Source organism: Bacteroides sp. MSK.20.82 (assembly GCF_019052485.1).
GTDB lineage: Bacteria > Bacteroidota > Bacteroidia > Bacteroidales > Bacteroidaceae > Bacteroides > Bacteroides thetaiotaomicron.
Genome location: NZ_JAHQUN010000029.1, coordinates 1 through 57,671, shown reverse-complemented (window position 1 = coordinate 57,671; position 57,671 = coordinate 1). Strand labels below are relative to the sequence as shown.

General features: G+C 42.2%; 42 protein-coding genes (1 of these 42 running past the window's edge). 7 read left to right on the top strand and 35 right to left on the bottom strand.

From position 1 onward, the window contains the following. The 14 genes from KTR07_RS19405 to KTR07_RS19340 all read right to left on the bottom strand — a co-directional run. On the bottom strand, positions 1-1,198 hold the 5' portion of the coding sequence (locus KTR07_RS19405) for a hypothetical protein (protein ID WP_008767101.1). It extends 1,052 nt beyond the left edge of the window; 1,198 of the gene's 2,250 nt are visible here — the first part of the coding sequence; it begins with the start codon at positions 1,196-1,198; its stop codon lies beyond the left edge, outside the window. Positions 1,199-1,214: 16 nt separating this feature from the next. Beyond that, the gene (locus KTR07_RS19400; protein WP_008767100.1) at positions 1,215-2,639 is read right to left on the bottom strand and encodes a sialate O-acetylesterase; all 1,425 of its coding nucleotides are present in this window, start codon (positions 2,637-2,639) and stop codon (positions 1,215-1,217) included. Between the two features lie 15 nt (positions 2,640-2,654). After that, positions 2,655-4,268, bottom strand: coding sequence for a beta-N-acetylhexosaminidase (locus KTR07_RS19395; RefSeq protein WP_008767099.1), 1,614 nt, complete (start codon positions 4,266-4,268; stop codon positions 2,655-2,657). 18 nt (positions 4,269-4,286) lie between these two features. Next, on the bottom strand, positions 4,287-7,049 hold the full coding sequence (locus tag KTR07_RS19390; RefSeq protein WP_011108903.1) for a sugar-binding domain-containing protein: 2,763 nt from the start codon (positions 7,047-7,049) through the stop codon (positions 4,287-4,289). Positions 7,050-7,055: 6 nt separating this feature from the next. Beyond that, positions 7,056-7,952 (bottom strand): ROK family protein, encoded by an 897-nt coding sequence (locus KTR07_RS19385; RefSeq protein WP_008767097.1) that lies wholly within the window; start codon positions 7,950-7,952, stop codon positions 7,056-7,058. Positions 7,953-7,955: 3 nt separating this feature from the next. Then, entirely contained in the window at positions 7,956-9,005 is a 1,050-nt protein-coding gene (locus KTR07_RS19380) for an SIS domain-containing protein (RefSeq protein WP_008762549.1), read from the bottom strand. A 129-nt stretch (positions 9,006-9,134) separates the two neighbouring features. Continuing rightward, complete coding sequence (locus KTR07_RS19375; RefSeq protein WP_225693831.1) at positions 9,135-10,955, bottom strand: DUF5018 domain-containing protein; 1,821 nt, start codon at positions 10,953-10,955, stop codon at positions 9,135-9,137. Positions 10,956-11,018: 63 nt separating this feature from the next. Then, positions 11,019-12,704 carry a RagB/SusD family nutrient uptake outer membrane protein gene (locus KTR07_RS19370; RefSeq protein WP_008762551.1) on the bottom strand — a complete coding sequence of 562 codons (1,686 nt, stop codon included), beginning with the start codon at positions 12,702-12,704 and terminating at the stop codon, positions 11,019-11,021. A 14-nt stretch (positions 12,705-12,718) separates the two neighbouring features. Further along, positions 12,719-15,871, bottom strand: a complete 3,153-nt coding sequence (locus KTR07_RS19365) for a TonB-dependent receptor (RefSeq protein ID WP_008767096.1) — start codon at positions 15,869-15,871, stop codon at positions 12,719-12,721. Between the two features lie 49 nt (positions 15,872-15,920). Then, a complete protein-coding gene (locus KTR07_RS19360) occupies positions 15,921-17,087 on the bottom strand; it encodes an AGE family epimerase/isomerase (RefSeq protein ID WP_016269727.1) in 1,167 nt (388 codons plus the stop codon). 32 nt (positions 17,088-17,119) lie between these two features. After that, positions 17,120-18,526 (bottom strand): sugar porter family MFS transporter, encoded by a 1,407-nt coding sequence (locus KTR07_RS19355; RefSeq protein WP_016269728.1) that lies wholly within the window; start codon positions 18,524-18,526, stop codon positions 17,120-17,122. Positions 18,527-18,531: 5 nt separating this feature from the next. Next, the gene (locus KTR07_RS19350) at positions 18,532-19,629 is read right to left on the bottom strand and encodes a DUF4434 domain-containing protein (RefSeq protein WP_008762555.1); all 1,098 of its coding nucleotides are present in this window, start codon (positions 19,627-19,629) and stop codon (positions 18,532-18,534) included. A gap of 386 nt (positions 19,630-20,015) precedes the next feature. Then, positions 20,016-21,194, bottom strand: a complete 1,179-nt coding sequence (locus KTR07_RS19345) for a prolyl oligopeptidase family serine peptidase (protein WP_117981107.1) — start codon at positions 21,192-21,194, stop codon at positions 20,016-20,018. Between the two features lie 114 nt (positions 21,195-21,308). Beyond that, complete coding sequence (locus KTR07_RS19340; RefSeq protein ID WP_008767092.1) at positions 21,309-22,454, bottom strand: DNA-binding transcriptional regulator; 1,146 nt, start codon at positions 22,452-22,454, stop codon at positions 21,309-21,311. Between the two features lie 204 nt (positions 22,455-22,658). On the opposite strand from KTR07_RS19340, the gene KTR07_RS19335 reads away from it, so the two are divergent. From KTR07_RS19335 to KTR07_RS19325, 3 genes are all read left to right on the top strand, one after another. Further along, on the top strand, positions 22,659-23,129 hold the full coding sequence (locus KTR07_RS19335; RefSeq protein ID WP_008762558.1) for an HU family DNA-binding protein: 471 nt from the start codon (positions 22,659-22,661) through the stop codon (positions 23,127-23,129). Positions 23,130-23,232: 103 nt separating this feature from the next. Further along, complete coding sequence (locus tag KTR07_RS19330) at positions 23,233-24,774, top strand: glycine--tRNA ligase (RefSeq protein ID WP_008762559.1); 1,542 nt, start codon at positions 23,233-23,235, stop codon at positions 24,772-24,774. A gap of 11 nt (positions 24,775-24,785) precedes the next feature. Further along, positions 24,786-25,355: an FKBP-type peptidyl-prolyl cis-trans isomerase gene (locus KTR07_RS19325; protein ID WP_048696309.1), complete on the top strand. Its 570-nt coding sequence runs from the start codon at positions 24,786-24,788 to the stop codon at positions 25,353-25,355. 211 nt (positions 25,356-25,566) lie between these two features. Here the strand turns inward: KTR07_RS19325 and KTR07_RS19320 are convergent, their stop codons facing one another. The 5 genes from KTR07_RS19320 to KTR07_RS19300 form a co-directional block, all read right to left on the bottom strand. Next, entirely contained in the window at positions 25,567-26,514 is a 948-nt protein-coding gene (locus tag KTR07_RS19320; protein WP_048696308.1) for a hypothetical protein, read from the bottom strand. A 34-nt stretch (positions 26,515-26,548) separates the two neighbouring features. Continuing rightward, positions 26,549-27,571 carry a thioredoxin domain-containing protein gene (locus KTR07_RS19315; RefSeq protein WP_048696306.1) on the bottom strand — a complete coding sequence of 341 codons (1,023 nt, stop codon included), beginning with the start codon at positions 27,569-27,571 and terminating at the stop codon, positions 26,549-26,551. A gap of 7 nt (positions 27,572-27,578) precedes the next feature. After that, a complete protein-coding gene (locus KTR07_RS19310; protein ID WP_048696304.1) occupies positions 27,579-27,953 on the bottom strand; it encodes a DUF3244 domain-containing protein in 375 nt (124 codons plus the stop codon). 160 nt (positions 27,954-28,113) lie between these two features. Then, positions 28,114-29,784, bottom strand: a complete 1,671-nt coding sequence (locus tag KTR07_RS19305; RefSeq protein ID WP_048696303.1) for a lipopolysaccharide assembly protein LapB — start codon at positions 29,782-29,784, stop codon at positions 28,114-28,116. Between the two features lie 102 nt (positions 29,785-29,886). Beyond that, a complete protein-coding gene (locus KTR07_RS19300; protein WP_048696301.1) occupies positions 29,887-30,906 on the bottom strand; it encodes a LacI family DNA-binding transcriptional regulator in 1,020 nt (339 codons plus the stop codon). Between the two features lie 179 nt (positions 30,907-31,085). Between KTR07_RS19300 and KTR07_RS19295 the strand changes: the two genes are divergently transcribed. From KTR07_RS19295 to KTR07_RS19280, 4 genes are read left to right on the top strand one after another with little or no spacing between them, the layout of a single operon-like run. After that, a complete protein-coding gene (locus tag KTR07_RS19295; RefSeq protein ID WP_048696299.1) occupies positions 31,086-32,018 on the top strand; it encodes an aldo/keto reductase in 933 nt (310 codons plus the stop codon). 16 nt (positions 32,019-32,034) lie between these two features. Continuing rightward, positions 32,035-32,958 (top strand): amidohydrolase, encoded by a 924-nt coding sequence (locus KTR07_RS19290; RefSeq protein ID WP_048696298.1) that lies wholly within the window; start codon positions 32,035-32,037, stop codon positions 32,956-32,958. A gap of 41 nt (positions 32,959-32,999) precedes the next feature. Beyond that, entirely contained in the window at positions 33,000-34,256 is a 1,257-nt protein-coding gene (gene fucP / locus KTR07_RS19285) for an L-fucose:H+ symporter permease (RefSeq protein ID WP_217315478.1), read from the top strand. 23 nt (positions 34,257-34,279) lie between these two features. Next, positions 34,280-35,296: a zinc-binding alcohol dehydrogenase family protein gene (locus KTR07_RS19280; RefSeq protein WP_048696296.1), complete on the top strand. Its 1,017-nt coding sequence runs from the start codon at positions 34,280-34,282 to the stop codon at positions 35,294-35,296. Positions 35,297-35,596: 300 nt separating this feature from the next. On the opposite strand, the gene KTR07_RS19275 is transcribed toward KTR07_RS19280, so the two are convergent. The 16 genes from KTR07_RS19275 to KTR07_RS19200 all read right to left on the bottom strand — a co-directional run bounded on the left by KTR07_RS19275 (position 35,597) and on the right by KTR07_RS19200 (position 56,986). Continuing rightward, a complete protein-coding gene (locus KTR07_RS19275) occupies positions 35,597-36,448 on the bottom strand; it encodes an ATPase (RefSeq protein ID WP_048696295.1) in 852 nt (283 codons plus the stop codon). Then, complete coding sequence (locus KTR07_RS19270) at positions 36,445-37,563, bottom strand: acyltransferase family protein (RefSeq protein WP_008762566.1); 1,119 nt, start codon at positions 37,561-37,563, stop codon at positions 36,445-36,447. The genes KTR07_RS19275 and KTR07_RS19270 overlap by 4 nt, the downstream gene beginning before the upstream one ends. A 42-nt stretch (positions 37,564-37,605) precedes the next feature. Continuing rightward, positions 37,606-38,913 (bottom strand): AmpG family muropeptide MFS transporter, encoded by a 1,308-nt coding sequence (locus KTR07_RS19265; RefSeq protein ID WP_008762567.1) that lies wholly within the window; start codon positions 38,911-38,913, stop codon positions 37,606-37,608. Between the two features lie 17 nt (positions 38,914-38,930). After that, the gene (locus tag KTR07_RS19260; protein WP_113747875.1) at positions 38,931-40,310 is read right to left on the bottom strand and encodes a SpoIID/LytB domain-containing protein; all 1,380 of its coding nucleotides are present in this window, start codon (positions 40,308-40,310) and stop codon (positions 38,931-38,933) included. 10 nt (positions 40,311-40,320) lie between these two features. Next, a complete protein-coding gene (locus KTR07_RS19255; protein WP_113747876.1) occupies positions 40,321-42,765 on the bottom strand; it encodes a DUF4922 domain-containing protein in 2,445 nt (814 codons plus the stop codon). A gap of 1 nt (position 42,766) precedes the next feature. After that, the gene (locus KTR07_RS19250) at positions 42,767-44,254 is read right to left on the bottom strand and encodes a sodium:solute symporter (RefSeq protein ID WP_117981104.1); all 1,488 of its coding nucleotides are present in this window, start codon (positions 44,252-44,254) and stop codon (positions 42,767-42,769) included. A gap of 99 nt (positions 44,255-44,353) precedes the next feature. Next, entirely contained in the window at positions 44,354-45,619 is a 1,266-nt protein-coding gene (locus tag KTR07_RS19245; RefSeq protein WP_008767084.1) for a lamin tail domain-containing protein, read from the bottom strand. Between the two features lie 256 nt (positions 45,620-45,875). Continuing rightward, entirely contained in the window at positions 45,876-46,910 is a 1,035-nt protein-coding gene (locus KTR07_RS19240; protein WP_008767083.1) for a DUF4857 domain-containing protein, read from the bottom strand. Positions 46,911-46,953: 43 nt separating this feature from the next. Further along, on the bottom strand, positions 46,954-47,622 hold the full coding sequence (locus KTR07_RS19235) for a hypothetical protein (RefSeq protein WP_008762573.1): 669 nt from the start codon (positions 47,620-47,622) through the stop codon (positions 46,954-46,956). Positions 47,623-47,665: 43 nt separating this feature from the next. Next, positions 47,666-48,553 (bottom strand): ABC transporter ATP-binding protein, encoded by an 888-nt coding sequence (locus KTR07_RS19230; protein WP_061473616.1) that lies wholly within the window; start codon positions 48,551-48,553, stop codon positions 47,666-47,668. A 22-nt stretch (positions 48,554-48,575) separates the two neighbouring features. Next, positions 48,576-49,142, bottom strand: a complete 567-nt coding sequence (locus KTR07_RS19225; RefSeq protein ID WP_011108911.1) for a PepSY-associated TM helix domain-containing protein — start codon at positions 49,140-49,142, stop codon at positions 48,576-48,578. Continuing rightward, positions 49,129-49,716, bottom strand: a complete 588-nt coding sequence (locus KTR07_RS19220; protein ID WP_008762576.1) for a hypothetical protein — start codon at positions 49,714-49,716, stop codon at positions 49,129-49,131. Before KTR07_RS19220 ends, KTR07_RS19225 begins: the two co-directional genes overlap by 14 nt. Positions 49,717-49,773: 57 nt before the next feature. Further along, complete coding sequence (locus KTR07_RS19215; RefSeq protein ID WP_011108912.1) at positions 49,774-51,399, bottom strand: fimbrillin family protein; 1,626 nt, start codon at positions 51,397-51,399, stop codon at positions 49,774-49,776. Positions 51,400-51,431: 32 nt separating this feature from the next. After that, on the bottom strand, positions 51,432-52,940 hold the full coding sequence (locus tag KTR07_RS19210) for a DUF6850 family outer membrane beta-barrel protein (protein WP_008767079.1): 1,509 nt from the start codon (positions 52,938-52,940) through the stop codon (positions 51,432-51,434). After that, positions 52,933-54,168, bottom strand: a complete 1,236-nt coding sequence (locus tag KTR07_RS19205) for a DUF4876 domain-containing protein (RefSeq protein WP_062695797.1) — start codon at positions 54,166-54,168, stop codon at positions 52,933-52,935. The genes KTR07_RS19210 and KTR07_RS19205 overlap by 8 nt, the downstream gene beginning before the upstream one ends. A gap of 4 nt (positions 54,169-54,172) precedes the next feature. Further along, positions 54,173-56,986, bottom strand: coding sequence for a TonB-dependent receptor (locus KTR07_RS19200; RefSeq protein WP_062695796.1), 2,814 nt, complete (start codon positions 56,984-56,986; stop codon positions 54,173-54,175). Positions 56,987-57,671 lie beyond the last annotated feature (685 nt).

Below are 57,671 nucleotides of genomic sequence, written 5' to 3'. Positions count from 1 at the left end.
AAGTGACAAGCTCGTTGTCAATTTGCAGGAGACGTCGTCCTTTCTCCATACGTACGCCTTCCGGATTACCTTCTATAGTGATGATAGTACTTGAATCATCTAATGGTTCCGAGAGAATAAATTCGCGTACATGGTTGGTGCGGGAGTCCGGTATGCCGTTGTTGATATATGGGTCATTCACTGCTACTTTGGAATAATGAATATGAATGCCGGGTATCATGCCTGCTGCTTTGATTTTATTAGTGATTTCCTGTAAATCTTTCATTCCATTCGGATATTCTTTTCTCCATTCATAATGTCCGCAAGCTTTGGCGAAATCAACATAATAGACGACAATGGATTTGAAACCACCTTTTTGAGCATATACAATATGTTCATCTATATTTTTAGTCGTGACATCACGTAGCTCATAATAGGAGTACTGATATTCTTTACGTTGGCGACTTTCTACTCCTAAAGGCATATGATAGTCACGTTCTACTTTATCAATACAGGTTAGCAGTTTTTCTTTTGAAGTAGTAATCAGTGCTGCACCGGAATTGAATAGTTTCACTTGAAAATCAAGTCCTGCATACATCGTAGTATATTCCTTGTTTGCAAAAGCATCGATATAGGTGGTCGGATGGGTGCCTAGCAGGCATATGGCTGTCTGTTCATCCCATGATACATTCAGCCACTCACCAAAGTTCTCACGTTTACGTACTGGTAATTGTAATAATGAGATTTCATCTATTTCAGTTTTGCGTTTTACCCCAAAATCTTCGATACGATAATCAATTTGCTTCAGAGTGAAACCTATATAATAATCTGTGATATTTAACTCTATGATGGCAATGTCATAGGTATCCTGAAATTCTATACGTAATTCATTTCCGTTACGTTCAATTTTATTGGCTGGGAAGGTGCGTGGCTTTGCAGGAAACATTAGGAAGTTTTCATTATCGTAAGGACGGTATTGGGTAATAGCGCATAAAGGTACATCTGCATTTGTTATCAGACATTCCTCTCCCGTAGCTTTGTGTATCAGGCTGCGTGCTTTTCCGTCATTGCTAATAATTAGACGCATTTCCGCGTTCTCTATGACCACATCATTGTTTTCTTTCTGTTCATTAGGCATAGCTATACAAAATTGTGGCAACAATGTCGACACAAGCCAGACTAATAAAACCGGATATGTATAATATATTCTTTTCATCATTTATTTTATGTTTTTATTACCACTTATCTGTGCGAAATGGTCTGACCGGCAGATTGCGTGTATTAATCAGATTTCCTTTCAGGAAATTCCGAAAACAGTAACGAACGGCAACGGGAGATTTGACTGTTGGGGATTTGACAATTACTGTATGATCCTTCTGATTTAAAGAGGCCTCTGCCGGATAAAAGACTTTATCTGAACCTGCAATCTCAAATCCGGAGATATTCATCCAGGGGCTTAATCCTTTTTCTGCATGGGAAAAGGAGATTTCAATTGTCTCTCCGTTGATTTTCATGCTTTTATAAGATGGATATTCGGATTCTATTCCCTGATATCCGTATGTCTTATTCAAGGACATATATGCGAGGCGTTCTCCAATCCCTTTTTTATTGTGAGGATGCACTTGAGGAGCTTCGTATGTCTCTACTAAGTCGTTTGTTCCGATCATACCACTATTGGGAATGAGTGAAAGCGCCTTTTGTTGAGCTTCCCGCAATAATGCTCCTATGTAGCCATCTTCTTTATATTCACAGGCAAATGGGACTGTCTCAACATAGTAGAAAGGCAGGTCTCCTTGTTTCCATATTGATCGCCAATGTTTTACCATTGTAGCTAGGCGTTCGGCGTATGTTCTGCTACTTCTTACATTACTTTCTCCTTGATACCAGATAAAACCTTTTATTGTATATTTGTGACAGGGGTATAAAATTCCATTATACATTAACATCGATTGTAAATAGACTGGTGTCTTGTCACTTCCTATTAAAGTCAGGTCTTCATCTTTGTAGGTTTGTAGTATTTCCTTAGGTAGCCAACCTTCTACTCTTGAGCCTCCCCATGCACAGGTGATAACTCCTATAGGAATCTGTAAGGTCCGTTGTAAAGTTAATGCATAATGATAGGCGGCTGCACTAAACTTCGGAGCATTTTCCGTAGTTGGTTGCTGCCAGCTTCCTTCTGCATACTCCTGCGGAGATAGTTTTACTGTCGGCTTTATGGTTACCATTCGTATTCCCGGATGATTGGGAGCATCTGCTATGACATTATTGGAGTCGCTTATGGGACAATAATCAAATCCGTTCAAAGGCATTACCATATTTGATTGTCCGGCACATAACCAGACTTCTCCGATCAGGAGGTGCTGCAAAGTGACAGATTGTTCTCCATCCGTCAGTGTTAATGTATATTCTTCGAAACTGGCAGCAGGCGTTGTGATCTGTAATTCCCAACACCCCTTTTCGTCAGCATGGGTTTTGACTTCCTTATTTGCCCATGAAGGAGTTACTACAACAGTAGAATTTGGAGTCGCTTTTCCCCAGATTCGTACATTGCTTTTTTGCTGTAAGACCATATTGTCACTAAGTAGTGGAGGCAATTTGACTTTTGCCTCCATATTGATGCTCCACAGTACAATTATTAAAAAGTAGATAAGAATCTTCATGTAGCATTTCTTTTTTTAGTCACGGAAATCCATTTGTATTTTTTCTTTCTTTTTGATGACAGGACCAGCCGGTTCCGGATGGTGCTGAGGATTACGATAATCAAAGTAATAAATATTCAGCTTATCAAATAAGGTGAATGCATCTTCCATACGTGACAGGAACTTGTCGTAGTCTTTGACTGTCGGTGCGGACCAAGCTGATTCTGCCAGTGCGCAGAGGCGGGGAAAGATCATGAAATCTACCCGATCTTTAGTATGCATTAGTTCCGTCCATGTATTGGCCTGTATGCCTTTGACATGTGAGAGGTCAGAGGCTGACACTCCCCATTCGGCAAACCATTTGTCGGGGAAAGCATATACATCTTCTATTGGGCAGAATCCGTCCCAGATTCGTCCCCATTTGTGGTCTTTATATTGTACGAAGTCAAAATAAAGCGGTTTGCGCGGACACATGATAGTCGAATATCCTTTGGTCAGTGATTTGCGCAGGTAATCGGGTTTATCATGTCTCCACCACATAATGATAGTATTATCTTGCTTTACATTCAAGTCGAGAAGTTCATCCCAACCGACTAAAGTTTTACCTAGTGAGTTTACTACATCTGTCATTCTATGCATAAAGTAGCGTTCTGCTTCCTTTACAGTTTGTAACCCTTCGCGTTTCAATAGTGCTTGTACATGTGGGTCTGTTTCCCATGCCTTGATTCCGTAAGCTACTTCGTCGCCTCCGATATGTAAATATGGAGAAGGGAATAAGGCAGCTATTTCTTTTAGTATATTAGTCAGATAAGTATAAGTTTCTTCTTTGCCGACGTTAAAAGTGAATTCCGGATGTTCTTCCGTTCCTCCGCCTGAGTATTCCGGGTAAGCTTTATTGGCTGCTGTGGCATGTCCGGGCATGTCTATTTCGGGTATAATTTCAATATGACGTTCTTTGGCATATGCTATGATATCACGGATCTGCTCTTGTGTATAATATTGTGCCGGTGTATCCGGATCACTATGGCAACCTTCTCCTCCTATAGTTGCCAGTTTAGGGTATTGTTTAATTTCGATTCTCCATCCTTGTGCGTCTGTCAGATGCCAATGGAAGCGATTCATCTTATAATATGCCATCAGGTCAAGGATTTGTTTTACCCTTTTTTCGCCGGAAAAGTGACGTGCTTCATCAAGCATATATCCTCTCCATTCATAACGCGGGGCGTCTTCTATCGTTCCACATCTTAGATCTCCGTTGGTTAACTGCTGTAATAGCGTTTGAATACCATAGAAAACTCCAGCTGGACTTCCTCCTTTGATTAGGACCTGTTTGGGGGCGATAATCAGCTGATAGCCCTCTTTGTTTTGCAGTCTATTGTTTAATGATAAGTTGATTCCTTTCGCAGCTTTTTTGCCGGGGATTACTTTCATTTTATAGTTTAAATCAGCGAGTTTCTTTTCAAGGAATGCTGCTTCTTTATATAAACTGGCATCCAGATAGTGGATTTTCTGACCCGATTTGAGTTTACACGTTTCTGCTTGCATGGTGACTTCAGCAGGATAGGGGATAACCCGTACCTGTTCTTGTGCTTGCAGGCTCATGAACAAACTTAGATAGACTATTGCCAAGGTTGTAAGTAATAGTTTCATGTTTCTTGGTTTTATTAGTTATTTAATAATAATTATAGGATTTTCTCCATGTAAATCCTCTATGGATACTGTCGCAGTGATGGTACGGGTCTCATTAGGGAACAATGAAATGAAGTTATCACTCCAGAATACCGGATTTACGACTTCTTTTGTTTTTTCTCTTTGTATCATTAAGTGGTTGAAAAAGGATAATTTATCAGAGTCATTCGTTAAAGTAAGCGTGATCTGATACTCTTTTTCTTGTTTTTGAAGTTTTAAATCTTGCTTTAATGTAACTTTAGGCATATTTACCAGCCAATAGAAATTTTGATGTTGCGAGTAACGCCAATATAAGTTTTCAGAAATAAGATTTCTGTTTAAGTCTTCTAATTCCAGCTTTATATAATATATGGCAGAAAGGTCACCTCGTTGAGGTACGGTTTCTAATTCTTTATATTGGTCGGCGCCCACGGATATGGTATCTGTGTATGCCCAGCATTCTTTCATCGAATAGTCTATGATTCTGGCTTTGGCTATAACAGATTTAAATTCTTGATGAGTAGCGTTTATCACAGAAATCCGGTTCGTATTTGCATTCATTTGAATATGAATGGGTTCCATTGCTTTCTTAGAGAAATAGTAAGAAGCATTGGGTGACAGATACCAATCATAAATTTGCCAGCAGACATCGGGCCAACAAGAGTTTAGTTTCCAGATCATTATCCCTGTTGTGATATCCCACATCCGGTGGTTGGCTGCCTCAAACATGGCACGATACCCTTCTGAACTTACTAGCTGGCCTTTATATGCATAATCCTCGCTACTGACTGGGTCGCTATAGAAGGTTCGGATTGCATTGTCGTATGCACGATAGCAGAAGTTATTGGTGTCCCATGCTCCGTGTTCCGCCCATATACTGTCTAATGGATAAATCGGATTTCTCCGGTCGAGTGGCTTATCAATGGTAGGTATAAACTTTTTCAAACTTTCGTATACAGGTACGGAAGGCATGCCTAATTCGTTTCTGAACATTTGCAGATAAACCTCTTCTACTTTGTCGAAGTAGTAATCGGAGGGTGCCCAGTTATAGTCGGGAGCGCCATCATCGGTAGTACCGGTTGGTAAGTCCGGTTTTAAATAAGGAGTTAGTTTGTCTACGTCCCAACTGATACTGGTAGTCGGTATGTAGGGGCGTGTCGTGTCGAGGCTTAATACGGCTTCTTTGGTCGGATGATACAATTCTTCATCTACCAACACTTCATTAACTCCGAACCATGCAATGATACAGGGATGATTACGGTATCTTTTGACCATGTCTTTCACGCAAGCGATAGCTAAGTCATTGTTGAGAGGATTATGCTGGTTGTCACGTCCCGGGAACATTCGGTAGCATTGATAAAATACATGCCAGTTCATCAGTCCGTATTTATCCCAGCTATCTAGCCAATCTTCGGAAGGGGAAGGCATATCTTCACTGCCGATCAAAGTAATGTTGGCATTTGCCATTAATCGTGCCTGGTCATAAATTCGTTTGGGTGAGTCGTCGAGAAGTACATCCGGTTGTATCCATCCCCCTTTACAGAAGATGCGTTTGCCATTGATAAAGAATACACGACCATATTCTTCCCCGTTTTTCATTAATTCCGAAGTTACTTCGCGAATTCCGAAGTTTACCTTCTCCCGATCGGACGATTTCCCATTATTCATGTCGAATGATAAATCGAGACTGTGCATATATTGCTCTCCATATCCGTTTGGGTACCATAAGTATGGGTTCTGTATAGATAAGACGGAAAACTTCTGGGGAGATAATATTATTTCTTTACTTTCATTGGGGAGCATTGTGACAGGCAGAGTTACGCTTATCGGTTTCATGCTTCCAGCCAGTTTACGTGTGTAACTCGGATAAACTAATTCGTTGATAAGGCGAATTGTTGCTTTAACTTTACCGCTTATCATCTTATCCGAATGATTGTGTACAGTCGCTTTGATTGTAATGTCAGCAACTGTTGTATCTTTTTGGGGTAGAGTAGTGATAATATATGGGTCTTCAATAGTGACCTGGCTGGTTGCTTCCAGGGTGACGGACTGATAAATACCCATATTCCGGTCACGCACTACAGGGGCGCAATCCCAACCACCTGTGAATTTTAATGTTTCATCTTTGAACAAATCGGAAGCCGTACCACGGTTAGGCCCAAAGGCTATAAATTGTGTTCCGGGGTTAGGAGTTCCGGGATGGTCCACTTGATATATTTTTATAGCAATACAGTTCTGTGTGGGCTGGATATAATCGGTTATATCGAATTTGAAGCGGCGGAACATGCCTACTACATCTTCTTTTTTCCCTATTTGATGTCCATTAATCCATACGTCTGCACGATAGTTAATTCCATTGAGGTTCAGCCATATTTTTTTGTTTTTATATTGCTTAGGCAAAGTGAAGGTCGTGCGATACCAATAAGGTTCCTGCCAAGGATTTTTTCCATTGCCCAGGTAACTGTATTTAGCTAAGTCCATTTTTTTATTAAACTCATCAGAGACATCAGGAATTAGAAAGTTGTTCATGCCGATTCTGGGATCAGGATAAACGTTCTGTTTCACTAATGCATTCAAAACAGTAGTCGGTACTGTGGCTTCATACCAGTCGGTAGCTTGGAATGAAGGCATAGATACTTTTTCCGCATTTTCGCTTATTTCGGTTGTACTTTTTATTTCCCAATTGGTTAATTTCAACTGGTTATCTGCTTTGCTTATCAAGCAAAACAATAGAAACGGATAGAGTATAAGTAATTTTTTCATAACAATTTATTCTACAAACATTAAAGCTGCTGCACCCATAAATCCGGCATTATCTTTTAAACCTGCTGGCTTTAACTGGATGCTTGCAGCAGTTTGCGGACAAATGTACTTTTTAAATAAAGATACCATTGAATCCCAAAATATATCTGATGAATGCATAACTGAGCCTCCGATAATTACGACTTCCGGATCAACGATATTAACAGTCCAGGAAAGGGCATAAGCTAATGCCTGGGTAAACTCTTTCCATGCTTTTAATGCGTTGATGTCTCCTTCCCGGGCTAATTTACTGATTTCTTCTCCTGAAATCTTTCTTTTTGTAATTCTCTGATATAAATTTGATATTCCAGTTCCCGATACATAATCTTCTATCATTCCTTCTTTGTATGGAGACAGCCAGATTTCTCCGGCACAACCGGTAGCTCCACGAATAATTTTTCTGTTTACCACTATAGCTGCTCCTAAGCCTGTGCCAAGAGTGATTCCTAGTATTGAATTTAGGTTTCTTCCGGCTCCCCATAGGGCTTCTCCTAACATCATTGCATTTGCATCATTATCCAGTTTGACCGGAAGTCCGAAAGTTGATTCTATTTTTTTGTGTAAAGGGTAATTGTGTAACGTTGGAAGGTTATTGCATTCGAGAATGATGCCTTTGTTGATATCTAATGGACCGGTAGAACCGATGCCGATGCCGATTAATTCTGCTCCATCGGCTTGTTGTATCATTCTTCGGATTAATAGAGTCAATTGCTCAATAATCATTTCACCGGGTTCGTGCGCTAAAGTCCGGATAGATTCGGGGATACCGATTATCTGTCCGTTAATATCGACAAGTCCGGCTTTTATTTTAGTCCCGCCAATATCGACTCCAATTGCAATTTTCTTTGGATACACAATTCTCATAGTTTATTCGATTGATGTTATTTTGGCACCATGTGTAAATTCTCCTGGTATTATTCCGCATTTGGTTGCCCATGTATTTATAAGAAGTTGTACAGGAACTATACAGGGGATTGTAAATAACTCAGCATTAGTGCTTGGGATAGTAATGGCACATAAATTATCATTTTCAAACACTAAGTTTGAATCGGTGATAAAGATAACTTTTCCTTCATATTTAAGGATATCTTTTACTAAAGATAGTGATTGTTCGTAGGTTTCTGATTGCGAGTGTGCAAATAGAATGGCTATGAATCCTTTCTTTACCATTTCTAACGGGCCATGCCTGAATTCACCACCTAATAAAGCTGATGCAGGCGTATGCGCTGCTTCCATGAACATCAATGCACTCTGGCTGGCAGCTGCAAAAACTGGTCCCCGTCCTATTAATTGCACAAAAGTGGAGCCGTCTATCAGTTCAATAGCTTTCGACATCCATGGAGTATTTCCATTGACCATGTTCTCAATAATTTTACTGAGTTTATGCCATTGGGTGCTGTCGATTTCTTGATTGCATAACTTCATTGCCAGTAAATATGCTACTTGATAACAGGTTATGAATGTTTTTGTTGACGTTTTTTCTTCCTTTCCAGCTTTGCACAATAGGCTATAGCGAGAGAATTTGACTAAACTGCTATCTTTTTCATTACAAATAGAAAGAACTGTGATGTTTGAAGATAACTTTTCTATTAGTTTGATTACTTCATAGCTTTCTCCTGATTGCGAAATACATATAATCAACGATTCTGGACTAATTAATGAAATTTGATAATGCAATAATTCTCCTGCGTTCAGAGCATATGCCGGGATTTTATATGAATTAAGTAGAGAAGCAGTTGCGTTAGCGATGAAGTAAGAACTGCCCATACCGGTTAACAGAATATTTCTATATTTGCCGGAACACCATAATTCTGAAATTTGTGACAAAACGGATTTTCCTTCTACGCTTTTGTAGAAGTTTGCCGTCTGCAGAAGTGCTTGCGGTTGCTCTTGTATTTCTTGGAAAAATTGTACCATCGGATTTTTTTAATTATAATCTAGTGACTTTAATAACTACTTAGCAACAGTTGTGCAATTATTCATATGTAATTGCCAACTGTTACTGAGTAGTTTATAGATGATCTTAAATGATATTTAAATTTTCATTTATAAATTGAATCTGGTAATTTCATAAGCAAATAGTCCCTGATCCGTAGTCAACATATAGACCTGAACGGCATTGCCATCAGCACTTCGACCGAATACAACATCTCCTGTTTCATCAACGTTGGTACCAAGTACCTGTTTGCCAGAAACGAACGAGGCTGAAGATGTCATACCAGTTACCGCATACCCCGTTCCGGGGATACTGCCTGTTCCTGTTGTACTTCCTTCACGTGAATCGAAGATAAAGCCATTAGCCATTGCTGAAGTTCCGGGATTATTCGTGATGTTGGATACATATAGGCGGTGGGACCAAACCCCATTGCTTGACAGACCATTTTGAACGCCTAACAAACATGTACCGTTAAATTCAACATATCCTATTCCCCGGACATTCTTATCATATGTAGCGCTACCGGACCACCAATGTGATGTTGGAAGTGAGAAATCTATGGCGCGTGCGCCTGTGCCTATAGGAGTGTAATTAATTGCTTGCCGGAAGTTGGCACTGGCCCAAATATATCCTAGTGGAGAAGTATTTGTCAATGGAATGACTTTAGTTGCGTTCCACATGGAGACTGATGCTCCTCCGCCCCATTCTACATAAGCGTTGCCTTGCATTGCACCATCTTTGAACATAAGGAAAACCGCACGTGGTACATTTTTGGTTGATGTGGCAATAATTGCATCCCCTGAAGTCAGATCACCTTTGACGCAGATTGTGCGTCCAAGCTCTAGTTTTTTGACTCCATTAATGCCTACAGGAGCATTGGCGAATGTACTCCCATTAATATTTGCATAAACGATGCTCTTAGGTGCATTCTCGATGCCGTTAGGCCAAACCCAGGCACGTACGTTTGGGTCGGTAACATTGGCGTCTAAAGTACTAGTGTATGCCATAGCTACTAAATGTCCAGCATCATCACTGGTAATAGCATGGATGGAGCGGCCTGCATCAATACCTGTAGTGTTGACTTTTACATCAAGTACTTTGCCGTTATAACGATCCATTACAATCATTTTATTGTAATCAGTGCTATTACTGATAATTAGATAGTCGTCAATAACAGCCATTGTACGGTTCGCTCCAACCTCAAATCCATGTGTGTCATCTGTATAGATTTGGAAACCAAATAATGAAGCTGTATAGCCCACTCCCTGAGGTAATAGATCCGGGAGTTCCAGACTAGTCTGATAGACTGTTTTGTCTGTTCCATTTTGTGCAATAACGGTTATAGTCGGTTGGTTACTTAAATCTATAATGCCGGTTGCCGGATCCAATGATGATGATTCGATAGTAGCCCATGGAGAGACTGTTAATGCCGCAGACTTCAAGGCTGCATCAATAGCTGAAGAGGTTTTATAGATGATGATTTTTCCTGTACCACCCGTACTCTCAGGTTCGACGATACGTATTGTTGCACGTGAATAGTCTGTCAGTTCTACTTTACTAATACTGGCTAATTTTGATTTCACATAAGCAGCCTTAAATGTATAAGTAATTTTGCTTCCATCTTCTTTGACTAATGTTGATTGGAAACCACTGACCAGATCACGAATGCCGGAAATGCTGGGGGAGAATTTTGCTCCTACAGGCAGGCTGGCTGAAACTTTCATTTGTGTCAGGTCACCTTGTATTTTTTCCGTATCTGAAATATAATAAGGAACTTGTATGGTAATTGTATTACTTGCCTCGTCTACGATAGCACTATATGTGGTACTTTCATCAGAAGCTAAGCATCCGGTTATGGTTAGTCCTGTAACATTTTCGCTGCCTGTCCTTGCCAGATCGTCCGGGTCCTCGCAGCTCATGAAGGCTAGCATTGATATTAGTACCCCGGTGAATAGATATTTTATTTTCATAATTTTTCTCTTATTAAATAATTATTATTTCCACAGTTCATTTTGTTCACAGAGTGTGTTGTCTTGAAGTTCTGTGTATGGAATAGGGAAAATTGTATATTTTTCAGGGAATAAACGGTCTTGTGTATCGCATTCTACTCGTGCGTAACTGAAACTGCCACCGGCCTGTGTTATCTTAACGCCGTGCAGACGTTTATGATCAAGTGTTCTTACGGCGATTCCCCAACGGATCAGGTCGAAATATCGGTGTCCTTCCATTCCAAGTTCACAAATACGTTCTTTAGACAGATCTTCCAGATAATCACTCCAATTATTTTGTTGGGCGAGTTCCGGCAGTCCGACGCGGTCACGGATCGTTTTCAGATCAGCATAGGCTTTTCCAAACTCGTTTTGTCGTGCATATGCTTCCGAACGAATCAAGTAAATTTCAGCTAAACGCATTTCTATCCAGTATTGTCCACTCAAAATGCTGCTAAAGTTGATATTGGTATCATCAGAAGCGAACTTACGAATCAGATAACCTGTTGTTGATTTGTGCACATTATCTTGTCCGGTTGTAGCAAAATCCATATATCCGTCATTTCCATCTACATACAACTGGAGAGTACGTCCTTTCCATGTTGCTCCATTATAAAGAATGGAGGCGTAAAAACGTGGTTCGCGATTGGTAAATGGAGCATTGTTGTAGGAACTGAGATTACTCCAGTCAAAAGATTGGTAGCTACCGTTTACTTTGATATCGAAAGAGGAAGCGTATTCATCAGATGGAGTGACTGCCGCACCTACACTTCCTTCTGTAACACCGGCTGCTTTCCAGTCGTATGGTGGACACACGTAGATGTCAAAAGAATGTTGCTTGGCGTTCTTTCCCTGTTGGAAGTAAACCGGAAGGATTAGCTCACTATTATTGACTGAGGTGAATATTTTGTAGTAATCATTGGCAGTCGTTCCTTGCAATAAACTGTAATTCAATTTTAATACTTCATTGCAGGCATCTATCGCATCCCCCCAGCGTTTAGCATAAAGGGCCGCACGTGCTTTCATTCCGTAAGCGGCTCCTTTGGTAATACGCCCCACATTGGTACCTGTCCAGTTTTCCGGAAGGTCTTGTACTGCCTGGGTGTATTCGTTGATAATGAAATCCCAGCAATCTGATTCAGATGAACGTGCTTTAGCTCTTTCGTCAGGTCCGTCTACATAATCTTCATCAGTACGCAGGATAACTCCGCCATGACGGAGCACCAGTTCCTGGTAAGCAAATGCACGTAAGAAACGAACCTCTGCTGTACGCTTTTTCATTTCATCCTGATCTAAGTTATCTCCATAACCTTTGCTTCGGTCATAGAAATATTCGTTGAGTTGACGGATACGGGTATACATACCACTCCAGTTGGAGCGGAAGTTGCTCGTTTCGGTGACATAATTCGTCTGATAAAAGAATTTATTCATGGCACCTCCGTTCACTCCATACCAAGAGTATTTTAACAGATCTGTAGCTCCATCGTCCATTAAGCAGTAAGAATCTATATTGATAGTAGCATTATCATATAGCACGCTATATAGCCCTTTGACGTAAAGGTCTACATTTTCCAGTGAGGAATATGCTACATTCTCGCTGTACCAGCCAGTAGGATCTACGTCCAGTACATCACATTGTGTCAAGCAAATGCTAGCTGCTATGCCTATAATGTATTTTTTTATATTTTTCATATTAACTATTTGTTTTAAAATCTAACATCTATACCAAAACTGAATGTACGTTGTTGTGGATAATATCCTGTTGCTACATTTGTACTTTCTGGGTCGATATACTTGAAATCGGTAAATGTCAGTAGGTTAGTCCCGTTAGCATAAACTCTGATGTTTGACAATCCCATCTTGTTGGTCCAGGCTTTAGGAAGCGTATATCCTAAAGTCACGTTCTTCAAACGTAAATACGCACCATTTCTTTTCCAGAAATCCGATTGTTGGGCATTGTTTGAATGAGATACACTGCTGACAGTCAGACGAGGATATTCCGCATTTGTATGATCGGGTCGCCAACTGTTTTCTACCAGATAAAGAGGAGCGTTGTCCCAATTTGCATACCAGGGTCTTGTCATAGGGGTCATATCTGTTGCGCCATTTAAGTCTTGCCATGAGTATTGAAGCATTTTATCACAAAGTGCCGCTCCTTGAAACTGAACAGATAAATCGAAGCCTTTGTAATTAGCGTCAGCCATTAGTGCAAACATCATTTCCGGGCGGATGCCACGTGATATTTTGATTCGGTCGTTGGAATCGATCTTTCCATCGCCGTTAATATCGGCATATTTAATGTCTCCTACTCGTGGTGTATTCCATGATACTTGAGGTGAATTGGCAATCTCTTCTTCACTCTGATACAACCCTAATGCTTTTAATCCCCATAATTCACCGACTGATGATCCGAGAACACTTTGCCAGGGTAATGTGTTATCCGCCTGTGTTCTGCTTAAGATACGGTTATGAGCGTAAGATAAGTTGCCATTCAAACTATAACTGAATTCTCCTATACGATTGCGATGTTTCAGTGCAATTTCAAATCCGCGGTTATCAAATGTTCCTGTATTTTCAGAACTTGGGTAGTGTCCACCTAAAGAAGGAGGATAGATATTACTAACACTTTGAAGAATGTCGTATGTATATTTGTAGAATACATCAAACTCAACTCCCAACAAACCGTTCCAGGCACTAAGATCGAAACCTAAGTTATATGATTTTGTTTTTTCCCAAGTCAGTCGTTCATTTGGATAAGCTACTGTGTTGCTAAGTGTTCCTTGAGTGTTAGGTGTACTGCCAAATACTACTCCATTATTAGTATAAGAGTAGGATTTTCTGTACAAGAAAGCACTAACGTTGTCGCTACCTAGAATACCAAACGAACCTCTGAGTTTAAAATAGTCTATTTTAGGAAGTGCGTCTTTGAAAAAGTCTTCTTCCGACATCACCCATCCTAAAGAAACTGAAGGGAAGAATCCCCAACGGTGTCCTTTGGCAAACTTATAAGAACCGTCGTAACGGAAAGATGCTTCGGCCAGGTATTTATTGGCGTAGGCATAATTTAGACGACCTACATAAGCGGCGTAAGCACTTTTCCCAGAAGAACCGCTATTAGTTGCAGTTTGGGCATCTCCCAAAGATATTTCGGGTAAATCGAATAAGTCGTAATCCGTACGACTAGCATTCAGTGCAGAGCTTTTTACCTGAGTTTGTTCGTAGAGGAAAAGGGCTCCTACATCATGAAGTCCGAATTTGTTGTTATATGAAATAGTCGGACGTAATATTACTTGTTGTGATTTTTGGTCACCCTGATATAGGTTACCATCTGCCAGCAGATTTGCACTTTGTACATAGCTGTAGCTTTTGGTGGAAGAATCATAGGCATTGACAGAATATGCATAAGCAAATGTTTTACTTGCCAGGTCTTGCCAGTCCCAACTGATGAACATATTTGCTTTCAAACCTTTCAGGAATGGGGCTGTATATTCGACATTTGCGGAACTTTCTATTCTGACTCTGCGAGATTCCTGGAATCCTGAATTTGCAGATCCATAGATCGGATTGGCTGCGCTGGTTGCGCCTCGGTATGCCGAAGTAGGATAACCTTCATACTCTTTCGGAACAAAAGGTATAGAGTAAAGCAACTGATGGAAAATACTATAGGCTTGCTGATTGCCATAAGAGTATCCTCCCGGCTGATAATAATCTTTGATTAATGCTGCGGTATTTAGTGACACTTTAATGTCTTTGGTCGCTTGTACATCAATATTTGAACGGAAATTGCTGCGTTCGTTTTTGTTGCCTTTAATAATACCATCTTGATGTAAATAGCCGCCGCTGATGAAATATCTGACCTTATTGCTGCCTCCGTTTATAGACAGATTGTGTTGGTGCATAAGGGTAGTCTTATATAAGTCGGAGGTCCAGTCTGTATTTTCAAATCCATCGGTAGGGTCTCCGTTATAAGTTGCCGCAATTTCTTCGTCGGTAAAATATGGATTATCTACGCCATTATTGTCTAGTTTGCGAGCCAGATTATACCATTGCATATATTGGGTTCCGTTCATCATTTTAGGCAGAGTGGTAGCGTGCGATAGAGTCATACTGCCTCTGTAGGTGATATCTGTTTTACCTTCTTGCCCATGTTTGGTTGTTACCAGCACAACTCCGTTGGCTGCCTTCATACCATAAACGGCACAAGATGCAGCGTCTTTTAGGATGGTAACAGACTCCACGTCATTCGGGTCTACTTGTCCCATAGCTCGTTCTACTCCATCAACTAAAACAAGTACCGTACCTGAACCGCTGAATGAAGAATAACCACGGATTAATATGGAAACATCATCCGATCCTGGTTGTCCGAGTGATTGTTGGGTAATAAGGCCGGGCAACTTACCGACTAATGTTTGTGACATATTACTGGCAGTTGTTTTCAACATATCTTTTTGAGATACCGTGGCTACAGATCCGGTTAAGTGAGCTTTCTTTTGTGTTCCATAACCTACTACTACAACTTCGTCCAAATTAGCGACATCTTCTTTTAAGATGATGTTGATCGTACTGCGTCCGTTCACTTTTATCTCTTGTTTGTTCATACCGATGTATGAGAATTCAAGAGTGGCAGTGTTGGATGCATTGATAGAGTATCTACCGTCAATATCGGTAGTGGTACCTGTGGTCGTACCTTTGACAACGACGCTGACTCCTGGCAACGGATCACCGGTCACGTCTGTGACGACTCCCCTAACCATGTTCTGGGCATAGCCATTTGTGGCATACGCAAAAAGCATCGACAATGAGAATAGTATGATTCTGATTGTTCGGAAACTACTTTTTTGCTTAAAGCATTGTTCCATCATAAGATAAAATTTAATTGGTTAATAAAAAAGTTTTTGGGTATTAGATTTATTGTAATTCTTCTAGTACTTTCCAGCATTGATATAAGCCCCTGGGGACATGGAAACAGCCTTTCCATTTGCCTCCTTTAAGTGGCAGAAGTACTTCTCCCTGGCGGTTTAAGTAACCGAACCATTCAGGATATTGAGCATCTTTGAAGTGCGTCCATACATACTCATGTATTTTCTCGAACCACTCCATACATTGTTTGTCACCTGTCAATTGGTAACCTTTTAGTAGGGAAATAAGTGTTTCAATGTGTACCCACCAAAGTTTTTGGTCCCATTCCAGTTGTTGGGGAGGGCAACCTTTGCGGTCCATAAAATAGTAGATGCCACCATATTCTTTGTCCCATCCGTAGTTAATCATCGTCAAGGTTACATTTTTTGCCTTTTCGATTAGATCAGGGCGATTCAGGCGTTTTCCTAAATCCATAATAAACCACATGGCTTCGATGTCGTGTCCGGGAGTCACTTGCCGTCCTTCAAAACAGTCTACGAGATTGCCGTCCACTCCTATATTTTCAACAATAATTCCTCCTAGCTCCGGGCGATAGAACACTTCCATCACTTCATGGATACAAGTCTCTATTGTTTTTTTCAGATACTCTTTGTCCAACAGGTGTTCTATTTCAAGTGCCAGATTACAAAGGATCATCGGGAGGGCGAAATTTTTCAGATTACGTGTGCCCGGATGGATTTTGTTCCATTTACCTTTCGGATTATCTGCCTTTGAGAGAATAATATCGAACGTTTTCTTTGCAATGTCAGCATATTCCTGATTGCCTGTAGCCAGACTGAGTTGCCCGAAAGCCATTGTAGCAAATGTATAGGAAAAGATGTTGTATGGTTCTACCAGAGGATTACCTGCCCGATCCAAAGAAAAATACCAATGATAGTTTCCATCATGTCCGTATTTTTTTAGAAATTCACCGCCTTGAATAGCGCAATCCAGCCATTCCTGTTTTTTCTCAACTTTATTGTAAAGCATTGAGAATAACCAAACTTCGCGTCCTTGCAGCCAAATAAATTTATCTGTATCGAATACGTTGCCTTCACGATCCAGACAAGTGAAATAGCCACCGAATTCGTGATCCTGAGAATGCTCTAACCAGAATGGAAGAACATTATTCAGTAGTTCGTCTTTGTATTGGTTTGCTAATTTTTTTAAATCCATAATTGTTAGTTTTTTATTTAATAAGGTCTATTTTACCGTTCCGAACGGGTCCAGTATCTTTCAATCTCCTCCAGAGACTTTCCGGTAGTTTCCGGTACGAGTTTCCAGACAATGAGCATATACGGTACACACATGATGGCGAACAGGAAGAATGTTCCGGCTGGAGTAAGATTCTGGAGCATCCAGGGGGTTAGCTGTCCGATCAGATAGGTACCGATCCAAAGAGCGAATCCGGCAATGGACATTGCTAATCCGCGTATTTTGGTAGGGTACATCTCAGAGAGAAGTACGAATATCACAGCGCAAATGGAAATGGCGCAACAAAAAACATAACACAGAAAGAAGGCTAACAGAAACAGGCTGGAAATATTCCAGGCATTTCCGAAGAGGAAATAACTGCCAATGAGTATCAATGAAACGACCATTCCGGATACCCCATAATATATCAGTTTCTTGCGTCCTACTTTGTCAATGATGAGAAGTGCCAGGATAGTGGTCAGTGTATTCACAAGTCCTACAAGAACCTGATAGAACAGAGAATCCCCTCCTGAAAGACCGGCATTCTCAAAAATGGAAGGCCCGTAGTAAAGAACTGCATTAACCCCCATGAACTGTCCCAGAATAGCAATACATACACCGATAATGACTGCTTTCAGAATACCTGGTTTCAGAAGGATAGACCATTCTGAACGGGTCTCGGAAACAAGGACGGATTTTGTCTCGTTTAGCTGGAAATCAGCCTCTTTAAATGAATTGTAGATCTTTTCCAGAATATAAGTGGCTTTCCTTTCTTGTCCTTTTACTATCAGCCATCTGGGGCTTTCGGGTATGAAAAAGATAATAATAAAGAATATTACGGCTGGTAATGTCTCCATGCCTAACATACCTCTCCACACTTCTGTAACTACTATTTTTTCTAACCAGGCGATAGGTAAGTGGTTTCCACTCTCTGAATATGCCAATAACTGGTAGTTGACAAGATAAGCTCCTAGAAAACCGACAGTTACGGCCAGTTGATACAGGGAGACCATCCTGCCTCTGAATTGTGCGACGGAAACTTCGGAAATGTAAAGAGGAGATACAATAGAAACAACACCAATTCCGATGCCACCTATGATTCTATAAACAACTAACTGGTTAAAGTCAATGCAAAAAGCACAGCCGATTGCTGATGTAGAAAACAGAATGGCAGAAAGTATCATTGTTCTTTTACGTCCGATGCTGTCGCTCAATATTCCGGAAAAGAGAACACCGACAATCGATCCGATCAATGCGCATCCTACATACCATCCTTGTTGCAAGGTGTCCAACTGAAACAGATGTGTCACCTGAGCTATTGTGCCGGATATGACAGCTGTGTCATAACCGAACAGAAAGCCTCCTAAAGCAGCAACGACTGAAAGGAATATGATATAACCCAGATTAATTGTTGTTTTCATATAGTTTATTTGATTTCAAAGTATTCTCTGTATCTGTCATATAAATGTCCTGCCTGCAGATAAGCTGATTGCGGACTTAAAAAGTGAGAAAACTCAAAAGTGATTGCTTTATCATATCCGGCACGTTTTGCCGCTTCCAGTTTCATGCGGAGTTTGTCGAATTTGATCGGCAGGAACCGGATGGGCATATCGCGGTCGAATGTTTCCGCGTTTGTCCAACATTGCATTCCGTATTTGTCTGCCAGTTTCTTGTTCACAGTGAAAAAAGCATCCAGTTCGTCGTAGTCAATGTGTCCGTCTTGAAAAGCACAAGCGTCTACTACATCGTGTATACCATCAAAAATTTCATTCCATTCTCTCTCATGTTGTTCTACGGATACAGCATCCTCCCTTGTCATTTTTCCGGTTCCCATGACTGCCTTTTTACCATCAATCCAAGGGGATATAAAAGTAGGGAGGCCATTCGATACATCTTTGCATTGTTTACCCATGGTATGAAATGCACCGATAGCTCCTTTGGTATTGCGGCTGATTTCCGTGCTAATATACCAGCCTCCGAAACTCTTATACTTTTCACCGTAAGTATTCCATACTTCGTCAATCACATATTTATTATATTCCACTTCCCACGACATATCACGTGTATCCCAATAATGACCGGTGTCATACAGCCCAAAATAAAACTTCATGTTATATTTTTCAGCCAGTCGTAAGTACATATCTACTAAATCCACGGAAGGCATATAGCATCCTTTTCCTAATAGATATTTGGACGGATAAGTGATGAACTTGCGATATCCGGAACGGATCATAATAACGGTATCGATACCAATCCTTTTCATGTGCTGAAAGTCGAGATCCCATTCTTTTTCTCCCCAGTTCTGGTGTGGAATATCGTGAGATATTTCATCTAGAAAAGTGCCTGTGATTTTCAGACCATTATTCTTCGGTACAATTAATTTGCTGTCCGTCCTTTTGCTCGGAGAGAGAACGAATTCACTTCCATCTTTGCCTTCAGCGGCCAGTAGTGTGGGAGCCATTAGGGCGGAGGCTCCCGCTAATGCGGCTTTCTTTAAGAAATCTCTGCGATTATTCGCTTCCATAGTTTACTTTTTTTAGTTTCTACTCTTTTTAGTATATATTTAACCTATTGAATTTTTAATAGTTTAATATTTATTACTAACTCGGAATCATCTGCTAGCTTTATTAATTCCTTTGAGCCAGCACTTTTAATTTATTAATTATGAATTTATTATTGTGTTATTTATTAATTGGGCGATAATTTATGATTAGTTTTATTAATATGGCATTAATATTGCCCCATTCGCAGATGGGGCATTTTATGTTTTCTAGTGTATATTTTTCATAGGCTAATCATTTTAGTCAAGTAATTTAGGTTACTTGGATGAATTGATAGAACAAAGTTAGGCATCCAGAGTTGATTTTTTGCGCAAAAAAACGAAAAAGTGTATTCAAAAAACGCATCTTTCTACTCTTTGGTAGATTTATTTGCTGAATGCAAGTACCATTTAAAAAAATCATATATAATTTCGTTTGATTCAGGGGTTGGGTCATGATTGACTCTGTTGCTCATCGCGACATTATTACGGTATCCTAAGAGCCGGTTGACCGCTATTGTATGGTTTAGCGCTATCCACCGGTCTGTTCCGTCAGAGTATCCTCCGGAAACAAGAAATGGGCGAGGTGCCATCAGCGTATGCAATTCATGCAAATCATATCCTTCTTTGCGGAGCTTCGGATAAATGCCTTTAGCATAATCATGCCCATTTTTGCTCCATGTATTTTCCCATGGTGGCGGATAATATCCCAAATACCAGGGTTCCCAGTAATTGATATATCCCTCTTTTGTTTCGTCGAATACAATTCCGGGGTCTCCCCATGCCGCACAAGCGAACTTTTCGTATAGGCATGAGGCAAACATTGCCCACTTCCCACCATAAGAATGCCCTGTGATGCCTATTCTTGTAGAATCGACGTCCTGTACTTTGGCTAATACTTCCCATGCATTTGCGGCTGCATAAGCTAATGCTGAAAGTGGTTGGAGAGTTGCATTTTCAATGGTGGGGTAATAAATGGAATATGTCTGATTCTCTGTGGTCTTCGTTGTTCCTATTGATAATGTGACAAATCCTCTTTTCGTCAATTGATATGCAAAGTCTCTATAAGGTTTTCCACCCAATCCGATAGCCGTTTCGGGTTCATAAAATGTAGTGATAACGGCAGGCTTTTTGCCTTCTTTGTCCGGAACCAGCAAATAACCTTCAGTCTGTTCGTTGGGAGTCCAGTAGAAGCGGACACGGTATTGCATGAAGTTTTCACGGTGGAGAGTATCCAGAATTTCAAATGTTTGTCCGGTAATGACAGGCGGCCATTGTCCTAACAGGCTCATCCATCTGTCCTTGATTTCAGTTCGTCGTCTTTGCCAGTCTTCAACGGTTCTGACTGTATTCCCATTATAATATAATAAAGGAGAGCGAAAATTCCCATATACATTTTCGTATTCTGCGGGCGGGCGGAAGTAGCTCGATAACTTATTCCATAGATCAGAGGAGTCATTATTTCCGCTATTTTTGTTTCCGCTGCATCCTGCTAGAAATGCTGCCAGATGAGTGATCAGGATGAATAGCACGATTTTCTTTTGCTCCATAAGTTGTTGATTGACTTTGAGAGTTAACATTTACCGAACAAAGATATGCCACTTTAGTAATGCCTCCGGTACTAAAAACGAAAAGCTATATTCGAAAAACGAATAATTTATTTTTTATCTGTTCGTGATTTTTTTCTCCCGATATTCCAAAGGGGAACATCCTTTGAACTTTTTGAAAATCCGGGAGATATTATTATAGTCTTTGAATCCGGCTTCCGTTGCAATGTCTGCCAATGAACGATCTGTAGTAAGAAGTAAATCGGCCAGATGGTTGACCCGGCAGTTTAAGATATACTGATAGATGGAAGTATGCATCGCATTTTTGAATTTCACTTCAAAATTTCTGCGTGAGAGCGGAATCTGTGCCAGCAAAGACTCTATGGTCAGGTCGGAATTGTAATGACTCTCTATGTATTTTACAACTTCGAGAATGTAAGGGTCCTTTATATTATGCTTTTCTGTGGATTGCCGCAATTCTATGCGGATAGGGTTGATGACGATATTGAAGGTCCCTTCATGTTCCTTTTTGATTTGTTGATGAATGAGCCTGCCTATGGAATATCCTCCTCTTTCTACTTCCAGTTCTATGGAGGAGATGGGAGGATCGGAAATATTGCAGATCAAGTCATCATTGTCGACTCCTAACAGGGAGATTTCTTCCGGTATGTGTATGTTACTTATCTTGCAGGTTTCCGAAATGAATAGTGCGTGTGAGTCGTCGCAGCAGAACAACGCTATGGGTTTAGGAAGCTCTTGCAGCCATTGGCTTACTTCTATTCTGATTTCGTCTTCATGCTTATCGGATTCGAAACAATAAAAGTTGCCGCCTATCCGTTTAACTTCCTGACGGAAGCCTTCGCAACGTTCGTCAGACCAGACAACTCCGTTTATGCCGAAATAAGCAAAGTTGTGGAACATCCGCTTGGCGAAGAATTGGGCGGCCATTCTGCCCGTTCCTTTGTAGTCGCCCGTCAGATTGGAGTAAGTAGTGCTTCTATGGTGATAATTCTGCAATACAATCGGAATATTCAGTTCTTTCAGTAGATTGACGGTGTCATTGTTCCATTGTCCGATGATGGCGTCAGCTTTCCATTCTTTTGCCCATTTGAGAATACCTTTTTCTCCATACATGCCGCTGTAATAGGATGGAAGCCGATAGAAAAGCCAAGGTCCGTTTTCTTTGGAATATTGTACAAGTCCGCGGAGCAATTTTCTGTCAAATTCACTGGAATAATCGATCAGCAGTAGTATTTTTATCATAGTGTGTGCGGGTATATTAAAGTTTATGGAAACAAATATATAAATATTAGTTTGTTTTCTTTCTATAATAGTCTAACTTTGTTGCGAAGAAGATATGTATGACACCCGGGGCTCGTGCTGTACGACACCCGGGTGTCATACGTGCTGACACCCGGGTGTCGTACAGAATGAAAATATAAACGAAACAAGAAAGGAGTATAAGACATGGCAATCCCTTATGTAGTAAGAAAGAAAGCGGACTTGACGTCCGGAGAAAGAAAAGAGTTATGGTATGGTGTACCAAGTAAAATACAGGATAGAGGCGGAGTACAGAACAAAGAACTAGCCCAAGTGGTGGAGCTGCGGGGAGGTTTCCACCGTGGTCAGGTTGAAGGCATATTGGTGGAAGTAGCGGATGCCATCCGCTATTTGCTTTCTATGGGACAGTCTGTGACGATTGATGGGCTGGGTACATTCCAGACTGCTTTGACCAGTCCTGGTTTTGAACGTCCCGAACAAGTGACACCGGGACAAGTATCGGTATCCCGCGTTTATTTTGTGGCAAACAGTGCACTTCGTGACCGCATGAAGAAAACAAAGTGTATGCGCATTCCTTTTAAATATTATATGCCCGAAAGTATGTTGACTAAAGAGATGAAGAAAGCAGATCAGGAGCAGGAACAAACAGAAGAATAAGATAAATTAATACCCTCCCTGTCTTATTTATGAGATAAATGCCTATCTTTGTGGCACTTTTTACGAAAAAAGGTAATTCAAATTAATAGATATAGAAAAGAAAATGGCACAAGAAGACGTTTTTAAGAAACTTGTATCGCACTGTAAAGAGTACGGCTTCGTATTTCCTTCAAGCGATATCTACGACGGACTAGGCGCAGTATATGACTACGGTCAGATGGGCGTTGAATTGAAAAACAACATTAAAAAATATTGGTGGGACAGCATGGTGCTGTTGCACGAAAACATTGTCGGTATCGACTCTGCCATCTTTATGCACCCTACCATCTGGAAGGCTTCCGGACACGTGGACGCATTCAATGACCCTTTGATTGACAATAAGGATTCTAAAAAACGTTATCGTGCTGACGTATTGATCGAAGATCAGTTGGCTAAATATGACGATAAAATCAATAAAGAAGTAGCAAAAGCCGCCAAGAAGTTTGGTGAATCATTCGATGAGGCTCAATTCCGTTCTACCAACGGACGTGTGTTGGAACATCAGGCTAAGCGTGATGCACTTCACACTCGTTTCTCAAAAGCACTGAATGATAATAATCTGGATGAACTTCGTCAGATCATTGTTGATGAAGAGATCGTATGTCCTATTTCCGGTACTAAGAACTGGACGGAAGTTCGTCAGTTCAACCTGATGTTCTCTACAGAAATGGGATCGACTTCAGACGGTGCCATGAAGATTTATCTTCGTCCGGAAACGGCACAGGGTATCTTTGTAAACTATCTGAATGTGCAGAAAACCGGTCGTATGAAAGTACCTTTCGGTATTGCCCAGATTGGTAAGGCTTTCCGTAATGAGATTGTTGCCCGTCAGTTCATCTTCCGTATGCGTGAGTTCGAACAGATGGAGATGCAGTTCTTTGTAAAACCGGGAACGGAACTGGATTGGTTCAAGAAATGGAAGGAGATTCGTCTGAAATGGCATAAAGCGCTGGGCTTCGGTGATGCCAGCTACCGCTATCACGACCACGATAAATTGGCTCATTATGCCAATGCTGCAACAGATATCGAGTTCCTGATGCCATTCGGTTTCAAAGAAGTGGAAGGTATCCACTCCCGTACGAACTTCGACTTGTCTCAGCATGAGAAATTCTCCGGCAAGAGCATCAAATACTTCGATCCGGAATTGAATGAATCATACACTCCGTATGTGATTGAAACTTCTATCGGTGTAGACCGTATGTTCCTGAGCATCATGAGCGCTGCTTATTGCGAAGAGCAACTGGAAAACGGAGAAAGCCGTGTTGTGCTGAAATTGCCTGCTGCCCTTGCTCCGGTGAAACTGGCTGTTATGCCGTTGATCAAGAAAGACGGTCTGCCTGAAAAGGCCCGTGAGATCATCGATGCTCTGAAGTTCCATTTCCACTGCCAATATGACGAAAAAGACAGTATCGGCAAGCGTTATCGTCGTCAGGATGCCATCGGTACTCCGTTCTGCGTGACTGTAGACCATCAGACACTGGAAGATAACTGTGTAACATTGCGTAATCGTGATACGATGCAGCAAGAACGTGTAGCTATCTCTGAACTGAATAATATCATCGCAGACAGAGTGAGCATCACCTCATTATTGAAAACTTTACAATAAACCATTAACGAATGAGTAAAAAAATCTATTTATTCTCCTTAGTATTACTGGCTTTGGCTTTTGTTTCTTGTAGCGAAACCGAAGAAGAGGGAAAGTTTGCCAATTGGCGGGCGCGTAACGAGGCCTTTTTAGATTCTTTGCAGCAGGTGTATGATGCAAAAACTGATCCTGAATTGGAATTCTTTGTACCTTTTACGGATCCGGGAATGAAGATTTTCTATAAGAGAACGGTGAAAAATGACGAGGGGAGACGTCCTGTAATACCGAATGTTGTATCAGCGTATTATCGTGGATCTTATTATACAGGTGAGGTGTTTGATCAGAACTTTACCGGAAAAGATCCTGGGGACTTTGATTCTCCAACAGAATTCTGGGTGAATCCTATTTCAATGTCTAATCCTCCTCATATTATACCAGTGGATGGATGGATCGAAACATTGCAGAGGATGAGGACAGGAGAGAGATGGACTGTTTATTTACCTTGGGATATGGGATATGGAACTAGTGACCGGGATGGTATGCCCGGATATTCTGTTTTGGTCTTTGATATAAAACTGGAATCGGTAGTTTCAGATTATTAGATTGTTGAAAATAAGTATGTTTATGAGCTGATTACAAGTAAAGTTTGGTAGGATAGAAATTTAGTAGTCCTTGTAATCGGCGTACTTAAAATATTAAAATTCCCTTTATTTTAGTTGATTCTATTGAGAATTATACTAAAATAAAGGGAATTTTTATTGGAGAGTGATCTAATAATTTTCAATATTGAGGAACTTGTCTGGAAACAGCATATTATAAGTTCATTATATCGATATAATAAGTTGTGTTATTGCCTGTCGTAATGCCCCTAAATGTTTCACCGTTTAAATTACGACTAGATATTTGTGGAACAAGAGGTCCTGTTGGACCATTCTTGATAGCTCTATATGTCCACAAGATAGCTTCATTTCCGTTCTTTCCATTTTCGTCGTCTATGTATATGCTGTTTATTGCATTAGGAATAGGTGTTGAACTAGCTTTTCTTAAAACTCCATGTTGAAAGCCTAATTTTTGTGCAGGCTTGTCACTAAATCTCCAGTAAAGAGTTGTATTATGCCCGAAATTAGATAAACCAGTGGATACTAAACCTCCGTTATCCTCTAAGCTGTTTTTATTTTTATGATCCTCATTGTCATGATATCTCTTTACAAGATCTACATCACCTTCATTGATATTCCATACATAATCATATAAAATCAGAGTACCTCCACCATAATTACCTGGATCTACTAAGCAAAATCTAAATCTTACATTTCCATCAACGGTTGTAGAACCAACATTGCCGGTTGCATGTGTATCTCCTCCATCTTCACAGTCCATTCGGTATACAAATTCTCGATTACCACTGCAAGTACCATACTTAAATACTCCAACTTTGGGGGCATTTCCGCCATAAGCTCTTGTGTCAGTTCGTGTTTTACTGTCATAAGCTAAGATTAGTTTGTTTAATGAATCTTGGATAGCCTTGATTAATTCGGGTTCCGCGCATGTTTCTTCTTGTGTAGTAGGAGTTAATTCATCTTTCTCTTTGTTTAACTCATCAAAAGAATATCCTTTTAATGTTAATTCGTAATCAGCAACTACACTTTCTAGTTCGTCAGATAATTGTGTGTTTTCACTTGCACTCATCGCTCTTTCTTCTTCATTTAGAGAACAAGAAGCTAATAAAATGCTGAAACAAAAAAAAGTAACTTTTTTCATAATACAGTTTTTAATAAATGTGGATAAATAAAAATTATTTTGATAGTTCTTCGTCAATAAGATGACAAATCTCTCGTTTTGAGTTGGAATTAACAATCAAACGTCCATTTACGATAATTGTTGGGGTTGCATAAACACCGAGTAGTACTAATTGATTTATCGATTTTTCAATTAATTTTTTCCCTGCATCATCTTCAATATCTTTCTTGAATTTGTTAATATCCATGGATGTACTATGTGCTATATTATATACAGTTATTGAATCTATGTATCCTTTATGCGTGTATAATGAGTCATGGAATTCCCAAAACTTATTTTGTCTATTGGCTGCTTCACTTGCTATTTGGGCAAAAGTTGGTGTTGCCGAATAGTGGATATAGCCAAATTTGACTTTTTCTTTGTATTTTTGATATATTGTTTCATATAGATTGTGAGCATTAATACAAGATTCGCAATCAAAATCAGATATAATGATAATAGATACTTTTGATTGAAGATTTCCTCTATAATAAGTGTGCAGATTGCTTAAATCAATGGATGGACTTTTAGGAGGATAAATATATTGCACTATTCTTTTATTTTGTTTTAAAGAATCCAGCAAATTATCTATAATAAATCCTTTCAAGCGATATAATCCTGATATCTTTCCAGTGGGAGAGTTTGTGGCTACATTATACATATTAGCATCACGAAATTCTATAATTGATTTCAGATTATAACGTTTTGAAAGAGAATCTATTCCCAATCGCTGGATTTGATTATCTGTATAATTATCAATATATTGCTGATAAGATAGTTGTTTTTTATCAGCCTCTTTCTGTAGTAACTTAACGTTTATTAATTGCTCAACTGCCTTCTTCTTTATTTCATAAATTTTGTTTAGTTCGTCAAAGAGTTCTTGTTTAATGATCGTATTTAATTCATCAGTATAAAGTACTTCTTCTCCTAATTCTGCAATTATCTCTCTGTCATTATGTGATGATTTTTTTCTAGAGTTGCATGAAGGACAAAGTAATGCAAACAGTATGATAAATATAGAATATTTGGTACGTTTCATAACTTTATTATTCTATGGAAATTACTCCTACAGCTACCCATAAAGGAGAGGATACTTTAAGAGTATATTCTGTAGTTTTGTAGTGTTTATCTAAGTTGATGAATTTGATTTTCTCGAAAGATGTTGTTTTTTCATAGTAAACTGTTTCACCGGTAGTTGAATTAATTATGAGTATTGTTACATCATTGCTAGGATGTTCGAATTCTATTTCTAATAATGAGTTATTTACATAGGCTTGTACAGGAGATGGTAAATTTGCAGAGCGGTGCTCTATCTTTACTCTGACCTTCATCTTGATTTGTTTTCTTGTATCTAATGGCATTGCAAAGATAAGATTTGAACAAATAACCATAAGAGAGAATAAAAGTAGATTTCGTTTCATATTGATTTTATGTTATTGGTTTGTTGCAAAATTACGATGTTTGCGTATGCGGAACAATAACATGAAATAACAATATGAAAGATAATCGATCTTGATAATCAGGGTGTTGCGTTTTTGATATAACAAAAATGAGATAATGATAACACTTTCTTTTGCAGGACTATCTTTTATCGTTTTTAAGATCAAATATTACAGAGAAAGTTTGATTGGATAGTTGCTTTCTTATGCGATACTTTCTTTGGTTGAGCGCATATTGACTTTCAACCCTCATACATTTTTTGATAGTATCATTAGAAAGTTGAAGATAATTAAGTATACAGTAATAGAGATCTTCCTGCGTTAGATTTGGATATTGGTTAAGAAGCTCCTGCATTGCTTCCGTGAAAACTTCATTTATTTCTTGATAAATTAATGAAATATCTTCTTGGGATACTCCTTTTTCTCTTTTTATTTTAGATGTTTCAATTAATTGTATTTTCTTATAGGATGTGGTGGTTTTGAATAGACGTACACATGTTTGAAGGCTTTGATGCCATAATTCAAATCTTTTATTTACTATATCTATGTACTTTTGTTCGTTAATTTTGTTAGTGTGTGATATTGTTTTAATTTCTTCTTTTAATACAGCTTTTTCTGTTTGGTTTTTCATAAGAAGTTGCTGTAGATATATGTATTTTATTTTATTGCGGTTGCTGATGTACATTAGTATAAATATGGCAAAGGATATTGTCAATAATATGCAAATGATTAATACTGCTTTATCTTTTTGGTACTGACTTTCTACGCGCTGTTCATACATTTCTGTAGAGTGTTTTTTTATGAGACTATTAATCTCTGTATGATGAACCATCTTTTGTATAGAATCATAATAAACTAATGCTGTATCATTGTATAAAATAGCTTGCTCATATTTTTTTCTTTTTTTATCTATTTCGTATAATGTTTGGTAGATAGATGCTTTTGCATAGATATCTGCATTGATTTTAGCTTTGGATAAATAACAAATAGCAGAGTCTGTTTCTTCCAAATTGCGTAAAATAATCCCTTTCCAAAAGTAAATGGAAGAAAAACTTGTATTATAAGGTGCATATTTTAATGCATGTTCTATATTCTTTTTTGCTTCTATATGCATTCCTAAATTATCATAAACTTTTGCTATATCACATAATATGGCAGTCTGCCATATGGAATCATTGATAGATTGTGCTATGGCTAAGGATGTTTGATAATAAGTTAGTGCGCTGTCTTCATCGTCTTGTATTGCATAAATGTTACCTAAGCCTCGCGTCGCATGAAGAATACCATATTTATCTTTTAATAGTTCAGCAGTAGAATAAGATTCTTTATATGTTTTTATTGCCTGAATATAAAATTCTTGATTTTCGTAGCACATCGCTAAATTATTGTAAACCTGTAATATAAAGGTTTTATCAGTCGGGGTAGATTTCAGAACTGTTAAATACGCCTCTGTTGCTTTTACATATTCTTCATTATCTTGGTATACCCTTCCAAGATAAAAATATGATTTAGCTTTTAAATTGTTGTTATCTTTATTTTTATAGTAGTCGATTGCTATCGATATTATAGAGTCATTTTGATGTTGAATGTAATTTTTATCTAAAGCTTGTGTTAAGAGCAATGCATACATTGCTTTAGCTGATTTACTGGGTATTTCTTGAATAGAAAAACTTCTTAATAAGTTTAAAGCACTATCAGGTTTACTAAGCATTAATGAATCTGCTAATTGGAGTTGAGGGATAATATCAGATTTATGACATGCATTTAATGTAATGAATAGTACTATTAAAAAGATTGTGTAGTTTGATTTCATAAAGTGTTTGTTTCTACAAAAATAACTATTTCTAAATGAAATATAGTTAATTAGGAGGATAAAAAATCAACGGTAAAAAGTAAATGATATAAAATACAGGACTTATTTTTCTTTTATGCTGCTCTCCCTTATCTGCAAATGTGTCGGAATCACCACTTGCTTGACCGTCCTGTCTCCCTTAATCTGATCAATCAGCAGTTGACAGGCTGTTTCCCCCATCTTATAAGTCTGATGCGATACGGCAGATAGCTTGGGTTCCACATAATTGGCGTGCTGCTCATCCGTGTATCCGATGATGGCGATATCGTCGGGAATACGAAGTCCGTGCCTTTTGATTACTTCCATAGCGGCAAAAGCCAATGTGTCATTCATGGCAAGGATGGCATCGGGAGGCTGGGGGAGAGATAATAATGTTTCCGTAGCAATCTGTCCTTCCTCATAATCAATTTTCCGGCAGACAACTAATTCCTTTTCAATCGGAATCCGGTTATCGCGCAAGGCTTCCAGATAACCATGCTTCCTTCTTTTTACAATATCCAGATGATTGGCACCGCCGATAAAAGCCACCCGTTTACTTCCATTGTCCAGCAGATGCTGGGTAGCCATTTGTGCGGATTGTGCTCCGTCTGCTATTACTGACGAGAATTGATCGGTCAGGCAAACACGGTCGAACAGAATCAGCGGCATATTGATCTCTTTCAATGCAGCAAAATGAGAAAAGTCAGTTGTTTCCTGAGACAGGCAGGCGATAATCCCCTCTACCCGCATATTGACCAGATTCTCTATATTCCTTTTTTCATGCTCGAAAGACTCGTGCGATGTCGTGATAATGACGAAATATCCGTTATCGATCGCCATGTTCTCTATCCCGTTCAGAATGGAGGCAAAGAAATGAGTGACAATATCCGGAACGATCACTCCGATGATGCGCGGCGCATTCTTTCGCAGACTCATAGCGAAAGGATTGGGACGATAATTCATCTCTTTGGCCAGCTTCTTGGCTTTGGCGCAAAGTTCACGGCTGATTTCCGGGCTGTCTTTCAGCGCTCGGGATACAGTAGGGATGGATACGCCTAATGCTTGGGCGAGGTCTTTGAGTGAAGTATGTTTCCGGTTTTCCATCTGAAGGTCTCCAACTTAGATTTATCTGCAAAGAAAGCATATTCCCTGATAAATCTCCGCATTTAAAGAAAGATTTTTTACGTAAACCGTTACGTAGCTTTTTCGCCCCTCTCTTGTCCGTTGAGAAGGGTTCACCCCTTACTTTTGTCGCATACAAAATAATTTAAAACCCTATACGTATGCAATACCATGAAATCGGAAAGACAGGGATGAAAGTATCGTCTCTCAGCTTCGGAGCTTCCTCTCTGGGAGGAGTTTTCCATGATTTAAAAGAAAAAGAAGGCATTCAGGCTGTGTTTACAGCCATCGAAGCCGGAATGAACTTTATCGATGTTTCCCCTTATTACGGACATTATAAGGCAGAGACTGTTCTAGGCAAAGCGCTGAAGGATATTCCTCGCGACCGTTATTATCTTTCTACGAAAGTCGGACGCTATGGCAAAGACGGAGTCAATACATGGGACTACTCGGCAAAGCGTGCGACGGAGAGTGTATATGAAAGTATGGAACGTCTGAATATTGACTTCATCGATTTGATCAATGTGCATGATATTGAGTTTGCCGACCTGAATCAGGTGGTTAATGAGACATTGCCTGCTTTGGTCGAACTGCGTGAGAAAGGAGTGGTAGGACATGTCGGAATCACTGACTTGCAGCTCGAAAACTTGAAATGGGTGATAGACCGTTCGCCAAGCGGAACTATTGAATCTGTTCTTAGCTTCTGTCACTATTGTCTGTGCGATGATAAATTGGCTGACTTCCTTGACTATTTCGAATCGAAAGAAATCGGTGTCATCAATGCTTCTCCTCTCTCGATGGGCTTGCTGAGCGAACGTGGTGTTCCGGTCTGGCATCCGGCTCCCAAGCCATTGGTAGATGCCTGTCGCAAAGCGATGGAGCATTGTAAAGCAAAGAATTATCCGATAGAAAAGCTCGCTATGCAATTCTCGGTGAGTAATCCAAAGATTGCGACTACCCTGTTCAGCACCACTAATCCGGAGAATGTGAAGAAAAATATCGGCTTTATTGAAGAATCGATCGATTGGGAACTCGTGCGTGAAGTGCGGGAAATTATCGGAGAACAGCAGCGTGTAAGTTGGGCAAACTCTTAAAAAAACGGTCGATTCTATGGATTATACGATTATTGATGCGCATGCCCATCTGTGGCTTCGCCAAGATACGGTGGTCGATGGTTTTCCTATCCGTACTTTAGAGAACGGACGCTCCCTGTTTATGGGGGAGATTCGGCAGATGGTTCCTCCTTTTATGATTGACGGGGTGAATAGTGCGGAAGTTTTTCTGTCCAATATGGATTATGCCCAAGTCTCGGCTGCGGTTATTACACAAGAATTTATAGACGGCATTCAGAACGATTATCTGATGGAGGTTGTTTCACGCTATCCGGACCGTTTCTTTGTTTGCGGAATGTGTGAGTTTCGCAAGCCGGGCTATCTGGGACAGGCGAAAGAACTGATCGGGAAGGGATTTAAAGCGATTAAGATTCCTGCCCAGCGCTTACTTCTGAAAGAGGGACGGGTAATGTTGAACTGTCCTGAAATGATGCAGATGTTCCGGTGGATGGAAGAGCGGGGAGTGATCTTGTCAGTCGACTTGGCAGAGGGGGCGATACAGGTTCCGGAGATGGAAGAGATTATTCAGGAATGTCCTCGATTGAAGATTGCCGTCGGCCATTTCGGGATGGTTACTCTTCCGGATTGGAAGGAGCAGATTAAGTTGGCACGTCATCCGAATGTGATGATTGAGTCCGGTGGTATCACATGGCTGTTCAATGACGAGTTTTATCCGTTTAAAGGTGCCATAAAGGCTATTCGTGAAGCCGCAGAACTGGTTGGTATGGAGAAACTGATGTGGGGCTCGGACTATCCGCGCACGATAACAGCCATTACTTATAAGATGTCTTATGACTTTGTGGTGAAATCCCTGGAATTGTCGGAAGTGGAGAAAACGTTATTCCTGGGCGGGAATGCGCGGAAATTCTACGGGTTTGCAGAACTTCCGGAACTCCCGTACATTAAAAATATGTCGGAATAGAAAGGAAACAGCCACTATACCGCTAAACAATCACTGTACACATGAAAAAGAATACATATACCATTCCTCTCGCACTGGTTTTCAGCCTTTTCTTCTTGTGGGCGATCAGCAGCAATCTGCTTCCCACAATGATCCGGCAGTTGATGAAAACCTGTGAACTGAACACTTTCGAGGCCTCTTTTACGGAGACCGCTTATTGGCTGGCTTACTTTATTTTCCCTATCCCGATGGCTATGTTCATGAAGCGTTATAGCTATAAGGCGGGAATCATCTTCGGGCTGTTGCTGGCAGCTGTCGGCGGATTGCTGTTTTTTCCTGCTGCCATGCTGAAAGAATATTGGGCTTATCTCTGCATCTTCTTCATTATCGCTACCGGAATGTGTTTTCTGGAGACAGCCGCCAATCCTTATGTCACCGTGCTGGGAGCTCCCGAAACGGCTCCGCGCCGATTGAATCTGGCGCAATCCTTCAATGGACTAGGCGCTTTTATCGCAGCGATGTTTCTGAGCAAGCTGATTCTAAGCGGTACCCATTATACACGCGAGACGCTTCCTGTTGATTATCCGGGAGGCTGGCAGGCTTATATACAACTGGAAACGGATGCGATGAAACTTCCTTATCTGATATTGGCTCTGTTGCTTCTTGCGATAGCGGTCGTATTTGTTTTCTCAAAATTGCCGAAGATTGGAGATGAAGGAGCGGAACCTGCATCCGGAAAGAAAGAAAAACTGATTGATTTCGATGTGCTGAAACGCTCGCATTTACGTTGGGGAGTCATCGCGCAGTTCTTTTATAATGGTGGGCAAACAGCTATCAACAGTCTGTTTCTCGTTTACTGCTGCACCTATGCCGGTTTGCCGGAAGATACGGCTACCACTTTCTTTGGACTGTACATGCTGGCCTTCTTGCTAGGGCGCTGGATTGGTACGGGATTGATGGTCAAGTTCCGTCCGCAGGATATGTTGCTGGTGTATGCTTTGATGAATATCCTTTTGTGTGGTGTCGTGATGCTATGGGGAGGAATGATCGGACTGTATGCGATGCTCGCCATCTCTTTCTTTATGTCTATCATGTATCCTACACAGTTCTCTTTGGCACTGAAAGGACTCGGAAATCAGACAAAGAGCGGTTCGGCCTTTTTGGTAATGGCAATTGTCGGTAATGCCTGTCTTCCTCAGTTGACAGCGTACTTCATGCACGTTAATGAACATATTTATTATGTCGCTTATGGCATACCGATGATTTGTTTTGCGTTTTGTGCCTATTACGGTTGGAAGGGCTATAAAGTAATTGATTAATAAATTTATCTCAAACAAATAAAATGAAAGCAGTTCAAATTGTCAACCCCTCCGAAATGAAGGTGGTTGAACTGGAAAAGCCGGCCGTCGGTGTCGGTGAAGTATTGGTAAGAATCAAGTATGTCGGCTTCTGTGGCTCCGATTTAAACACTTTTCTGGGGCGTAACCCGATGGTGAAACTCCCTGTAATACCGGGGCATGAAGTAGGAGCAGTGATTGAAGAGATCGGTCCGGATGTTCCGGCTGGCTTTGAGAAAGGGATGAATGTAACATTGAACCCATATACCAATTGTGGTAAATGTGCTTCGTGCCGTAACGGGCGTGTCAATGCCTGCGAGCATAATGAGACATTAGGCGTACAACGGAATGGAGTGATGTGCGAATACGCCGTGCTTCCTTGGACGAAGATTATCCCGGCAGGTAATATCTCATCCCGTGACTGTGCTCTGATTGAGCCGATGAGTGTAGGATTTCATGCTGTTTCCCGTGCTCAGGTCATCGATAATGAGTATGTGATGGTGATTGGCTGTGGTATGATTGGGATTGGCGCTATTGTACGTGCTGCCTTGAGAGGAGCGACGGTGATTGCGGTCGATCTGGATGATGAAAAACTGGTACTGGCCAAAAGAGTGGGAGCGTCTTACGCAGTAAACTCTAAAACAGAGAATGTACATGAGCGGATACAGGAAATCACCGCAGGGTTTGGAGCTGATGTCGTGATTGAAGCTGTCGGCAGTCCTGTGACTTATGTAATGGCTGTGGATGAAGTTGGCTTTACCGGTCGTGTGGTTTGTATTGGCTACGCCAAAAAAGAAGTCGCTTTTCAGACCAAGTATTTCGTCCAGAAAGAACTGGATATTCGTGGTTCCAGAAATGCATTGCCTGCTGATTTCCGTGCGGTAATCAACTATATGAAAGAAGGTAAGTGTCCGGTAGAAGAACTGATCTCAAAGATTGCAAAACCGGAAGATGCTTTGGAGGCAATGAAAGAATGGGCAGCTGATCCGGGAAAGGTATTCCGTATCTTGGTAGAAATGTAGATAATTTATTTTACAGAATCAACCGCTTAGCCCATTGTATTGAGAATATGAAGAAAGAATGATCCCGTTGGTTTTAAACCAACGGGTCGTTCCTTTAAAACCAAGACACCGTTCCTTTAAAACCAACAGATCTTTTCTTTTAAAGAAATTCTAGATGTTTTTTATCTGTTGAGAATCAGTGTTTTACGGACTGGCCCTGAACACGGGTCAATAAATGGTTATCATTCTTTACATAACTGCGTGGCATTAAAAGATTGAAGTATAATTTGTGCTTTTAGTCTTTAGAATGTTCTTCTATTATTAAGGATGGAATGATAATTGGCTATGATATTGAATCAATCCTTCCATCGGACTTTGGAGAATCTTACCTATCTGAATACCTGTTTGTCGGGCAGCATCCTGTAGAATCTCTTTGTAACAGTAGGCTATCGATCCGATGAAGTGTACCGGATATTGCTTGTAATCATACTGCATCACATTCCTGCGAAAGAAAGCTATAAAGCTGTTCATAACTAATTGGCGGATAGCCGGTTCTTCCAAATGCTGTGCGATAAAAGGAGAGAGACTGGCCAAAAAACGATTGGGAAAGGGCTGGCGATAAACCCGGTCGATGATTTCGGGAGGCGTCAGATCGAACTGCTTCAGAAACTCTTCTTTCAAGGTGGCAGGAAGTTGATTTTTCAGAATATCTCCTACCAGCAGTTTTCCAAGTACGGCACCGCTACCTTCATCTCCCAAAATAAATCCGAGAGGAGAGATGTTACTGACGATCTCTTTTCCATTGTAAAAACAAGAATTGGACCCCGTCCCCAAAATACAGGCGATACCAGCCTCCTGGCCACATAGCCCGTGGGCGGCAGCCAGCATATCCGAATTAGCTTTAATATTCCCGATAACGGGCAGACTGTCTGCAATAGCCCGTCGGAGGACGGGAGCTTTCTCGGGTGTACAACCTGCTCCGTAGAAGTAAACTGCATTGAATTTCCCTTCCGGCAGTTGAGGCAGAAGGGAAGCTGTCAGCTTCTGTTGGATTTCTTCTTCCGACTGGAAGAAAGGGTTGATCCCTTTCGTTCCAAGTCGCTTGATAACTGTGCCGTTCAGTACGACACACCAGTCTGTTTTGGTAGAACCACTGTCTGCAATGAGTATCATATCTTAATGTATATTTTCTTTTTATATAGAATGTAGCCTATTGCCCAGTTGAGAAGGACAAAAAGCAGGGCAAATACCAGTGAGCCTCCTTTATCTCCGAAGACAGGTTGTAGGAGTGCACTGTAAATATAGCCATGTAAAGAAGTCGCTTCACCTTGGTAGGTCATAGGAATGACTGCCAGCGTAATCGCCAGAATATCTGCCAATACATAAATAAATAGCGGATTTACTCCAAACGATTCGAAGAAACGGCTCCAGTTTTTATAACCTTTAATGTCAATGATCCATACGAGTAATGCCAGAAAACTGGAACCCAGACCGCAGGTTACGAGTACGAAGGAAGGAGACCATACTTTCTTGCAGATAGGGGAACCATAACTCAGTAAGAAACCTGCGAAAGTAAGGATAGTACCTATCAGGAACAAACGTTCCAGCTTCTCATGAATATCTTTCACTTCCATCAATAGCTTTCCGGCACAGAAGCCGATTAGGACGTGGGCGATGGCTGAAATAGTACTAAGCAGTCCTTCCGGATCAAGTATCTGACCGCCATAGATATGAGCTTGTCCTAATACTGCACGGTCGACGATGGAAAGAATATTTGTTTCGTCGTAGACATATCCATTGCCGAGGGCAAGGATTGCAAAATAACTAATGAGAAGTACAGCAATTAAATAAGGTATATATTTATGCTTCATGAGTAAAGCGACTATGGCAGTAACTCCATATCCCAAAGCAAGCCGTTGCATGACTCCGAGAATGCGAATCTGGTCGATAGGGAAGGGATCGTGCTGGAAGCAGAGAATGGAAAGCCAGCTGATGCCAATTCCAATCAGGAAAATGATCACGGTCCGTTTGAGAATTTTTAAACCCGCGGGAACACTGAAGGTGAAATTGTACTTTCTCAAAGAGATGTACGTGGAGATTCCCATAATGAACATAAAGAATGGGAATACCAGATCGGTAGGAGTTAATCCAATCCACTCGGCATGTTTGAGGGGAGCATACGCATGTTGCCAGGAACCGGGCGTATTTACTAAGATCATACCCGCGATGGTGATGCCCCGCATCACATCGAGTGCCAATAGGCGTTTGTTACTTGTTGTTACATTCATGACTGTTACTTTTTAATGTGTTAAGTTATAAGTAATTCAATTTTATCTCTTTTTTCCGAAGGAACTGTCCAGTCGATTGCGGATCATCCATGAAGCAAGGATGCCGGGAATGGTGCATACGCATACCCAGATAAAGAAGTTGGTGTATCCGAGATGTTCCTGTATCCATCCTGCCGGCATTCCCGGAAGCATCATGCCAAGTGCCATAAAACCTGTTCCAATGGCATAATGAGCTGTTTTGTGTTCACCATCTGCAATATAAATCAGATAAAGCATATAAGCAGTGAAGCCGAAGCCGTATCCCAACTGTTCGATGGCTACACAAATGGAGATTAACAGGAGGTTGTCCGGAGTAGCTGCTGCCATCCAGACATATAAAAGGTCGGGGAGGTTGATGGCCAGCGCCATGGGAATGATCCATTTCTTAAAACCGTCACGGGAAACGAGGAAACCGCTGATGATGCCGCCTATCAGTAGGGCGGCGACGCCGATGGTGCCATAAATGACTCCGACGGATGCGGTTGATAATCCCAATCCGCCTTGTTCGGCACCATCCAATAAGAATGGAGAGGCTATTTTAGCAAGTTGGGATTCTCCCAACCGATAGGTGAGCAGGAAGAAAAACATAAGTCCCAGGTTTTTCTTCTCAAAGAAAGTGACGAATGTCTTAAAGAAATCTTCCAGTAACTTACCCGGTGTTAACCCCGGTCTTTTGACATCTGAAGCAGGGTGAGGGAGAATAAAGCGATGGTATAGTGTCAGTCCGAGGAATAATCCTGCCATCAGATAGAAAGTGATGCTCCAGGCCATTGGAACATTGCCATGCGATGTTTCCAACCAGCCTGCCAACATAACCAGGATTCCCTGCCCGAAGATATTGGCGAAACGATAGCAAGTGTTTCTGATGCCTACGAAGAAGGATTGTTCTTTGTTGTTGAGGCCAAGCATATAAAAGCCGTCAGCCGCAATGTCATGCGTGGCAGAACTGAATGCCATCAGCCAAAAGAATGCAAGAGTGAGTTGCACATAGTGTGGAGTCGGGATAAAAAAGGCAATACCGGCGAAACCGGCAGCAATCAAACCCTGCATGGCAATAATCCAGGAACGCTTTGTCTTGACCAGATCTACGAAAGGACTCCATAATGGTTTGATCGTCCAAGGCAGATATAACCAGGAAGTATAGAGCGCTATTTCTGTATTCGACAATCCCAGGCGCTTGTACATGATAACGGCAATCGTCATCACAGCCACATAAGGCAGTCCTTCCGCAAAATAAAGAGTCGGAATCCAGCTCCACGGATTTCGATTGTTTCTTGGTATTATGTTCTTGGCATTTCTTGTTGATATCATGGCATTAGTCTCAGATGTTATTCATATTGTTTTTCAAGTCTGCTTCCGGGATAATAGTGAGCTAAAATATCTTTGTAATAATAACCTCGCTCTCCCATTACTGCCGCACCGATCTGACAAAGTCCTACTCCGTGTCCCCAACCGGCTCCCGTCAGTGTAAAGTGGGTTGGAACATTTCCCTCTTCTCCTTTTTCCTTATCCACAAGGAATGCTGAACTATAAAGATGGGAAGGCGACAATGTACGTCGGATCTCTAATTCTTTTCCGATGGTCAGTGTCCGTAAAGTACCTACTATCTTTAATCGTATCAGGCGTCCGGAAGTTCCTCGCTCTACAGGGATTAAGTCTATGATTTCCCCGAAATCAATTCCCGAACGTTGATGGATTAACTCAGCTAGTTCCTGTTGGCTATAACTGATTTTCCAACGGTAGAAATCAGTCGTTTCCTGATCGTAGTTATTAAGAACCTGACTCAGAATCTTTTTATCCTGCGTATTACAGAAAGCATCCGGAGAAGTTCGTATCCATCGGTCCGCTTCTTCTTCCTGCGTCAGATCGGGAAGCTGTATTGCCGGACCTGTTATTTGTTTCTCCGAATCAGAAGCATGGGATTCCGGTATGTAATCTCGTTTACCGGTCAGATAAGGATGCCTCACATTCTCCCAACAATTCTGAAACTCTTCCATTGCACCGCCACAACATTTGGAGAATCGCGCATCGCAAATCTTTCCTTCATACATCAGCACCTCTCCACGGGTAGCTGAAACAGCTTCGATAGCTTGTGGAGTAGAAGCACGGGTAGTTCCCTGATAGCGCTGGCAATGATCATCCGCACAAACATCAAAGTGCGTATGCGCTTCATGATCATACCATTTGATAAGTTGAGAGTTGAGAGTGGAAAGTGGAGAGTTGGCTGCGCTGTCCGGCTGTATAGTAGCTTTCCATTTTTCATTCTCCACTCTCAATTTATTGATCAGCCAGCTTCTGGAAATGACAGCATGTGCTTTCAGTAGTTCCAAAGAGGCGGTGGCACTCATTTCTGATGAGATGACACTTGTCAGGTAATCTTCTATAGAGATTACATTGATGGCGGTCAGTGTCTCTCCTTCGACAATGATTTTCAAAGCTCCCTGGAAGCGTTGTACTTCTTTGCGTTCCCAATGAAAATTGATGCCGATGGTGACATCCTTTAGCTCAAAGAAGATCCCGGCATTTGGCTGAGGGTAGAATATCAATTCATCGTATTCTTTCCCTGACCAGTATATCTTTTCTTTTTGATAAACAGCCTTTTGTGCCCCTGAAACCTTTGTGCCGTCAGGAGTAGTGAAGCTTTCGGGAAAAGAAAATTCAATTTCTTTTCCCGAAAGGATACCGACTGTAATCTGAGGTTCTTCCATTTCTTCTTTACTAGGATGTTTGATCGGTGAGTGCTTTTAACTGTTCCTGTGACAAACTGACCTCCTTGTAAATCTGAGTGATTTTTTTAGCTGTTATCTTATCCAAATCTTCTTCTCTTACAATGGGGAATACGCCACACATCTCCGCAATAGCCGGGCTTATCAATAAGCCTTTTTTCCCTTGGGCATAATAACATTCCGGCCGATGTTTAGAACGTAGGAAAATAATACAGTTCCACTGTTTTATTTCATCGCCTCCAGTGCGGTTTACTGTTTCGAGTCCATACCAGGCAATCACATTGATTAAAGGTTCTTTGTCATGATAAATAGAAACTATCTTATCGTAAAGATACTCAAACATTTCAATGATCCCTCTTCTGTTTGGAGATGAAATGCCAATGCTCGTGGTGAACCCGTTTTCTAGATGACTATGTACGCTATCTTCAGAACTAAGCATGTCCGATATGAAAGTCATCCCAAAAGGATTGGCAATCTTTTCCTCTTTTCCTGCTGCCTGAAAGTGCATATGGTCAGGGGCGGAAGCTCCGCATTCCGGTCCGTTATATAAGATGAGGAACTCGTTCATGTTTTCGGCAAGGAAAAGCATATCCTCAAAACGGTTTTTGATGGTTTGCGGGGTATGTTCCTCTTCAATTATGGTCAGATGCCGGCGGAAAATCGGATAAGGATTGAGGCATACCTCATAATGTCCGAGTGACAAAGACGTTTGTTCTGCCGGGCGATTGTCATTGCACAGAAAACAAGGTCTTTCTTGTATGGACTGAGAGTCGGTCTGGGCCATTGTAGAGATTGCCCGTTGTGGATTTGGGAAGAATCTGACTCTCTTGGTGTCCCCTCCTAGTTTGAGTTCCAGCGTCTTTTCTTTTTTAAGATTCTGTTCTAATTCCTTATAATTCTTTTTTGCCAGCTTCCAGTCTTTTTTCTGTTTTTCTATCATCTCGTTGACGAGACGCTGAAAACTTTCATCGATGCTGTGCATCCGGATTCTTGCCTGTAACTCCCAGGTTCGGATACTGTCTTTGTAGAAATTGTTCCGGTTAATTTTTTCGATATCTAATGCTGCGTCAGAGTTGCCTTCCCAACGGCGGCAAAGATAGATTACATCATAAATACGACCGATCGTATATTCACGAGAAATACTCAGACCTATGGCATAATCTTCTCCATAACTGGTATTGGGGAATTTGATCTTGCGAAGGATGGGAGTGTAGAAGGCCCGTGGGGCACCCAACCCATTGATACGTAAAGCATTGTTGGGACCGTCCTCTACTGTCCACTCTTTATGGTCAATGACACCGGGAGCTATCTCGTTCATCTGAAAATCCGTCATTAGGTAAGTCCCTATCACCATTGCACAGTTCTGCTGATAGAAGGTATCGACGATTTTCTGTAAGGTATGCTCATCCTTATACAGGTCATCGCTATCCAGTTGCACGGCAAATTTACCGCATTTCTCATGGTGTACTCCTACATTCCAGCAACCTCCTATACCGAGATCATTCTCCTGGGGAATGATATGTATTAGTCTATTGTCCGCACTAAATTCCTGGAGGGCTTCGGTGGTACCGTCCGTTGAGTGATTGTCGATCACAATCACATTAAAGGGAAAAGTCGTTTGCTGGCTCAAAGCAGAATTTACGGCGTCACGAATGGTCCGGATACGATTACGGACAGGTATGATGACAGATGCTTCAAACTCAAAAGCTTCTCTGTCCAGGTTTACTGTTCGGGAAGAAGGTCTTACATAGGCATTGATTTCTTTCAGATGCTTGATACAAACTTTCTCCATTTCGATCTGTACTTCCCGATTTTTAGGATTTACGTAATCGAATTGTTTTTCTCCGCTTTTCCGGGTATCTGTTTCTATTTCTGTGTAAAGGAACTCATTGATATGGATGATTTGAAATAGATTACCTAGCATCAGACGCATTTCATAAAATGCAGCATATTGGAAAACTGTTTCCTCCAGAATACTTGAAGCAAGGGTGAAAATTTCGGAATTGAATAAAAGCACCGAACCGAAATCAAAATCATCCCGGAGGCTTCCTTGTTGATAATCAATAACGGGAGCTTGTTTGAGAACTCCGTCAACCAGTTGGTAATGATCTGCGTATACCATTGCATTTTCTGAGGAGTTCTGTATAATCTGTGTCATGCGTTCCAGTGCGTACAATCCTAGTTTTAGCGGGGTCTGTTTCGTGTAAAGCAAAAGATAGCTGGCATCATCTGCGTTGTCGGCAATTGTTTTAATCGTACTTGTAGAGTAGAGACCGTTGATGAGGAGACATTCACACCCCGGTAAGCAATCTTTGTTGGTATCAGCGCTTAGCAGGTAGATTTTGTTCACTAATTCTGAACCTTGCAATTCTTTTACAGTTTGTATCGTATCTTTCGGATTGCCAAAAGGTATGAAGCAATTGATTTTCTTTTTCATTTTAATGTTTTTTTATTAAAGAGCTGTTGATAGGGGCTGCTGACGATTTTCTTTTGATAAGCAGGCAAAGCCCCAGAAAAGTAAACGCAGCATTCAATATCAGTAACTCATAGCTAATTTGATATCCATCGAACCAGGCTTCCGAATTACTTTGCAATACGTAGCAAAGTGCAGGAGAAAGAATGGCTACTAACGGAATATATGGGTCATAAACTTGTTTCTTAGTAAAAATGCCGAAAGCGAATAGTCCGAGAATTGGACCATACGTATAACTGGCCAGCGTATAAATCGCATCAATCACACTCGTATTATTCAGTAAATTGAATACGAAGATGACGATTCCCATCACGAATGCCATCCCGATGTGTACGTGTTTCCGTATTTTGCTGAGTGCCGCTTCGTCTTTCTTGTGCGCATTCAGAATATCTACGGTGAAAGAAGTCGTCAGGGCTGTCAAGGCCGATCCGGCAGCGGAGTACGCCGAAGCTATCAATCCGATAATGAACAGGATACCGACTATGCCCGGGAAGTAATTGCCTGTGGCGATCATTGGGAACAATTCATCGCTCTTGCCGGGATTCTCGATTCCCTGCCGGGCGGTGAAAGTATAGAGCAAGACACCCAGCATCAGGAAGAGCAGGATCACGAAGAACTGTGAAATTCCGCTTGTAATCATATTCTTCTGTGAGTCACGGAAGTTCTTGCAACTGAGATTCCGTTGCATCATGTCCTGATCCAGCCCGTTCATGGCGATAACGGTAAAGACTCCTGCCAGGAATTGCTTGAAGAAATACCGCTTGTCATTGACATCGTCAAAAAAGAACATCCTGGAGAGATCGCTGTCTGAAATCGTTGAGACTAACCCGCTGAAATTCAGATGCAGGCTGGAAGCTATATAGTAGATACAAAGTACGACGGAGACTACCAGACAGAATGTTTTCAGTACATCAGTCCATATCAATGATTTCACTCCTCCCCGGAAAGTATAGAGCCAGACAATGAGTACTGTCAGTATGACATTGATTATAAAGGGAATATGGAAAGGCTCGAAGATGAGTAATTGCAAGGTCAGACATACTAAAAAGAGCCGCACGGCAGCTCCGAGCATTTTGGAAATAAAGAAAAACCAGGCTCCTGTCTTATAGGAAGAAGCTCCGAAGCGATTTTCAAGATATTCATAGATAGAAACCAGATTCATCCGGTAGAAAAGCGGAACGAGTATGAATGCGATAATGAACTGTCCGACGATAAATCCCAGTACCATTTGCAGGTAGGAGAAGCCGCTGGCTTGTACCATACCCGGTACGGATACAAACGTAACTCCGGAGATAGTGGAACCAATCATGGCAAAGGCGACAATATACCATGCCGATTTGCGGTTGCCGACGAAGAAGCCTTCGTTATCCGCTTTATGTCCTGCTATATAGGAGATAGCGAAAAGGATCATAAAGTATGCTATGATAGTAATAGATAAGATAATTGGACTCATATCTGTTGCTTAAAATTCGTTCGCGGGTGAATATATTCAAATATGCTTTTCCTACAAATTGTACAAATGTAGGGAATTTATCAAATAAATGCATCCTTCTTATGAGTTTTTTATTCCGGGTGTGCCACCTGTATCATTTCTCGATGAGTGCCAGTTTTTGTTGAGAGAAGGAAGTTCAGGAGATATCTTCTCTAATGAAATGCCTGTAGTGACTGAAGTGTCGTGCATCCAGTCTATGAAACGGCAGGTATCAATCGTGCGGGGATGTTCTTCATCAGTTGCCAAGGCAAGGTAACCTCCGTCGTTGCTCAGTTGCGGAAATTTGGATATTTCGGTTATACTTTTGCCGTCAACCTTATGCTTTCTGATCAGTGTAGTTGCGGAGTGAGTAAAACAAATATATCCTTTGCCGGGAATAACAAGGTTTGTATTTTCATCTTCCTGTTTGAGTATTGTGGTACTGAATATTTCTCCCGTTGCTCTCATTTTAAACAGACGCAGAGACTTTACAGTGATATCCTGATCAGCAGGATTATAGAATTCGATGTATTCGGCACCGTCTTTGGCATTGTCATACATCACTTCGTTGAATAGTAACATATTTCTCACATTGTCAGGATATTCCGGCGATTCCGGTGTGTCAGGCTTGTCCGGTTCATCCGGAACGTCCGGTATGTCGTCCGGTTCAGTACTTGTTATCACATCATCAGACAACTGTATATGATGGAAAGTGAAACCGTCACAGCGGCTTTTTGTATAAACGCAGTATATGCCGCAGCAGATTGACTTTGTGATACTTGCGTCTTTTATTTGTTTCTCCTTCGTATATTCGGTTTCCGTTTCCATGCGTGTCCAGAAAGTCCAGTAGCCGTTGGCGTCGCATTCTACTTTGATAAATAATTTCGGAGAATTATTTCCTTTCATGAGTTCTCTTCCCGAAGCCAGTAATTTGGATTGATTCCCATTTTGCCGGTAAAGTGCTACATTGTCTTTTGTTCCTCCTATCTGAATGTAATAGCCGTTCAGATCTCCGGAAAGTATTTCCGATGAAGAGGCTAAATAGAAACGGGCGTAATTATTGGCGGAAGGATTAAAGGTGAGCCGTACCCCGAATTCCCATCGGGTGCTTCTTACAGAAGAAGAGGGGATCGTGATATATGCTGTTCCTGCATCTTCCTGCGGATCATTCAAGTGTACGCCTTCTTTGGTATTAATCGTGAATTTCTCGGTTTCTCCTGTCCAGGGAAGTTCTGATGTTGAACTGTCCGGTTCAAGGCTCTCTTTTTCATCCTCAGGCGGAAGCGCACAACTGTATAATAATATAATGAGGAAACTCAGAAATGTACATGCCTTGCAAATTTTCATACGGCTTTAAATTAGTGTTGTTATCTACCGTATTTGTTTGTGTTCAACGCAGAGGCAATTGCGGATCGGATAATGTTCATGCTTGCAAAGGTACAGTTTCTTGTTGAATAAATGCGAAAGGTTCTTTATTGTTTTCTGTGAATGTTAGAAATAAAAGATACGGATTATACGAATTAACACGATAGCTTTATGCTTTCACAACGCTAAAACCGTGTTAATCTGTGTAATCCGTGCCTAAAAGTTATTATTCCTGTTATTACTCAAAGCGCGGCATCACATACTTGTCCGTATAAGAAGTGAAACTGATGCCGGGCATATAATGAGTATTCGAATTATTTTCCAGCTTCTTTATCAGTGAATAATCATCCGCGTTCAAAGCATAGTAATTATCGGAAGACGGACTCGTCACCCGTACCGTCCAGTCGAACATATTTCCAATGATGGTCAGCGCGTCCGTTTCGGGATTGAATGCAGGAACTCCTGTTTTCACCACATCATACGTGCGGCTTTTCAGCACATATAAAGCATTGTTGATATCTGTCAGGAAAGCAAGCGTCTTTTTATTTCTGAATTCCGTCAGATAAAGGTGCTCTAATGTTAATCCTTCCGGCAAAGTGATAGCACGAACGTAGGGACGCCCTTTCACCTGTTTCAGATGGAACAGACGACGGTCGGCATCCAACAGAAGGTATCCTTCGTCATACTCCTTCTTCACCGTCGGGTTTCCTGCGATCTCAATGGCCGGAAAGCGGAAATTCTTCTTGGTCATAGCTTCTGTAAACAAGAGGCTTTTTTCTGCATTCACGCTATTGGAAGCCATATCGATAAACTCAATGCCTTGCGAAGTAATGCGGAAAACATCATCCGGCATCTTCAGGTCTACACGCCCGGACATCGACTCCAACAGAGGATAAAGACCGATGGAAGGAGCGTTGATATCCGTAGGTACGCTGCGGAAATTGAAATTCTCCGTCTGCACGATCTTCGGAGTGACAGCTATCCCGTTAATCGTATCCGGAAAACGTTCGTCGGACATCAACTGGCGGAAATAAAACATAGGCAGAATACTGTCGAAAGCTGCTTCGGAATAAATGTTTCCGGCAGCGTCGCGACGTACGGTTCCTTTTCCCTCTTCCTGTCCCATCAAGGCGAAATCGCCGATCACGAAACTATATAGAGTGAAAGGAGTCTTCTCCGGCTTTACGACAAAGAAGTTGTAACACCAAGGCAACTGCCAGAGAAGCAGGAAGGCGATGGTGACATATAATAGTAGGGTACTGAAACGTTTCATCTTTATTTAATTCTTCATTTTTAGTTCTTCATTCTTCATTATCCTAGTCCTGCTTTCCCGCTTTGAACCGTACGATGGAGAGCCAGGAGAAAGACGCGGTCAGCAACGTATAGACCAGCAGATACGGGAGGAATTTGTTATAAGCTTCCGGCGTGGGCGACAGGAAGAAGATTCGCAGTAACAATACGGCGATAATGAGATTGATGATTCTGCGTTTCCATGCCGGTTCGAGGCAGATCCATGCGATGAGCAGGTAGCCGGAAATACCGGCAAGATACCACGTGAGGGCGGTCAGCAGTATATGATTCTTCAGTTCGTGAGCCAGTACTCCGCTCAGATAGACCTCCATCAGAAGGAAGTTGGAAGCGAAGCAGACAAGCAACAGTACCAAACCGGAGAACAACATATTGCCGGTCATTTTCAGTTCGGGATAGGGCAGGTGCAAAGTCAGTTTCAGACATTTGCGCTGCATCTCGGGAACAAACTGCACGATGGCCATCAACACTCCGGCAATCAGGGGGATGTATTGTAACATATCGATGAATATGGCATCCCGCTGCATCATGACTTCCCATACATGCGCGGCGCCTTTCATTTCTATCACCCGGTTGATGCGAAGCATACAGTAGCCTGTAAAACCGAGTGTGGTGACTACGGCAAGCAGAAAATACCACCGTGTCTTGATCCATTCTTTATAAAATATAGCGTACATGAGACTTCTAATTTACTTTTTAATCTTTAATTATTTTATTGAATCAGTATTTGCCGGTCAGACCGATGAAGGCATCTTCCAGATTCACATGTTCGCTATGCAGGTCCGTATAGGGTACTGACATGGATTTCAGTTTTGCTTCCGCCTCTGTGGGGGGGAGGAAGGAGAATGTTTCCAGTGTATTCCGCATCACGGAAGGATGATAGAAATCATCGGATGCGGGCAGTTCGTAACCTTCGGGAACAGTACAGGTATAGCGGCGTCCTTCTTTCAGTAATTCGTCAATTGGCTTCTGAATCAGTATCTTTCCGTAGTCCATTATGATACAGTCGTCTACCAGTCGTTCCATATCCTGAATGATATGCGAAGTCAGAAAGACAGTCTTGCCTTCGGAACGTGCATAATCGCGGAGATAGTCTACAAACAGGCGGCGATAACCGGGGTCGAGACCGAGGGAGAAGTCGTCTAATACAAGAAGCTCGGGATTCTGTGCCAGAATCAGTCCGAGTGCTACTTGTGAACGTTGTCCGCAAGACATACGGGAGATGCGCTGTCCGGTAGCTACTTTCAGTTTGTTCATCAGTTCATAATAAGCCTCTTTTTTCCATTGATTGGGGTAAAAGGCTGCGTAGAACTTCTCAATCTGGGTGATGCTCATGAATTGATACTGTACGTGCCCTTCTATCAGCAGCCCGATGTTGCGGCGCAATGCCGGAGCCATCGTCTGTATCTCTTGTCCGAAGATACGGCATTCTCCGGAACGTGGTTTCAGATATCCGCTCAGGATGTTGATGGTCGTGGTCTTGCCCGTACCATTCTTGCCCAGTAGTCCGAGGATGCGGCCTTTGGGGACTGTGAAACTAAGATTTTCGTAAATCAACCGTTTGCCGTAGTAGTGCGTCAGGTTGTTACATTCTATGATTTGTTCCATTTTATTTTATCAGTTATTCTGTTCAAAAGAAGAGAAGAAAAAGGATGGGAATCACGATTCCGACAATCATTTCTATTCCTCCTCTGCCGATAATACCTTTGTTGCCTTTCAGCATGATGACTCCGGAAAGGGTGATGATGATGAGGCCGACTGCGAAAATATCCGCAAAGTAAGTCCACCATTGTCCGGGGTTGTAGTGCAGGCGTGCCATTGCTCCGATGAGCGGGCGGCGGGTGACAGATTCGTAGACTGCCTCTCCCGTACGGACGTTTACCTGCAAGTTGGACCCGCCTTTCAAGAACACTTTCATGATGTCCGCTTTCGGGAAATAGTGCTTGGTATAGTTACCTTCCTCTCCCAATGGTTGCAGCAGAGTCAGTACATTTTCCCTTTTCATTCCCTCTTTGCCCGGCAGTTTTTCGGCAATCTTATATTCTTTCCGTTCGATGGAGAAGTTCGGGTTGATGGTGTCACGGTGATTCATCACAATGCCGGAAATGGCATAAATCAAGACCATTCCGGCAAAGAAAAAGGATAAATCACGGTGTATCAGCCTACTCCATTTACGGATGCTGCTACTCCACTTCATACGAATTAGCTTCCATGAAATAGAAAGACAGATACTCTTTGCCGCTGCTTGCTTTTCGGTCGGCTATCTTCGCGCGGAAGTCGGCGATACGGGCTTCGGGCGTGTTGGCTGTCTCGCCGCGTGCTTTCTTCTCTGTGTCACAGCCGGCTTCACCGGTTCCGTGTTTTTCGGCAGCTTGCGCTTTGAGTTGTGCTTCCCAGTTTTGGAGGTAGGCTTCGTCAATGCGTTGTTCTTTCAGTGTTCCGGTGACGCGGACGATGGAGTTCACACATTTCGGGTCGAATGCTCCCAGTGTGCCGGCTTCTACGCGGATCACTTGTGTGTCGTCACTGCCCATCAGGAAGATTTTCTTGGCGCCATGCTTGCAGGTATGTGTGCAAACGCCTTCGATGGTTACTTCTTTTCCTGCAAGGTTTTCTGCATTTGCAAGAAGAGAGTCAATTTCTAAAGCAGACGAAGTGGTCTGTTCTGTTGTTGTGTCCGAGGAACTTTTCTGCTGTTTGTTTCCACAAGAGGTTCCGATAACGGCAACCGCCAGTAGAGCGATTGCGATGCTTAGCTTTTTTGTTTTCATTGTTACTTTTTGTTTTTATGTAGTTTATATTCTTTTTTATGAACTTGCAAATGGCTTTTAGTTCTGGTTCTTTACACAACGAACTGTTTGACCACTAAGTACACTGATATAACTCAGAGACAATCTGCCTTCCGGATACTTCGCCATTGAGAATGTGCTCATTAGTCCGAAGAACTGAATATTGGTCAGGTCGCCGGTGCTTGTACTATAAATAGGCTTATATGCAGTTGAAGTCATGTAATAACTCATACTGGGTTTTCCAAACCATTCGGTTACCGTACTGTTGCTGCTGGTTATTGCCGTTGCCTGATATTTGGGGACGGCTGAATAACCGGTTGACATACGTACTCCCGAGAATTGATAATTAAATTTAGCCTCGTTGAGTGTCGGGATTTTACCACCGTCATATGCTGTGTCATAGAAAAGAGCGTCTTTTCCGTTTTCCAAACTATTGCCGTCCGCATCTTTGGTCGAATTACCTACAAGGCTGAAATATTCGGCGCGAGTCGGGATGTGCCATCCCTTCGGACAGATGCCCTGTGCTCCTTCAAAGTCGTAGCAGTTTTCCGGAGTAACTGCTTTGCCGCTAAGTGCGGCATGGATGTCGTAGAGATAACCGTACTGCTTGATAGAAGTTGCGTCCTGCAATGCTTTTGCAGTAAGTGTACCGTCAACTGTAACCAATTCGTACGGATACCAGATGTGAGAATCTGCAGCCGGATCACTTGACGGAGTATATCCATCCGGTACATAGCGTAATGGTTCCGCCATCCATGTTGTTCCGTTGGAGAGAGTTACCGTATTGTAGGTAATGCCGTCGTAGATGAAATATCCGTCATGCTCTTCAAAAGGAACTTCCGGCTCATCTCCCTTGATCTCTCCCTCGTCTGTCCAGTTCTCGATCTCACCACTGAGTGTAACGATGATATTATCGGGTAATACACGTATATTGACACTGTATTGTCCGCCTTGAACTAAATCTGTGGATACGAGCTTTTGCATCAATGTATTGTTATCTGAAGTTGTTACTGCAAGAGTGAACGCAGCCGTCTGTGGGACTACAATGGCACGAAAAGTCTTATTCTTTGTCACTTGTTGTGCTGTGATGTCTGTGGCGGCGGCGCTCTCGTTTACGGTTGTCTTCATGGTTGCCAAATTGATATTGGCAGTAGGAACAGAGCCTTTGAGCACTATAGATGAAATATCCAAATTCGTTTCGTTTGTCACATTAATAACCAGTTTGGTCAGCATGTGCTTGAAGATCATGCTGATGGAGTTCACCGAAGGAAGTACGTCGGATTTGCTTGCCGCCATAAAGTCGGAGATTCCGTAGTTGGTGGTCTGGTCGGCATGCACGGTGAATGAAGTCGGTACACCGGTTGCGCTGTAAGGATAGTAAGCCACGAATGAAGACTTGTCTGCTCCTTCGGGATACCATTTCAGACTTCCGGCGAAAGCTCCGTCATTGAAAGTCATAAGCTCGTTGGTGGCATATACAGTGCCGTCTTCTTTAGTGACACTCAATCCGATCTGATCCTGATCTTCGAAATTAACCTCTGTGGCACGTGTGATAATAGGAGTGATGGTCACCCGGTCCACAGATGCTACTCCCTCGTTTTCCTCCTGCTGGCAAGATGCCAGAAATGCTGCTGTCAGCACAAATAATATCCCCTTTTTCATCATTTGATAGTTTTATATTATGTAAATGAATAATTTTAAAATGTATAACCTAACTTAATCGTCTCATTCCAACGGCTCGAACCTGCTATATATTCAAGGTTGAAACCGTGCGTATATCCGCCCTGTATTTCGGCATAAATTCCCCGATGAAAGTGATAGCGTAATCCGACGTTCACTGTCGCCCGTGGGGCAGTTGCATACTCATTCTGCAGATGGTAATAATCTGTCAGGCGGTATGGAGGATCGCCCGGTTCGGCTGTCGTTTCAGTAGTCCTGCTCTTCTCCGTGAAGTCTCCTATGGATAAACTTGCGGCAGCTTTCACATCGAACCTTCCGGCATGAAGTACGCCGGATGCGTAAACCCGTCCACAAGTCATTGTCTGTGACGCGACATAAGGGTACATTTGGGTAGTCATGCTTTTAAATGACGAAATCTCGGCTCCGACACGCAATTCTCCTTTAGGAGCGATCAACTCATATTCGGGCTGAACGGATAAAGCCTTTCTTTCGAAAATCCGGTTGGAACCGTAAACATGGGTAGTCGTGATTCCGTTGGATATCTCCTGTCCCAATACATTCTCGTCATTTGTCTGGCGTGACCATGAGAGGTTGATCCGCAGGAAATGTTCGGTACTACCTTTGGCGAAACGGTATCTCAGATGCGATGTAATCCGGTGTGCCGGAAACTTAAACCAGATAACCTCTTTCTCTCCGGCGGTACCGGAAGAATGCAGATACTCCACATCTCCGTAAAGCGATCCCCATTGAGCCTGAACTGCTGCTCCGTGAGACAGTTCCTTGATGGGGAATCCGTTGATACCCGATTCGCTCAGATGGACTCCGCTTCCCGACCATGCTTCGTAGGCACCGTACATCAGTCCTTTATCAAGGAATGCGTAATAAGGTGTAGCGGCTGTTCCGATCTCTTCTGCTGAAACGGATTCGCTGTTTTTGCTGAAAATATAAGAGAATCCGATCGCATAATGGTCCGAATGATACATGATGCCGGGAGCGACTTTTAAGTCCAGTCTGTAGTTGGTATGCCGCAAGTCCTTGCGTTTGGAGTAATTGGCAGAGGTGAAATCGATCTTTCCGCCGATGCGCCAGTTGGTGCCGGCATCTGCTGCTATACCTCCCATAAACGCATAAGTTTGCAAATCCTTTCGGCCGGGGGTAAACTCCAGCAGGTCTACCGGATAAAATCCGGGATGAATGAACATGGAGCCGCTCATATCTTTGCCGGAAGTGTGGTCGAATGAGAACGAGCCGATCAGAGAATACTTCTTTAAGTGTGTGATGGACTTGGCTACTGCACCGGCACTCCATAATTTGTCGGCTTCGTAGTAGTTGCGGAAGTCACCGTGATTGTTCTTGCCGTACAGTTCGGCGTAGGAGACGGTGACGCTGTCCATCATGATTCCCGTTACGTTTGTTCCGGCATTCCATGAATTTCGTCGTTCGATAACATCGTAAGTCTGTGCCGAGCTTACGGCTGCTATACACAACAGCATACATCCTATATATATTCCTTTCATATTACTCATGCAGGGATTGTTGTTCTCTTTCATAAAAATCGGCGGAAGAGTTGTTCGTATCTTCCAGTATTTCATAACCGGCCTCCTTCGATGCTTCCTCGTCTACCCGACGGTGCAGGCTGCGTCCGTCATACAGTGCGCTTTGACTGACATATCCGGCATCGATGGAAGGCGAAATGCGTTTTTTGTTGCTCGACGAACCGCCATAGTACACCTCTACCCCGTCAATCACCCAGTCGAGCGGAATCTTGATGACCTGATCTACCGTGCTGCCGGGCTTTTGTATCACACTGCCTGTTTGCTGTACATACTCCTGTATCGTAGTGTCCTGAGCCTTGAAGATGACAGTGGCGGGAGAAAATATGGAGAATGTATAGGCATTCGCCTGTCCCAGTTTGATGACCACATCCAGATAATGGTCGCGGCTGATCTGGTCGCCTGGAGCAGGATGATACATCGTATTCCAGTAATAAACATTGTTGTAGCAGGCAAAATATCCCGGTTTGTTCAGATTGACCGACAGCGGGTATTGCGCGGCATGATCTATGGCGCCGTTGACGGCGATGACTGCATCTGCACCGGGTGCCAGCGGGAAGGAAGTGCCGTTACCGCCGAATTGCCAGATGCACTGGACGATAGGAGCGAAATCGGGGAAAATGGTTGCTCCGGTTGCTTCGTCCTGCGTCACCCATACGTTGGTGGACTGGGAGTTGTAAGGATCGAGTGTACCTAAGCATAAATGGTCGAGATACTGCGTCTGGGAATCATTGTTGTGCAGGATAATGTATTTATCAGCCTGATAAGTACCTTCCTGCGGCAGCTTGGTACATCCTCCGCAATAGATTTCCTTGATAATGATGGCACCGGCTTTGGAGTGTGTGAGCGGAACGTTGAGTGTGATATCCCCGTTTACGAGTTTTACCTTGTCTGCCAGTCCGTTGAATATATGCTGGTCGGCTTTATCACTGATTTGTATACGGTATATGCCGTTGGTCAGGGCGAATTGCGCTGTACCGTTCTGGTCGGTTACCGTCTTGTAGGAATTGCCGCGGTCGATGTCTTCGATTTGGACGGTGATGCCTTCCCGAAGGTATTCCGCGTATTCGTCCGGATAGACGGCAGTCACCTGCAAGGTGTGCAGCTGGTCTTCGTAAGGATTGCCTTTGTCGAGGTCCGTACATCCTCCGAGTAAGGATGTGACGAAAAGCAGTACGATATAGATTGACTGTTGTTTCATATTTCTAAAGTTTAATGCGGCAGGTTAGTCCATAATAAAAGTTCGGGGTAAAGATTGCACTGGTTCCGGTTGCGTATGATTTCACATACGCCCGTGAGTTCGTGAAATTAATCGCGTTGAACGACAGCGAAACATGATCGCCTATCTCCTTGGTAATGCTGATATTGGCAGAGAAATACGGATCATATCCGTCGGCTGCGAAAGTATAGGCATTGCCCGATTTACGTATCAGATGCGCGAAGTCCGGATTTTCGGCTTCGGCGGCGGTGAACGGATGTACCTCGTTGTTCAGGTCGAGGTAGGCAACCGGATAAATAGCCGTATAAGAATTTCCGTCGTAGATGCTGCCTCCTGTTTTCTCGTTGCTGTTTTCGCTGACGTTGAACGCATACGACGTACCGTTATATTCGGAGAGGTTCTGCGACCGCTTGATGAGCGAGGCTTCTAGTTTGCAGGATATGATCAGCCTTGCTTTCGGGATACGGGTGATCGCTGTGATATTGGCATCCAGCGAGTGAGTGCGCTTGCCGTTGGCGGTTGTGGATGAGTTGTCGCCGTTGGCATATATACCTACATATTGGTAGGAACGGTTGGCGAGACTGGTGTGCGACCATCCGTTTTGGTAGTAATAAGACAAGGAATTGTCTATGTATTTGGTATATGTATAGGCCGCATCCACACGGAACTGCGTACGGAGAGGAGTGATCTCCGGAAAATCGATGATCATTTCCGCTCCTCTGCGGGTGATGTCCGGTCCGTTATCGGGAGAGGTTGACCTGACGAAAGTCTGGTCTTTCACCTTTACGTCCAGCGGTGTCCAGTAACTGTCCTCATCGTCCCGTATATATCCCATGCCCGTCTGATTGTCTACGGTAATCTGCGGATTGGCGGACAGCTCGAATCCTTCCGGCAACTGTAGAACATTGTATGCGAACGGAGTATAGGAACTTGTATATTTATAAGGCATCTTCGTACGGTTAAAGTAGCCTACCAGCGAAATACGGGTGCGGGCTACATTGATGTCAACTCCTATTTCGGCATTCTGATTCTTCTGCCAGCGGAGTTTCTCGTTGTGTAATAAAGTATATGGCTGACTGTAATAGACGTAAGCCGACTCATTGTTATTGTATGAGACTCCGAAAGTCTGAATATCCCGATACTCCTGTCGGGGATAGAGTACATAGTACGAAGGCAGCTTCTCGGTCACTCCCCATCCGCCCCGAATCGCTATGTTTTCGTTCAGCTGCCATCTGGCGTTGAAACGTGGCGACAGTGTGTTCAGCTTGTCGTATTGCGTTCCGCTGATGAACAGATTCTCCCAACGCAATCCCGCCATCAGCCTCAGCATGGTGCTGCCGACAGCTACCGACAGGCTTTCTTCCGCATACAACGAAACATTGTGCATATACGGATAAGCCGAGTAAGAACGGGGGCGATATCCGTTGGGAGCCAGCGAAGGATTCTGATAATACTCTCCGTCGCCCACATTGCCTGTTCCTTTCCATTGCACGCCTGCTTTCAGATTGCTGGTAACGTTCTTGAAACGACGGTTCCATTCGTACTTCAACGAAGCGGCATAATCCAGTTCTTTGGAATCGACAATCTGATCGGCAAAGAAATGGTAAGGCAGTTTGCCTGCAATGAAATAACCTTCCTGTTCAGCGTGGACTGCCGGCTGTTCGGACGCATAAGAATAAGGTGTATGTGCATGCGACTTGTTATCATTGTAATACACCGATGCATCCAGTTTGAGGTTGGTAATCCATGACTTGTTGAGCAGCCATGCCAATGACGTGTTTGCACGGAAAACGTTGTCTCTGACTTTGGTATATTCTCCCGTATATGCGTCGGGATCATCCTTCGTATTCATTCCTCCGATGTTACCGGTCAGCCCGATGTCGAATCGGAGCACTTTCCGGAACGTATTGCTGTAACCTGCGGAGAATCCTCTGCGGGTATAAGAAGTATAGGGTGAATTAAGCTTTTGAGTAGCCTTGATCCATTCACCGCTTATGTTGACGATTCCTTTATCGTTGCCGAGGTCCAGCCCTTTGGAAAAGGACACCTGTTCTGTGCGGGGATTGATGGATAGCAGTACATTCCACGGAGTCTTCCCTTTCTTCGTATGGATTTTGACCATACCGCTGTTCAAGTCTCCGTACTCTGCCGAAGGTACTCCGGTGATGACTTCTACCGATTCGATATCGGCCACAGAGATGCTGCGGGTATCTATTCCGGTCATATTGCCGAAAGAAGAGTTGTTGCCGATGCGTACTCCGTCTACTTCTATCGCCGTTCCGAAAGCCGCGTTGCCTGCGGATGAACCTCCGTCGCGCAGAGAGAAAATATTGTTGCTGGTCAAGTCCGGGACTTTCGTCTTTCCTCCCGGAAGAAGGGCGGAAATATCGCTTACATTCGATATCTGCAGATGTTCCAGTGCGTTACTCCCGATGTTGAGCGTGGTGTTCAGTTCAGTCTTCGGAGCTTGTGCGGTAACGATTACGTCGTTCAGGGCAAGTGTATTTTCCTTCAGTTGTATCTTTAATCCTTTGATGCTGTTGTTCACATTCACCGGAACCGTTGCCGGAACATAACCGAGGAAGGAAACTTCCAATTGATACTTGCCTTCCTGTATTCCTTGTATCGTAAATTCCCCCTTCTGGTCGGATACAGCCCACAAATAGGTGCCTTTGATTAAAATGGATGCGCCGGGCAACGGCGAACCCGTCCTTTCGTCGGATATACGACCGGAAATAGAATAATTGTTAGTATTGGCTTCAATTCTGGAAATGATCAAAGAAAGAAGCAAGCAGAGCATTATTTTAAGTGTAAGAAACCTCATAGAACAAATTTTGTGCAAATTTCGTTCTATATCGTTAATACTACAATCGCAAATAATGACTATTTTGGGAGTATGCGAGTACCCATAAATAGGTATTTCTCTCCATAGTGATTTGATAGCAGTTTTGCTCTCATGCTCTAACAAACGGTCTGTATCCCTTTATTCATCGTGGTTTCCAGTGTGGTAGCAACTGTGGCGGCAGGTATGAGGGCAAACGGTTGCTCTCACTTGCATCATGGACTTAATCTCGTTTGTTTAGCTTTATGCTTTGATTTGCAGGATGTTAATGTCTGATGTGTCAACTGTTAACAATTGGCATCCCAGCTATTAATAACTGAGAAATCAGTTGTTAATAGCTGACAACTCCTTCATTATAGACTGATAAATGGTTTGAAATGGCTTGAAAGGACAGGTTAAATGAGTCAGTTGTTACGGTCAAGTCATTTCAATCGACAGTTGTTTCAGATAGTTTCAGGCGCTTGAAACTTTTAGTTTCATTGCTTGAAACCAATGGTTTCAAAGGTTGAAACTATTAGTTCCAAGGCATGAAACCTTTTGTTTCAAGGCATGAAACCGAATTTGGAACTACTTCTTGGAGAATAATCTTGTACTTCCCTAATAATGGTTGACTTGTTTATCTCTAATAGCTGCTATGTGTTGA

Bases quoted from the DNA above. Each gene is read 5' to 3' on its own strand.
- KTR07_RS19400 (WP_008767100.1), bottom strand. From the start codon at position 2,639: ATGAAGATTCTTATCTACTTTTTAATAATTGTACTGTGGAGCATCAAT.
- KTR07_RS19395 (WP_008767099.1), bottom strand. From the start codon at position 4,268: ATGAAACTATTACTTACAACCTTGGCAATAGTCTATCTAAGTTTGTTC.
- KTR07_RS19390 (WP_011108903.1), bottom strand. From the start codon at position 7,049: ATGAAAAAATTACTTATACTCTATCCGTTTCTATTGTTTTGCTTGATA.
- KTR07_RS19385 (WP_008767097.1), bottom strand. From the start codon at position 7,952: ATGAGAATTGTGTATCCAAAGAAAATTGCAATTGGAGTCGATATTGGC.
- KTR07_RS19380 (WP_008762549.1), bottom strand. From the start codon at position 9,005: ATGGTACAATTTTTCCAAGAAATACAAGAGCAACCGCAAGCACTTCTG.
- KTR07_RS19375 (WP_225693831.1), bottom strand. From the start codon at position 10,955: ATGCTAGCCTTCATGAGCTGCGAGGACCCGGACGATCTGGCAAGGACA.
- KTR07_RS19370 (WP_008762551.1), bottom strand. From the start codon at position 12,704: ATGAAAAATATAAAAAAATACATTATAGGCATAGCAGCTAGCATTTGC.
- KTR07_RS19365 (WP_008767096.1), bottom strand. From the start codon at position 15,871: ATGGAACAATGCTTTAAGCAAAAAAGTAGTTTCCGAACAATCAGAATC.
- KTR07_RS19360 (WP_016269727.1), bottom strand. From the start codon at position 17,087: ATGGATTTAAAAAAATTAGCAAACCAATACAAAGACGAACTACTGAAT.
- KTR07_RS19355 (WP_016269728.1), bottom strand. From the start codon at position 18,526: ATGAAAACAACAATTAATCTGGGTTATATCATATTCCTTTCAGTCGTT.
- KTR07_RS19350 (WP_008762555.1), bottom strand. From the start codon at position 19,629: ATGGAAGCGAATAATCGCAGAGATTTCTTAAAGAAAGCCGCATTAGCG.
- KTR07_RS19345 (WP_117981107.1), bottom strand. From the start codon at position 21,194: ATGGAGCAAAAGAAAATCGTGCTATTCATCCTGATCACTCATCTGGCA.
- KTR07_RS19340 (WP_008767092.1), bottom strand. From the start codon at position 22,454: ATGATAAAAATACTACTGCTGATCGATTATTCCAGTGAATTTGACAGA.
- KTR07_RS19335 (WP_008762558.1), top strand. From the start codon at position 22,659: ATGGCAATCCCTTATGTAGTAAGAAAGAAAGCGGACTTGACGTCCGGA.
- KTR07_RS19330 (WP_008762559.1), top strand. From the start codon at position 23,233: ATGGCACAAGAAGACGTTTTTAAGAAACTTGTATCGCACTGTAAAGAG.
- KTR07_RS19325 (WP_048696309.1), top strand. From the start codon at position 24,786: ATGAGTAAAAAAATCTATTTATTCTCCTTAGTATTACTGGCTTTGGCT.
- KTR07_RS19320 (WP_048696308.1), bottom strand. From the start codon at position 26,514: ATGAAAAAAGTTACTTTTTTTTGTTTCAGCATTTTATTAGCTTCTTGT.
- KTR07_RS19315 (WP_048696306.1), bottom strand. From the start codon at position 27,571: ATGAAACGTACCAAATATTCTATATTTATCATACTGTTTGCATTACTT.
- KTR07_RS19310 (WP_048696304.1), bottom strand. From the start codon at position 27,953: ATGAAACGAAATCTACTTTTATTCTCTCTTATGGTTATTTGTTCAAAT.
- KTR07_RS19305 (WP_048696303.1), bottom strand. From the start codon at position 29,784: ATGAAATCAAACTACACAATCTTTTTAATAGTACTATTCATTACATTA.
- KTR07_RS19300 (WP_048696301.1), bottom strand. From the start codon at position 30,906: ATGGAAAACCGGAAACATACTTCACTCAAAGACCTCGCCCAAGCATTA.
- KTR07_RS19295 (WP_048696299.1), top strand. From the start codon at position 31,086: ATGCAATACCATGAAATCGGAAAGACAGGGATGAAAGTATCGTCTCTC.
- KTR07_RS19290 (WP_048696298.1), top strand. From the start codon at position 32,035: ATGGATTATACGATTATTGATGCGCATGCCCATCTGTGGCTTCGCCAA.
- fucP (WP_217315478.1), top strand. From the start codon at position 33,000: ATGAAAAAGAATACATATACCATTCCTCTCGCACTGGTTTTCAGCCTT.
- KTR07_RS19280 (WP_048696296.1), top strand. From the start codon at position 34,280: ATGAAAGCAGTTCAAATTGTCAACCCCTCCGAAATGAAGGTGGTTGAA.
- KTR07_RS19275 (WP_048696295.1), bottom strand. From the start codon at position 36,448: ATGATACTCATTGCAGACAGTGGTTCTACCAAAACAGACTGGTGTGTC.
- KTR07_RS19270 (WP_008762566.1), bottom strand. From the start codon at position 37,563: ATGAATGTAACAACAAGTAACAAACGCCTATTGGCACTCGATGTGATG.
- KTR07_RS19265 (WP_008762567.1), bottom strand. From the start codon at position 38,913: ATGATATCAACAAGAAATGCCAAGAACATAATACCAAGAAACAATCGA.
- KTR07_RS19260 (WP_113747875.1), bottom strand. From the start codon at position 40,310: ATGGAAGAACCTCAGATTACAGTCGGTATCCTTTCGGGAAAAGAAATT.
- KTR07_RS19255 (WP_113747876.1), bottom strand. From the start codon at position 42,765: ATGAAAAAGAAAATCAATTGCTTCATACCTTTTGGCAATCCGAAAGAT.
- KTR07_RS19250 (WP_117981104.1), bottom strand. From the start codon at position 44,254: ATGAGTCCAATTATCTTATCTATTACTATCATAGCATACTTTATGATC.
- KTR07_RS19245 (WP_008767084.1), bottom strand. From the start codon at position 45,619: ATGAAAATTTGCAAGGCATGTACATTTCTGAGTTTCCTCATTATATTA.
- KTR07_RS19240 (WP_008767083.1), bottom strand. From the start codon at position 46,910: ATGAAACGTTTCAGTACCCTACTATTATATGTCACCATCGCCTTCCTG.
- KTR07_RS19235 (WP_008762573.1), bottom strand. From the start codon at position 47,622: ATGTACGCTATATTTTATAAAGAATGGATCAAGACACGGTGGTATTTT.
- KTR07_RS19230 (WP_061473616.1), bottom strand. From the start codon at position 48,553: ATGGAACAAATCATAGAATGTAACAACCTGACGCACTACTACGGCAAA.
- KTR07_RS19225 (WP_011108911.1), bottom strand. From the start codon at position 49,142: ATGAAGTGGAGTAGCAGCATCCGTAAATGGAGTAGGCTGATACACCGT.
- KTR07_RS19220 (WP_008762576.1), bottom strand. From the start codon at position 49,716: ATGAAAACAAAAAAGCTAAGCATCGCAATCGCTCTACTGGCGGTTGCC.
- KTR07_RS19215 (WP_011108912.1), bottom strand. From the start codon at position 51,399: ATGATGAAAAAGGGGATATTATTTGTGCTGACAGCAGCATTTCTGGCA.
- KTR07_RS19210 (WP_008767079.1), bottom strand. From the start codon at position 52,940: ATGAGTAATATGAAAGGAATATATATAGGATGTATGCTGTTGTGTATA.
- KTR07_RS19205 (WP_062695797.1), bottom strand. From the start codon at position 54,168: ATGAAACAACAGTCAATCTATATCGTACTGCTTTTCGTCACATCCTTA.
- KTR07_RS19200 (WP_062695796.1), bottom strand. From the start codon at position 56,986: ATGCTCTGCTTGCTTCTTTCTTTGATCATTTCCAGAATTGAAGCCAAT.